The 55,297-nt window shown below is 65.4% G+C and carries 54 protein-coding genes and 1 pseudogene (2 of these 55 cut by a window edge); 18 read left to right on the plus strand and 37 right to left on the minus strand.

Features of this window, described 5'->3' with window-relative positions:
- Nucleotides 1-973: the 5' portion of an MBL fold metallo-hydrolase RNA specificity domain-containing protein gene (locus ELS24_RS14940; RefSeq protein WP_127184587.1), read on the minus strand. It extends 401 nt beyond the left edge of the window; only the first 973 of its 1,374 coding nucleotides appear in the window; its start codon is at nt 971-973; the stop codon falls past the left edge of the window.
- Between the two features lie 170 nt (nt 974-1,143).
- On the opposite strand from ELS24_RS14940, the gene ELS24_RS14945 reads away from it, so the two are divergent.
- The 5 genes from ELS24_RS14945 to ELS24_RS14965 all read left to right on the plus strand — a co-directional run bounded on the left by ELS24_RS14945 (nt 1,144) and on the right by ELS24_RS14965 (nt 4,871).
- Nucleotides 1,144-1,599 carry a CBS domain-containing protein gene (locus ELS24_RS14945; RefSeq protein WP_050444798.1) on the plus strand — a complete coding sequence of 152 codons (456 nt, stop codon included), beginning with the start codon at nt 1,144-1,146 and terminating at the stop codon, nt 1,597-1,599.
- Between the two features lie 26 nt (nt 1,600-1,625).
- Complete coding sequence (locus tag ELS24_RS14950; protein WP_127184588.1) at nt 1,626-2,105, plus strand: hypothetical protein; 480 nt, start codon at nt 1,626-1,628, stop codon at nt 2,103-2,105.
- A 73-nt stretch (nt 2,106-2,178) separates the two neighbouring features.
- Complete coding sequence (locus ELS24_RS14955) at nt 2,179-3,267, plus strand: PAS domain-containing sensor histidine kinase (protein ID WP_050444796.1); 1,089 nt, start codon at nt 2,179-2,181, stop codon at nt 3,265-3,267.
- Nucleotides 3,264-3,920, plus strand: a complete 657-nt coding sequence (locus ELS24_RS14960; protein ID WP_050444795.1) for a response regulator — start codon at nt 3,264-3,266, stop codon at nt 3,918-3,920. Before ELS24_RS14955 ends, ELS24_RS14960 begins: the two co-directional genes overlap by 4 nt.
- Before the next feature lie 162 nt (nt 3,921-4,082).
- Nucleotides 4,083-4,871 carry a helix-turn-helix domain-containing protein gene (locus ELS24_RS14965; protein ID WP_240669525.1) on the plus strand — a complete coding sequence of 263 codons (789 nt, stop codon included), beginning with the start codon at nt 4,083-4,085 and terminating at the stop codon, nt 4,869-4,871.
- Between the two features lie 19 nt (nt 4,872-4,890).
- Here the strand turns inward: ELS24_RS14965 and ELS24_RS14970 are convergent, their stop codons facing one another.
- Together ELS24_RS14970 and ELS24_RS14975 are read right to left on the minus strand one after the other, a co-directional pair.
- Nucleotides 4,891-6,171, minus strand: coding sequence for an arsenic transporter (locus tag ELS24_RS14970; RefSeq protein ID WP_127184589.1), 1,281 nt, complete (start codon nt 6,169-6,171; stop codon nt 4,891-4,893).
- A gap of 12 nt (nt 6,172-6,183) precedes the next feature.
- Entirely contained in the window at nt 6,184-6,690 is a 507-nt protein-coding gene (locus tag ELS24_RS14975; protein WP_050444793.1) for an arsenate reductase ArsC, read from the minus strand.
- A gap of 162 nt (nt 6,691-6,852) precedes the next feature.
- Between ELS24_RS14975 and ELS24_RS14980 the strand changes: the two genes are divergently transcribed.
- The 5 genes from ELS24_RS14980 to arsH all read left to right on the plus strand — a co-directional run bounded on the left by ELS24_RS14980 (nt 6,853) and on the right by arsH (nt 10,788).
- On the plus strand, nt 6,853-7,179 hold the full coding sequence (locus ELS24_RS14980; RefSeq protein ID WP_050444792.1) for an ArsR/SmtB family transcription factor: 327 nt from the start codon (nt 6,853-6,855) through the stop codon (nt 7,177-7,179).
- Nucleotides 7,176-8,306: an ArsO family NAD(P)H-dependent flavin-containing monooxygenase gene (locus ELS24_RS14985; protein ID WP_127184590.1), complete on the plus strand. Its 1,131-nt coding sequence runs from the start codon at nt 7,176-7,178 to the stop codon at nt 8,304-8,306. Before ELS24_RS14980 ends, ELS24_RS14985 begins: the two co-directional genes overlap by 4 nt.
- 9 nt (nt 8,307-8,315) lie before the next feature.
- A complete protein-coding gene (gene arsC / locus ELS24_RS14990) occupies nt 8,316-8,741 on the plus strand; it encodes an arsenate reductase (glutaredoxin) (RefSeq protein WP_127184591.1) in 426 nt (141 codons plus the stop codon).
- A gap of 8 nt (nt 8,742-8,749) precedes the next feature.
- Nucleotides 8,750-9,997: an MFS transporter gene (locus ELS24_RS14995; RefSeq protein WP_127184592.1), complete on the plus strand. Its 1,248-nt coding sequence runs from the start codon at nt 8,750-8,752 to the stop codon at nt 9,995-9,997.
- Nucleotides 9,998-10,077: 80 nt separating this feature from the next.
- Nucleotides 10,078-10,788, plus strand: coding sequence for an arsenical resistance protein ArsH (gene arsH / locus ELS24_RS15000; protein WP_127186350.1), 711 nt, complete (start codon nt 10,078-10,080; stop codon nt 10,786-10,788).
- A 75-nt stretch (nt 10,789-10,863) separates the two neighbouring features.
- Here arsH and ELS24_RS15005 read toward each other — a convergent pair whose 3' ends face one another.
- From ELS24_RS15005 to ELS24_RS15030, 6 genes are read right to left on the minus strand one after another with little or no spacing between them, the layout of a single operon-like run.
- On the minus strand, nt 10,864-11,679 hold the full coding sequence (locus ELS24_RS15005) for an ABC transporter ATP-binding protein (protein ID WP_127184593.1): 816 nt from the start codon (nt 11,677-11,679) through the stop codon (nt 10,864-10,866).
- The gene (locus ELS24_RS15010; protein WP_127184594.1) at nt 11,676-12,542 is read right to left on the minus strand and encodes an ABC transporter ATP-binding protein; all 867 of its coding nucleotides are present in this window, start codon (nt 12,540-12,542) and stop codon (nt 11,676-11,678) included. Before ELS24_RS15010 ends, ELS24_RS15005 begins: the two co-directional genes overlap by 4 nt.
- Nucleotides 12,539-13,369: an ABC transporter permease gene (locus tag ELS24_RS15015; RefSeq protein ID WP_050444786.1), complete on the minus strand. Its 831-nt coding sequence runs from the start codon at nt 13,367-13,369 to the stop codon at nt 12,539-12,541. Before ELS24_RS15015 ends, ELS24_RS15010 begins: the two co-directional genes overlap by 4 nt.
- Nucleotides 13,366-14,322, minus strand: coding sequence for an ABC transporter permease (locus ELS24_RS15020; RefSeq protein ID WP_127184595.1), 957 nt, complete (start codon nt 14,320-14,322; stop codon nt 13,366-13,368). Before ELS24_RS15020 ends, ELS24_RS15015 begins: the two co-directional genes overlap by 4 nt.
- 10 nt (nt 14,323-14,332) lie before the next feature.
- Nucleotides 14,333-15,886, minus strand: coding sequence for an ABC transporter substrate-binding protein (locus ELS24_RS15025; protein ID WP_127184596.1), 1,554 nt, complete (start codon nt 15,884-15,886; stop codon nt 14,333-14,335).
- A 49-nt stretch (nt 15,887-15,935) separates the two neighbouring features.
- The gene (locus ELS24_RS15030; protein ID WP_127184597.1) at nt 15,936-17,138 is read right to left on the minus strand and encodes an aminotransferase class V-fold PLP-dependent enzyme; all 1,203 of its coding nucleotides are present in this window, start codon (nt 17,136-17,138) and stop codon (nt 15,936-15,938) included.
- Between the two features lie 191 nt (nt 17,139-17,329).
- Here ELS24_RS15030 and ELS24_RS15035 point away from each other — a divergent pair, with 191 nt between their 5' ends.
- Nucleotides 17,330-18,271, plus strand: coding sequence for a LysR family transcriptional regulator (locus ELS24_RS15035; protein WP_050444782.1), 942 nt, complete (start codon nt 17,330-17,332; stop codon nt 18,269-18,271).
- Between the two features lie 47 nt (nt 18,272-18,318).
- Here ELS24_RS15035 and ELS24_RS15040 read toward each other — a convergent pair whose 3' ends face one another.
- From ELS24_RS15040 to ELS24_RS15085, 10 genes are all read right to left on the minus strand, one after another.
- A complete protein-coding gene (locus ELS24_RS15040; RefSeq protein WP_127184598.1) occupies nt 18,319-19,302 on the minus strand; it encodes a Bug family tripartite tricarboxylate transporter substrate binding protein in 984 nt (327 codons plus the stop codon).
- A 135-nt stretch (nt 19,303-19,437) separates the two neighbouring features.
- Nucleotides 19,438-20,238, minus strand: coding sequence for a 2-oxo-hept-4-ene-1,7-dioate hydratase (gene hpaH / locus ELS24_RS15045; RefSeq protein WP_050444780.1), 801 nt, complete (start codon nt 20,236-20,238; stop codon nt 19,438-19,440).
- 50 nt (nt 20,239-20,288) lie between these two features.
- The gene (locus ELS24_RS15050) at nt 20,289-20,765 is read right to left on the minus strand and encodes a nuclear transport factor 2 family protein (RefSeq protein ID WP_127184599.1); all 477 of its coding nucleotides are present in this window, start codon (nt 20,763-20,765) and stop codon (nt 20,289-20,291) included.
- Between the two features lie 17 nt (nt 20,766-20,782).
- Nucleotides 20,783-22,012: an NAD(P)/FAD-dependent oxidoreductase gene (locus ELS24_RS15055; RefSeq protein ID WP_127184600.1), complete on the minus strand. Its 1,230-nt coding sequence runs from the start codon at nt 22,010-22,012 to the stop codon at nt 20,783-20,785.
- Nucleotides 22,009-22,329 (minus strand): non-heme iron oxygenase ferredoxin subunit, encoded by a 321-nt coding sequence (locus tag ELS24_RS15060; RefSeq protein ID WP_127184601.1) that lies wholly within the window; start codon nt 22,327-22,329, stop codon nt 22,009-22,011. The genes ELS24_RS15055 and ELS24_RS15060 overlap by 4 nt, the downstream gene beginning before the upstream one ends.
- Nucleotides 22,330-22,331: 2 nt before the next feature.
- Complete coding sequence (locus ELS24_RS15065; RefSeq protein ID WP_050444776.1) at nt 22,332-23,600, minus strand: aromatic ring-hydroxylating dioxygenase subunit alpha; 1,269 nt, start codon at nt 23,598-23,600, stop codon at nt 22,332-22,334.
- 20 nt (nt 23,601-23,620) lie between these two features.
- The gene (locus ELS24_RS15070; RefSeq protein WP_050444775.1) at nt 23,621-24,112 is read right to left on the minus strand and encodes an aromatic-ring-hydroxylating dioxygenase subunit beta; all 492 of its coding nucleotides are present in this window, start codon (nt 24,110-24,112) and stop codon (nt 23,621-23,623) included.
- A 41-nt stretch (nt 24,113-24,153) separates the two neighbouring features.
- Complete coding sequence (locus ELS24_RS15075; RefSeq protein WP_127184602.1) at nt 24,154-25,254, minus strand: cupin domain-containing protein; 1,101 nt, start codon at nt 25,252-25,254, stop codon at nt 24,154-24,156.
- A gap of 78 nt (nt 25,255-25,332) precedes the next feature.
- Complete coding sequence (locus tag ELS24_RS15080) at nt 25,333-26,331, minus strand: ornithine cyclodeaminase family protein (RefSeq protein WP_127184603.1); 999 nt, start codon at nt 26,329-26,331, stop codon at nt 25,333-25,335.
- Entirely contained in the window at nt 26,324-27,190 is an 867-nt protein-coding gene (locus ELS24_RS15085) for a fumarylacetoacetate hydrolase family protein (protein ID WP_127184604.1), read from the minus strand. Before ELS24_RS15085 ends, ELS24_RS15080 begins: the two co-directional genes overlap by 8 nt.
- Before the next feature lie 215 nt (nt 27,191-27,405).
- Between ELS24_RS15085 and ELS24_RS15090 the strand changes: the two genes are divergently transcribed.
- The gene (locus tag ELS24_RS15090; protein WP_050444771.1) at nt 27,406-28,137 is read left to right on the plus strand and encodes a GntR family transcriptional regulator; all 732 of its coding nucleotides are present in this window, start codon (nt 27,406-27,408) and stop codon (nt 28,135-28,137) included.
- Nucleotides 28,138-28,235: 98 nt separating this feature from the next.
- A complete protein-coding gene (locus ELS24_RS31290) occupies nt 28,236-29,501 on the plus strand; it encodes a DUF4142 domain-containing protein (protein WP_240669526.1) in 1,266 nt (421 codons plus the stop codon).
- A gap of 34 nt (nt 29,502-29,535) precedes the next feature.
- Here ELS24_RS31290 and ELS24_RS15105 read toward each other — a convergent pair whose 3' ends face one another.
- From ELS24_RS15105 to ELS24_RS31300, 4 genes are read right to left on the minus strand one after another with little or no spacing between them, the layout of a single operon-like run.
- The gene (locus ELS24_RS15105; RefSeq protein WP_127184605.1) at nt 29,536-29,946 is read right to left on the minus strand and encodes a hypothetical protein; all 411 of its coding nucleotides are present in this window, start codon (nt 29,944-29,946) and stop codon (nt 29,536-29,538) included.
- Between the two features lie 4 nt (nt 29,947-29,950).
- Nucleotides 29,951-32,500 carry a cbb3-type cytochrome c oxidase subunit I gene (locus ELS24_RS15110; RefSeq protein WP_127186352.1) on the minus strand — a complete coding sequence of 850 codons (2,550 nt, stop codon included), beginning with the start codon at nt 32,498-32,500 and terminating at the stop codon, nt 29,951-29,953.
- 29 nt (nt 32,501-32,529) lie between these two features.
- Nucleotides 32,530-32,904 carry a c-type cytochrome gene (locus tag ELS24_RS31295; RefSeq protein ID WP_240669527.1) on the minus strand — a complete coding sequence of 125 codons (375 nt, stop codon included), beginning with the start codon at nt 32,902-32,904 and terminating at the stop codon, nt 32,530-32,532.
- Nucleotides 32,901-33,539, minus strand: a complete 639-nt coding sequence (locus ELS24_RS31300) for a hypothetical protein (RefSeq protein ID WP_240669528.1) — start codon at nt 33,537-33,539, stop codon at nt 32,901-32,903. The genes ELS24_RS31295 and ELS24_RS31300 overlap by 4 nt, the downstream gene beginning before the upstream one ends.
- Before the next feature lie 157 nt (nt 33,540-33,696).
- On the opposite strand from ELS24_RS31300, the gene ELS24_RS15120 reads away from it, so the two are divergent.
- Complete coding sequence (locus tag ELS24_RS15120) at nt 33,697-34,119, plus strand: c-type cytochrome (protein ID WP_240669529.1); 423 nt, start codon at nt 33,697-33,699, stop codon at nt 34,117-34,119.
- Nucleotides 34,116-34,988 (plus strand): c-type cytochrome, encoded by an 873-nt coding sequence (locus tag ELS24_RS15125; RefSeq protein ID WP_127184606.1) that lies wholly within the window; start codon nt 34,116-34,118, stop codon nt 34,986-34,988. The genes ELS24_RS15120 and ELS24_RS15125 overlap by 4 nt, the downstream gene beginning before the upstream one ends.
- 74 nt (nt 34,989-35,062) lie before the next feature.
- Here ELS24_RS15125 and ELS24_RS15130 read toward each other — a convergent pair whose 3' ends face one another.
- The 12 genes and pseudogenes from ELS24_RS15130 to ELS24_RS15185 form a co-directional block, all read right to left on the minus strand.
- The gene (locus tag ELS24_RS15130) at nt 35,063-35,932 is read right to left on the minus strand and encodes a symmetrical bis(5'-nucleosyl)-tetraphosphatase (protein ID WP_127184607.1); all 870 of its coding nucleotides are present in this window, start codon (nt 35,930-35,932) and stop codon (nt 35,063-35,065) included.
- A gap of 97 nt (nt 35,933-36,029) precedes the next feature.
- Nucleotides 36,030-36,875, minus strand: a complete 846-nt coding sequence (locus ELS24_RS15135) for a BON domain-containing protein (protein WP_127184608.1) — start codon at nt 36,873-36,875, stop codon at nt 36,030-36,032.
- Between the two features lie 280 nt (nt 36,876-37,155).
- A complete protein-coding gene (locus ELS24_RS15140; RefSeq protein ID WP_127184609.1) occupies nt 37,156-38,289 on the minus strand; it encodes an IS481 family transposase in 1,134 nt (377 codons plus the stop codon).
- 233 nt (nt 38,290-38,522) lie between these two features.
- Nucleotides 38,523-39,206 (minus strand): ligase-associated DNA damage response endonuclease PdeM, encoded by a 684-nt coding sequence (pdeM, locus tag ELS24_RS15145; protein ID WP_127184610.1) that lies wholly within the window; start codon nt 39,204-39,206, stop codon nt 38,523-38,525.
- Nucleotides 39,190-41,663: pseudogene (locus ELS24_RS31715) on the minus strand (ligase-associated DNA damage response DEXH box helicase). Before ELS24_RS31715 ends, pdeM begins: the two are co-directional and overlap by 17 nt.
- A gap of 56 nt (nt 41,664-41,719) precedes the next feature.
- Entirely contained in the window at nt 41,720-43,336 is a 1,617-nt protein-coding gene (locus ELS24_RS15155; RefSeq protein WP_127184611.1) for an ATP-dependent DNA ligase, read from the minus strand.
- Nucleotides 43,337-43,355: 19 nt separating this feature from the next.
- The gene (locus ELS24_RS15160; RefSeq protein WP_127184612.1) at nt 43,356-44,360 is read right to left on the minus strand and encodes a ligase-associated DNA damage response exonuclease; all 1,005 of its coding nucleotides are present in this window, start codon (nt 44,358-44,360) and stop codon (nt 43,356-43,358) included.
- Between the two features lie 234 nt (nt 44,361-44,594).
- A complete protein-coding gene (locus ELS24_RS15165; RefSeq protein ID WP_050444760.1) occupies nt 44,595-45,266 on the minus strand; it encodes a glycosyltransferase in 672 nt (223 codons plus the stop codon).
- Between the two features lie 3 nt (nt 45,267-45,269).
- Nucleotides 45,270-45,863, minus strand: a complete 594-nt coding sequence (locus ELS24_RS15170; protein ID WP_127184613.1) for a class I SAM-dependent DNA methyltransferase — start codon at nt 45,861-45,863, stop codon at nt 45,270-45,272.
- Nucleotides 45,851-46,906, minus strand: a complete 1,056-nt coding sequence (locus ELS24_RS15175) for an acyl-CoA dehydrogenase (protein ID WP_127184614.1) — start codon at nt 46,904-46,906, stop codon at nt 45,851-45,853. Before ELS24_RS15175 ends, ELS24_RS15170 begins: the two co-directional genes overlap by 13 nt.
- Nucleotides 46,903-49,455: a DNA ligase D gene (gene ligD / locus ELS24_RS15180; RefSeq protein WP_127184615.1), complete on the minus strand. Its 2,553-nt coding sequence runs from the start codon at nt 49,453-49,455 to the stop codon at nt 46,903-46,905. Before ligD ends, ELS24_RS15175 begins: the two co-directional genes overlap by 4 nt.
- 1 nt (nt 49,456) lies before the next feature.
- On the minus strand, nt 49,457-50,437 hold the full coding sequence (locus ELS24_RS15185) for a Ku protein (protein ID WP_127184616.1): 981 nt from the start codon (nt 50,435-50,437) through the stop codon (nt 49,457-49,459).
- A gap of 470 nt (nt 50,438-50,907) precedes the next feature.
- Here ELS24_RS15185 and ELS24_RS15190 point away from each other — a divergent pair, with 470 nt between their 5' ends.
- From ELS24_RS15190 to ELS24_RS15200, 3 genes are all read left to right on the plus strand, one after another.
- Entirely contained in the window at nt 50,908-52,203 is a 1,296-nt protein-coding gene (locus ELS24_RS15190) for an APC family permease (RefSeq protein ID WP_127186354.1), read from the plus strand.
- Between the two features lie 58 nt (nt 52,204-52,261).
- Nucleotides 52,262-53,122, plus strand: a complete 861-nt coding sequence (locus ELS24_RS15195) for an SAM-dependent methyltransferase (RefSeq protein ID WP_127184617.1) — start codon at nt 52,262-52,264, stop codon at nt 53,120-53,122.
- An 85-nt stretch (nt 53,123-53,207) separates the two neighbouring features.
- The gene (locus ELS24_RS15200; protein ID WP_050444986.1) at nt 53,208-53,672 is read left to right on the plus strand and encodes an Rrf2 family transcriptional regulator; all 465 of its coding nucleotides are present in this window, start codon (nt 53,208-53,210) and stop codon (nt 53,670-53,672) included.
- Nucleotides 53,673-53,742: 70 nt separating this feature from the next.
- Here ELS24_RS15200 and ELS24_RS15205 read toward each other — a convergent pair whose 3' ends face one another.
- Both ELS24_RS15205 and ELS24_RS15210 read right to left on the minus strand, forming a co-directional pair.
- The gene (locus ELS24_RS15205) at nt 53,743-55,050 is read right to left on the minus strand and encodes a type II toxin-antitoxin system HipA family toxin (protein ID WP_127184618.1); all 1,308 of its coding nucleotides are present in this window, start codon (nt 55,048-55,050) and stop codon (nt 53,743-53,745) included.
- 11 nt (nt 55,051-55,061) lie between these two features.
- On the minus strand, nt 55,062-55,297 hold the 3' portion of the coding sequence (locus ELS24_RS15210) for a helix-turn-helix transcriptional regulator (protein WP_050444754.1). The gene runs 109 nt beyond the window's last position; only the last 236 of its 345 coding nucleotides appear in the window; the start codon falls outside the window, past its right edge; it ends in the stop codon at nt 55,062-55,064.

Here is a 55,297-nt window from a genome sequence, read left to right on the forward strand (position 1 = left end):
TGGGGGAACGGTCCAGCGCCTTGGACGCTTCCACATCGCTGACGCAGGTGGCCACGCGATACGCAGCCTGGGCGTCGGCGGGCGGCAGGCGTTGGTCGGCGCTGTGCTGCAGATAGGTTTCCACGGCTGCGCTGGCCATCGGGCTGTCAAGATAGACGGGCAGGTTTGCCGGGATGCGGCCGCTGGTTTTCAGGCGGTGCAGGTGCAGCAGCAATAGCTGCGCACGGCCCACGGCGAACGAGGGAATGATGATCGTGCCCCCACGCGCGATGGTGCGGCCGATGATGTCCGCCAACGCATCCAGCACGTCTTGCGTGCCATGCAGCCGGTTGCCGTAGGTGGATTCCAGCACCAGGTAATCCGCCTCTTGCACTGGGTGGGGCGGCGGCATCAGCGGGTCGTCGTAGCGGCCCAGGTCGCCGGAATACACCAGCCTGCCACCGTCGTAGTCCACCTGCACTACCGCCGCGCCCAGGATGTGGCCCGCGCGCGTCAAGGTAAAGCGCAGCCCCGCCGGCAAGGCCTGGGGCGTATCAAAGTCCACCGGGCGCAAGGCGGCAATGGCGCGGTGCGCGTCGGCAATCGTGTACAGAGGCAGCGCGGGCTGGTGCCGGGACAGGCCGTGCCGGTTGAGGTAGTCGGCATCCGCCTCCTGCAGATGCGCGCTGTCCAGAAGCAGGATGCGGCATAGGGCAAGCGTGGCCTCCGAGCAATAGACGGGCCCACGAAACCCTTCGCGCATCAGCCGGGGCAAGTAGCCGGAATGGTCCAGGTGCGCATGCGACAGCACAAGCGCTTCAATGTTGCCCGGCGGTACGGGAAACGGCGCCCAGTTGCGCAGGCGCAAGGGTTTGACGCCCTGGAACAGGCCGCAATCCAGCAGCACCTGCCGCCCCTGCACCTCAAGCAGGTGCCGCGAACCGGTGACGGTGCCGGCAGCGCCCAGAAAACGCAATCTTGGCTTGGGTGGCATGGTTTTTCCTGATGAGGATGGCCCATGCAGCGTCGCACGCGGCGGGCGGGTCCGGGTGCAAACATGCGCCATTGCTTGACCAAAATCAAGATGGGCCGCGCCCGCCGGATCAAGATGGAACCATAGAGCCGGACGCCGGAACGCGGATTCCGGCACCCAGGAGAAACATCATGCTGGCTAGCGATCTGATGACCCGAGACCCCTTCTGCGTCAGCGCAAAAACCCCGGTATCCACCATTATTCGGGCCATGCTGGACAAGAACATCAGCGCCGTCATGATCACCGGCGACAACGGCCAGTTGATCGGCCTGGTCAGCGAAGGCGATCTGGTGCGCCGCCAAGACAGCGAGCATCAAAAGAAATGGGACCACTGGCTGTCGCTGCTGGCCGAAGGCGAGGCGCTGAACCTGGAATTCCTGCACAGCTTGCAACTGGGCGAGCGCACCGCCGCAACCGTCATGAGCAGCCCGGTCATCACCCTGGACCATACGGCGCACCTGTCCGAGATTGCCGACGTCATGCTCAAAGCCGGCATCAAGCGGGTGCCCATTACCCGCGACGGCAAGCTGGTCGGGGTGGTCAGCCGGCGCGACATCCTCCGCGCCCTGCTGGCGCAGGAAGCCTGAGCATGCTCCATGAACAAGGAACCGCCATGTCGTCGCGCACAGGCATCGTTTTCTATTCGCGTTCGGGAACCGGGCGGTCGGTAGCGCAACGCCTTGCCAGTTTGTCCGGGTGGCCCGCTTGGGAAATCCGCGACGCCCAGCCCCGGCTTGGCTTGCGCGGCGACCTGCGCTGCGTGGTCGACAGCGTGTTCAAGCGTAGCCCGGCGTTCCGCTATGACGGCCCGCCGCTGGACGCGCTTGACCATGTCATTCTGATCGCGCCGGTATGGATGCGGTCGCTGGCGGCGCCCATGCGCGCTTTTCTGCAAGACCAGGCTGCGTTGCTGCCGGCGTATTCCGTGATTTGTGTCATGTCGGGCTTTGGGGGCTTTCGGGCGGTGGACGACATCGCCACCCTGACCGCCAAGCAACCACAGTCCGTCCTGCTGCTGAAGCAATACGATGTGCTGGCCGAGGAATGCGATGCGTCCCTTTGCCGCTTCAGGGAACAGATCATCGCCCTGTAGATTCCCTGGCAAATGTGTGCTGCAATAATCGGCAGTTGTTCCACGCAGCCACGGCACAGGGCAACCCAATGCGATGAGAAATTCGTCCAGCGCTCCCCCGCTAGTCGACATTATTCAGTCCGCCACCGAGCCGATCATCACGGTCGATGAACAGCAGCGCATCGTGGTGTTCAACGCAGCCGCTGAGCGCGTGTTCCTACGCGACGCCGCCTGCCTCATCGGCGCCAGCCTGGACATCCTGATTCCCGTGCGGTTCCGCGCGCTGCACGCCAAGCACGTCAGCCGCTTTCAGGACACCGGCATCTCTGACCGCCAGATGGGCCTGGGCGCGCCGCTCTGGGGCTTGCGGGCAAACGGCGAAGAGTTTCCCATGGAAGCGTCGATTTCTCAGGCCCGCACGGAATCCGGCGTATTTCTTTCCATTTTCCTGCGAGACATCACCGAACGGCAACGCATCGATCAGGCGTTGCGCGCGTCGCGCGATGAACTTACCCGCCTGTCCAACGCCTTGCTGCATGTGCGTGAGCAGGAAAAGAAGCACATCGCCCGTGAACTGCACGACGACCTTGGCCAGAGCCTGACGGCGCTGACCATGGAACTGTCGCAGTTGGAATCCAGCTTCGGCACGAACGACTCGCCCGCCCGCGAGCGCGTGCGCGTCATGCGCGGCCTGGTCAAGAGCACGTTCACATCGCTGCGGCGCATTGCATCCGATCTGCGGCCCGTCATGCTGGACGACCTGGGCCTGGCCGCCGCCGTCGAATGGCTGGTGGCGAATTTTGTCTCGCGCTATGGGATTGACACCGAAGCGCATATCGACGTCGACCCCAACGAGCCTTCAAAGCGGGTGGCCACCACCCTCTTTCGGGTCGTGCAAGAAGCCCTGACCAACATCGCCAAACATGCGCAAGCCACAAAAGTACTGGTGCGCCTGTCCTGTACCCAGAACCATTGCACGCTGACCGTGCAGGACAACGGCGTCGGCACCACCCCCGACAGCATTTCCAAGAAGCTGCCCATGTCGCTGGGCTTGCAAGGCATACGCGAGCGCGTGCGCTTGCTGAATGGCGAAGTCACCATCACCACGCGTAAACAGGGCGGGTTCCGTCTGGAGGCCAGGATGCCCATCCATCATCCGGATCTGCCAGGGGAAATGAATTGATCACCTTGATGCTTGCCGATGATCACACCTTGCTGCGGGAAGGCCTGCGGCGTCTGCTTGAACAGGCGGGCGACATCCAGGTGGCGGGCGAAGCGCGTGATGGCTCGGAAGCGCTGCGGCAACTTGCAGTGCGGTCCTGGGATCTGCTGGTGCTGGACATGTCGATGCCGGGCCGCGACGGGGTGGGCCTGATCCGCCAGATAAAAACCGAGTTCCCGGCCGTGCCGATCCTGGTGCTGACGATGCACGGTGAACAGCAGTACGCGGTGCAGGCGATCAAGGCCGGCGCGGCGGGCTACCTGACCAAGGACAGCGCCGCCGACGAACTGGTGCAGGCGGTGCGCCAGGTGGCTGCTGGCGGGCGCTACCTGAGCCGCTCGCTTGCCGAGAGCATTGTCTTCGAACGGCATGGCGACATCAGCGGCCAGCCCCATCTTTCCTTGTCGGACCGTGAGTTGTCCGTGTTCCGATACCTGGCCTCGGGGCTGAATAATTCGGACATCGCGCGCTTACTGTTTCTGAGCATCAAGACAGTCAGCACGTACAAAGGCAGGATCCTGGTCAAGATGCAATTACGCAACCAGGCCGACCTGGTGCGCTACGCCATCAAGCACCGCCTGTTCGACGAGCAGGACGGTCCGGGCCCCCTGTAGGAATGCGCCTACAGCCGTAGGCGATTTCGCGCCGAATCTGGCGGGCTGCGCTGATAGTGCCGGCCTGGCTGATCGGGCACACTCGGCGTTGAAGCGTGCGCGATGGCCCGCAACGCCTTCTTTCTGACCCGCAGCCATCTTCATCGGAAGTGAGGTGCAGGCATGGAACATTCCCCTATTCCCCGCAGCGGCGCCGACACGTCGCGCAACGCCAACCATGACGGCCCCGTGCGCGCACCGGGCGATTGCGACGCATGTGGCATGGCCCGGATCTGCCGCGCCGGTCCGGCTAACGGCGCCTGGTCGCTGCATCACTCGCCGACTTACGCGTCGCCGCTGCATCAAGCCACGCGCAACTGGCGGCTGGTGCACCGGGGCGAACCCGTCTACCGCGCGGGCGATCCCTTGAGGAATCTGTACTACTTGCGTGCCGGGTCCGCGAAGATCCGTGTGACCAACCCATCAGGCTCCGAGCAGATTGCCGCGTTTCCAATCTCGGGCACCTTGCTTGGGCTGGACGCCATCGCCACCGGCACCCACGAATGCGACGCCATCGCCTTGGAAGATTCGCTGGTGTGCGTGCTGCCGTTCAACGAATTGATGTCGCAGTGCAGCTACGACCTGGCGGCCACCAAGGAACTCAACCGGCTCATTGCCCAAGAGGTCAATCAGTTTCGGCGCCTGCTGACGGCCTTGGGCTGCATGACGACCGAGGGCCGGGTGGCGCGCTTTCTTGTGAACCTGTCCGAACAGATGGCCGCCAACGGTTATTCGGCGCGCGAGTACACGCTGAAAATGAGCCGCGAAGACATCGCCAACCATCTTGGCATGACGATCGAAACCGTATGCAGAACGTTCGGACGGATGCGCACGGCCTCGCTGCTCACCGTGAAAGGACGCAACCTGCAGATACGCAATCTGGAAGCCTTGAAGAAAGTCGGCAGCGTTTAGCGTCATCCGCGCCGACGGTTCAGCTCAGCCGGATCGCCAGCGCGGCCAGCGTCACGGCAAGCACTGGCAACGTCAGCACAATGCCCACCTTGAAGTAGTAGCCCCAGGAAATCGTCATGCCCTTGCGTTCCAGCACATGCAGCCAAAGCAAGGTGGCCAGGCTGCCGATTGGCGTGATCTTCGGACCCAGGTCGCTGCCGATCACATTGGCGTAGATCATCGCTTCCTTCACCACGCCGCTTGCCTGGCTGGCGTCGATGGACAACGCACCCACCAGCACCGTGGGCATATTGTTCATGATGGACGACAGCAGCGCCGCCATGAACCCCGCGCCAAACGTGGCCGTCCAGATGCCCTGCTCCGCCAAGCGCGTCAGCAGGTCTGCCAGGTACTGGGTCAGACCGGCGTTGCGCAAGCCATACACCACCAGATACATCCCCAGGGAAAAAATCACGATCTGCCATGGCGCCTCGCGGATGACCTTGCGCGTGCTGATCCGATGGCCGCGTCCGGCCACCAGCAGCAGAATCGCCGCGCCCAGGGCCGCCACCGCGCTGACCGGCACGCCCAGCGGCTCCAGGCCAAAGAAGCCGACCAGCAGCAATGCCAGCACCGCCCAGCCCGACCGGAACGTATTCAGGTCATGAATGGCCGCGGCGGGCGGCTTGAGCTGGCTTTCGTCATACCGTCGCGGAATGCGCGTGCGAAAGTACAGAAACAAGACGGCCAGCGATGCCAGCACGGCCACCAGGTTCACCGGCACCATCACTGCCGCGTACCGGTTGAAACCGATATCGAAGAAATCGGCCGACACGATGTTCACCAGGTTCGACACAATCAGCGGCAGGCTGGCGGCGTCGGCAATGAAACCCGCCGCCATCACAAAGGCCAGGGTGGCGCCGGGGCTGAAGCCCAGGGCTAGCAGCATGGCCATCACGATCGGGGTCAGGATGAGCGCGGCGCCGTCGTTGGCGAACAGCGCCGCCACCGCCGCCCCAAGCAGCACGATCAACGCGAACAAGGCGCGGCCGTTGCCCCTGCCCCACCGCGCCACGTGCAGCGCCGCCCATTCAAAGAAACCGGCCTCGTCCAGCAGCAGGCTGATGATGATGACGGCGATGAACGTGGCCGTGGCGTTCCAGACAATATTCCACACCACGGGAATGTCAGACACCTGCACCACGCCCGCGACCAGGGCAAGCACCGCGCCCAGGCTGGCGCTCCAGCCGATGCCCAGGCCGCGAGGCTGCCAGATGACCAGGATCAGGGTCAGGATGAAGATCGATAGCGCTGCGAACATGGGGGCGTCTCGTCAGGCCGCGGGCGTATCGGCGCCGATCTGCTTCAGCTCCCGGTGTATGGCGGCCTTGTCCAGCGTGGCCAGGGGCAAGTTGGCAAAGATGCTGATACGCGCCGAGATCTGGCGGAAGACCTTTTCAAAGACGCGGCGGCGTTCGTCTTCCGTTCCCACGGCCGCTGCCGGGTCCTCGAAACCCCAATGCGCCGAAATGGGTTGGCCGGGCCACACGGGGCAAACCTCGCCAGCGGCGTTGTCGCATACCGTGATGATGAAATCCATTTGCGGCGCATCAGGCAGGGCGAACTCATCCCAGCCTTTGCTGCGCAGGGTGTCCGTCGGATAGTCCAGCACACTGACTTTTTCGATCGCCAGCGGATTGACGGTCCCACCGGGATGGCTGCCCGCGCTGTAAGCGCGAAAGCGGCCCTTGCCCACCGTGTTGAGAAGCGCCTCGGCCATGATGCTGCGTGCGGAATTGCCGGTGCAGAGAAACAGTACGTTGTAGACCTTGTCAGTCATGATTCGGGCTCATTGGTTGAAGTGGCGTTACTGGCGGTGGGCAGGTCGAAGGCAACACGCCTTGTCCGGGATGGACAGGGGTTGCCGCCGCCGTCTTCGGCCAGGCACGCCAGCATAAAGCGAAAATTTCAATAGTTCAACAATTGTTGTAGTATTCGCCACATGGATAAAAACACTGCGGTCATCGTCTTCGAATCGCTCGCTTCGGGCGTGCGGCTGGACATCTTCCGGCTGCTCGTGCGGGCGGCGCCCGGCGGCTGCGTGGCCGGCCAGATCGCCACCGAACTCAGCTTGCCGCCCACCAACCTGTCGTTCCACCTGAAGGCGCTGACGCAGTCCGGCCTGCTGACGGTTGAGCAGGAAGGCCGTTACCTGCGCTACCGCGCAAACACCACGCTGATGTACGGACTGGTCGATTACCTGACCGCCGAGTGCTGCGCCGGAGTCGCTTGCGCGGAACCGCCCATGGATGAGGGGCGCGCGTCATGACATTGGCCTCGTCTGCTAGCCGGGCCGATGTGCTGATCGTGGGCGCTGGGCAAAGCGCGTTGGCGCTGGCCTATTTCCTGAAGCGAAGCAAGCTGGATGTGGTCTTGCTGGACGCCAACCCGCAACCCGGTGGCGCCTGGACCCATGGCTGGAATTCGTTGCGGCTGTTTTCCCCCGCGCAATGGAGTTCCTTGCCGGGCTGGCCTATGCCGGCCATGCCCGGATATCCCGGCCGAGACGAGGTGGTCGATTACCTGTCGCGATATGAAAGCCGTTATGGCTTCAATGTGCACCGCCCTGTGCGGGTGAACCGGGTACGCAAGGAGGCATCCGAATTTGTCGTTGAAACCGACCAGGGCGTTTGGCGCAGCCGTGCCGTCGTCAGCGCGACGGGCACCTGGAGCAAGCCCTACGTGCCCTCGTTCGAGGGGGCTTCCGATTTCCAAGGCACGCAGGTGCATTCCGCGCAATATCGGTCACCGGCGCCCTTCGCCGGCCAGCGGGTGTTGATCGTGGGCGGTGGCAATTCCGGCGCGCAAATTCTGGCCGAGGTGTCCAGCGTGGCGGAAACCACCTGGGTAACGCAGAGCAAGCCTTTATTCTTGCCCGATGACGTGGACGGCCGCGTCCTTTTCGAACGGGCCACTGCGCGCTGGCAGGCGCTGCAGCAGGGCAAGCAAGCCGACGACCTGCCCGGTGGTTTTGGCGACGTCGTCATGGTTGCGTCCGTGCGCGAGGCCCGAGAACGCGGCGTGCTGCACTCGGTTCGGCCGTTCTTGCGATTTACGCCCCAAGGCGTCGTCTGGCCGGACGGGACCGAGTCCGAGGTTGACGCCGTCATCTGGTGTACGGGCTTCCGGCCGGCCCTGGATCATCTGGCGCCGTTGCACGTCATCAACGCCGAAGGCAAGGTTGCGCTGGCCGGAACCCAGGCGTCGGCAATGCCGGGCTTGTGGCTGCTTGGGTATGGCGAGTGGACGGGGTTTGCGTCCGCCACGCTTGTCGGCATCATGCGCACGGCCAAATCCACGGCGCTTGAAGTGGCCGCGTATGTTGAGGCCAACCCGCGCACGCCATCCCCCTTGGTTCCCTCCTCTACTGAATCCTCTTCTTCACTTCCGACTTAACAGGACACCATGAGCTCCGTCACCATCTATCACAACCCCAAGTGCGGCACCTCGCGCAACACCTTGGCGCTGATCCGCAATGCCGGCGTGGAACCGCAAGTGATCGAATACCTGCAAACCCCGCCCGACCGCGCAACCCTGGTTGACCTGATCTCGCGCGCTGGGCTGTCGGTACGCGACGCCATTCGCCAAAAGGGCACGCCCTATCTGGAACTGGGCCTGGACGACGCCTCGCTCACCGACGACGCCCTGATCGACGCCATGCTTGAACACCCCATTCTGATCAACCGCCCTTTTGTGGTGACGGCCAAGGGAGTGCGGCTGTGCCGGCCGTCTGAATTGGTGCTGGACATTCTGGAACAAGCGCAGCGCGGCGCCTTCGTCAAGGAAGACGGCGAAGCGGTGATCGACGAGAACGGACAGCGCCTGCGCTAGAAAATTCGATGGCCCACCGCCCGATGTCCCAGCAAGCCGCCTCCCCCGACAAAGCGCATAGTTTGGTGACGGCGCTGGGCATCGGGCAAATCTGTTCTTGGGGCTCGCTGTATTACAGCTTTCCCCTGATCGCCGAAGCGATGGGCGCCGAACTTGGTTGGAGCAAACCCGATCTCTACGGCGCGGCAACGCTGGGGCTGATGCTGGCGGCGCTGGCGGCGTACCCGGTGGGCGTGGCGGTGGACCGGGGTTACGGCCGCTGGGTGATGGGCTTGTCTTCCCTGGCGGCGGGCGGTTTGCTGCTGCTTTGGTCACAGGTGACCTCGCTGCTGGCCTTTTACGTGCTGGTGGGCGGCATCGGTGCACTGCAGGCCGCCACGCTGTACGAACCCGCGTTTGCCGTCGTCGCCCGCCGCGTTGGCCCCGGCCATTCACGCGCCGGCATCACCGCGTTGACGCTGTGGGGCGGCTTTGCCAGCACGGTGTTCATTCCGCTGGTGCAATGGCTGCTGAACCATTGGGGCTGGCGCGATGCGTTGATGGTCTTGGCGGCGGTCAACGTCTTCATCTGCGGCAGCGCCTATCTGCTGTGCATTTCACCCACGCGTGACGCCAAGCCCGCTGGCGACGCCACGGCGGACGAACAACGCGCGCGTAACCGACTGGCGGTGCGAGACGCGCTGCGCCGTCCCGTCTTCTGGGCCTTGCTGGTGTCGTTGACGGCGTATGCGGCGGTTTTTTCCGCCTTTACCTTTCATATGTATCCGCTGCTGCGCGAACGCGGCATCGATACGGCTTCGGTGGTGCAAGCCATTGCGTTGATCGGGCCGGCCCAGGTGGCGGGCCGGATCGTGATCAGCCTGTTCGCGGCACGGGCCTCGATGCGCGCGGTCGGCACGGCGGTGGTCACGATTTTTCCGCTGGCTTTCGGCGCACTGGCTTTCCTGCGGGCCGACTTCCTGACCGTGGCGGCGGTGTGCGTGGTGTACGGCGGGGCCAACGGCATTTTCACGATCGTGCGCGGCATGGTGGTGCCTGAAATGCTGAGCCGCCACGCCTATGGCGCAATCAACGGCTTGCTGACCGTGCCCATGACTTTCGCGCGGGCCGCCGCGCCGGTGGGCGCCGCCGCCTTGTGGGCGCTTGGGTCTTCTTACGACACGGTGCTTGGCGCCATCGTGGCGGTGGCGTTTGTGCTGGCCGCGAGCTTCTGGCTGGCCGCCTGGATCAGCCGCCCCAGGCTTCAATTGATTTAAGTTATTTGAGTAGAGAACATTGCCATGACGACGTATTCCCCCCTTCACCCTCCTTCCCTGCTGAACGGGATCTGCCCAGCCTGGACGATGCCTTGCTGGATGTGCCCAGCCATGAAAAGCTGGCGCTGGAAAACGGCGCCACGCATCCGCCGCGCATTCTGCTGTTGTATGGCTCGCTGCGCGAGCGCTCGTATAGCCGCCTGCTGACGGAAGAAGCCGCCCGCATCCTGACCCGGCTGGGCGCTGAAACCCGCATCTTCGACCCCCGCGGCCTGCCGCTGCCCGACGGCGCGCCCGCCGATCATCCCAAGGTGGCCGAACTGCGTGCGCTGTCGCTGTGGTCCGAAGGCCAAGTCTGGTGCAGCCCGGAACGGCACGGCACGCTGACCGGCGTATTCAAGAGCCAGATCGATTGGCTGCCGCTGGAAACCGGCAGCGTGCGCCCCACACAGGGCCGCACGCTGGCCGTCATGCAGGTGTCGGGCGGATCGCAATCCTTCAACGCGGTCAACGCGCTGCGCGTGCTGGGCCGCTGGATGCGCATGGTGACCATACCCAACCAGTCGTCGGTAGCCAAGGCGTTTCAGGAGTTCGACGAGGCCGGGCGCATGAAGCCGTCTTCCTACTACGACCGGGTGGTGGACGTGATGGAAGAGCTGATCAAGTTCACCCTGCTGGTGCGCGACCGCAGCGACTACCTGACCAATCGGTACAGCGAACGCAAGGGCATGGCGGAAGAGGCCGCGCGCCTGGCGCGCGCGGCGATGGACCACGAGGCGGTGGCGCCGTAGCCGCTGCCCGGGGCTATCCGGCGCGTGGCGTGCCTGCTTCTGGCAGGATGTGTTGCGGCTTGGCGCCTTCCCGATTCAAGTGCGAAACCGCCGCCGACCGGGGTCTGGCCGAGGCACGGCGGCGATCAGGTCGCGGGTATAGCCGTGCGCGGGCGCCTCGAATATCTGATCGCACTCACCTTCTTCAACCAGCTCTCCCGCGGCCATGATCGCAACCCGGTCGGCAATGTGCCGGACCACGCCCAGGTCGTGCGAAATGAACAGATACGTCAGGCCGGTTTCGGCTTGCAGGTCGGCCAGCAGGTCCAGAACCTGCGCCTTCACGGACACGTCCAGCGCCGACACGGCTTCGTCCGCGACGATGAAGCGCGGCTCCAGCGCCAACGCGCGGGCGATGGCAATGCGCTGGCGCTGCCCGCCCGAAAACTGATGCGGAAAGCGCTTGGCGTGGTCAGGCTGCAGGCCCACGCGCGCAAGCAGGGCAAGCATCCGCGCATGCCGTTCTTCGGGCGTGTAGAGCTTGTGGATGACCAAGCCGTCCATGATCGCGTCGCCCACGGTGCGGCGCGGATTCAGGCTGGAGTACGGATCCTGGAAGATCGTTTGCACCTGGCGCCGAAACGACAGCAGCGACGCCCCTGACAGTTGCTGCACGTCGTGCCCGGCCACCCGGATCTTGCCGGACGATGGCCGGACCAGGCCTGCAATGCAACGCCCCAGCGTGCTCTTTCCCGAACCCGATTCTCCCACCAGCGCCAGCGTGGTGCCGGGCGCGATCGACAGGCTTACGCCACGCACCGCCTGCACGACGCGTGGCGGTTTACCCAGGAGCGAGCGACCCACGACGTAGTCTTTCGTGACGCCTTCGGCGTGCAGGATGGGGTTGTTCATCGTGGCGCTCCTTCAATGACGGGGCGAGGCGGCCCCAGGCGCCGCGTCGGGTCGCGCGGGGCGTCCACATTGGGTACCGCCGCCAGCAAGGCCTGTGTGTAAGGATGGCTGGGATGACGAAAAATCTGCAAGACAGCGCCCTCTTCCACCACCCTGCCGGCCTGCATGACGACCACCCGATCGGCAATCTCGGCCACCACGCCCAGATCGTGCGTAATGAACAGCACCGCCGCGCCCGTTTCTGCCTGCATGGAGAACAGCAGTTGCAGCACCTGCGCCTGCACCGTCACGTCCAGGGCGGTGGTGGGTTCGTCGGCGATGATCAGCTTGGGCGTTAGCGCGCAAGCGATGGCAATCATGATGCGCTGGCGCATGCCGCCCGACAGTTCGTGCGGATACGCCTTTGCCCGCTGCGCCGGGTCGCGAATGCCCACACGGTCCATCAAGGCCACCGCCCGGTTCCAGGCGTGCTTACGGCCCATTCCCGCTTCATGGATGCGAAGCACTTCGGCAATCTGGTCGGCCACGCAGCGTCCGGGGTTCAGCGCGGTCATCGGTTCCTGGAACACCATGGCCATGTCCTTGCCGCGCAACGCGTCCATGTCCGACTCCGATGCGCGCAACAAGTCGTGGCCGTCAAACCGCAGCTCGTCCGCGGCCACCCGGCCGGGCGGGTCCACCAGCCCCATCAACGAAAAGCCCGTGACCGACTTGCCGGAGCCGGACTCACCAACCAGGCAGACGACTTCACCGCGCCGCACGGTCAGGTCCACGCCCCGGACCGCGGCGACCACGCCTTGGGCAGTATCGAAGTTGACGCTCAGGTTGCGAACCGTCAGCAGGGCTTCGGCATCACGGTTCATCGTTGCAGCTCCGGGTTCAGCACGTCTTGCAGCCAGTCGCCCAGCACATTGACGGCCAGCACGGTAAAGAACAGGGCCAGAGCCGGTACCAGCACGGGCCACGGGTTGGTGTAGAGATAGTCCTTCAGCGACCCGACCATCTGCCCCCACGACGGCACGGGCGGCCTGACGCCCAGGCCCAGGAAGCTCAAGCCCGCTTCCAGCAGCATGGCAAACGAAAACGTGAAGGACGCCTGCACCGCGATGATCGAACGCATGTTGGGCAGCACTTCGTGCCAGATGATCCAGCGGCTGCCCGCGCCCAACGAACTCGCGGCCAGCACGTGTTCGCGCGCTCGGATGCCGCGCGCCACGCCCCAGGTGACCCGGGCGAATTGCGGAGCGTAGAGCACGCCGATGGTGGCGACCAGTGTCGGCAAGTTGCCGCCAATGAACGCCAGCACCACCAGCGCCACGAAAATCTCGGGGAGTGACACGAAGACGTCCACCACGCGGATGGCCGCGGCTTCCATGCGCCGGCCCAGGAACGCCACGCCCACGCCGATCGTCACGCCCAGGACGCCCGCCAGCAGCACGGCGGCGCCCGCCACCGTCAATGAAACCCGAGCGCCGTACACGGCCCGCGACAGCAGGTCGCGCCCCAGTTCATCGGTGCCCAACCAGTGTTTCCACGATGGCGAGGCCAGCAGGTTGGCAGCATCGATCTGATACGGGTCCGCCAGGCCCAACATGGGGCCGAAAGCGGCGCCCATCACCAGCACGATCAAAAACCCAAGCGCCAGGCGGACGGACCCGCCACCGGAATACGTTCTTAGCAATGCAATCATGTGGATGGCCTGCGGATGCGGGGGTCAACCAAACCCTGCGCCAGGTCGATGACCAGGTTGATCAGGATGAAGATGGCAAAAATGGCCAGCAAACACCCCTGGATCACGGGGTAGTCGCGCGAAAATGCGGCGCTGACCAGCAAGGAACTGAGTCCGGGCCAATCAAACAGCGCTTCGATAATGACCGTGCCGCCCAGCAAGTTGCCCGCCCGGATGCCCACAATGGCAATCACGGGCACCAGCGCGTTGGGCAGTGCGTGCCGGAAAATGGCCTTGCCGCGCGGCAACCCTTTGGCGCGAGCCAGCTTGACGTAGTCGCGGCCCATCACGTCCGACAGGCTGGCGCGGGTCATGCGGGCAACGACGCCCATGAAGTTCAAGCCGATGGTCAAGGCTGGCAGGATCAGCGCCAGGCAATGCTGCAGCGGATCGTCGGCGAACGACACGAAGCCCGACGAGGGCAACCAGCCCAGCCCCAGACTGAACACCAGCACCAGCAGAATGCCCAGCACGAATACCGGCGCCGAGAATCCAGCCACGGCCAGCACTGATGCCATCACCCCCGCCAGCCGGCCCCGGGCGCGCGCCGCGATGACCCCCAGGGGCACGCCCAGCAGCACGGCCACCAGCAGGCCGACGCCGATCAATTCCAGGCTGCGTGGAATGCGCCGCGCCAGCTCGTTGGCCACGGGTTCACCAGTGCGTAGCGACACACCCAGGTCGCCGTGCGCCAAGGCCCCCGCCCAGTGCGTGAACTGCGTGGCCAGAGGCAGGTCCAGGCCTAGCTGAGCCCGCACGCGGGCCACGGCTTCCGGGTCGCTGCCGGCCTGGTCGCCCAGCATGATGGCGACCGGGTCGCCGGGCAGCAGATGGATGGCGATGAACACCACGCCTGTCGCCAGCGCCAGTGTGATCAGCGCTGAAGACAGCCGTCTTAGCAGGAAAGGCAGCATGCCGATGCGCTCAGTTCAGCCACATGGTGGGCAGCGAGATGCCCGGGCTGCTTTCGCTCAGCGCTCCGCCCAATTGCGTATACCCGCGCACCTTGCGCAGATAGCCTTGCGCCTGTTCACGCCAGTTCACGAAGGCCCAGGGGCTGGTGTCGAGAATGCGCTTTTCCACTTGCGCATAGACCGGCTGGCGCGCCTTCGGGTCCGTCAGCGCGCGGCCTTCCGCCAGCAGCTTTTCCAGTTCGGGGTCACGGTAGCCGATGGGCTTGGCCCAGTAGCTGGAATCGCCGCCCAGGTAATAGGCATAGGCGTCGGGGTCAGGCAGTTTGACCGACACGCCGTAGATCATGGATTCATAGTCGCCGCGATTCTTGCGTTCTACCAGCGTGGCCCATTCCACCGGTTCCAGCTTGAGATTGATGCCGGCTTCTTTCAAATTGGCCTGCACCACCTGGGCCATCGTCGTATAGATGCCCAAGCCTTGAAAGACCACCATCGAGGCGTCCAGTCCGTTGCCGTAGCCGGCCTCGGCCAGCAGCGCCCTGGCCTGCTTGACATCGCGCTTGTAGGTGCCGTCCAGCGCCTTGTTGTAGTAAGGCGAGTCGGTGGGCGTGGGCGCGCCATGGATGGGTTGGCCGTGACCGAAGAAAGCGGCCTTGGACACGGCCTCGCGGTCGATGGCGTAGGACACCGCGCGCCGCACGCGGGCGTCGTCGAACGGTTTTTTGCTGGTGTTGAACCAGACGCTCATGAAGGCGCCTCCCGCCATGTCGATCTTCATGCCAGCGTTGCGCCGCAACGCGTCGATGTCCTTCCAGGGCACGAAATCAATCATGTCCAGCGATCCGCTGCGCAGCGCGTTGACGCGGGCATCGTCGCTTTTGATCATGCGGAAATCGACGGCGTCCAGGTACGGCTGCCCCGCCACAAAGTAAGCGGGGTTGCGAGCCAGGCTGGCTCGCACGGCGGGCTCGTAGGCCTTGAGCTGGAAGGGGCCGGTGCCGTTGGCGGCAAGCTTCAGATTGGCGCCGCCTTCCACCCATTTGCGCGAGACGATGGCCGCTTCGGGCAACGCCAGTACGCCCAGCAGCGTGGCGTCGGGCGACGGCTTTTCAACCTTGACGGTGGCCGGGTCTACGACGGTAACTTTCATGCCCAGCAGGTTGGCGCGCAGCGTTGCGCCCGTGGCCGGGTCCAGGATGCGGTCCAGCGAGAACTTCACGTCGTCCGCCGTGAGCGGCGTGCCGTCCTGGAATTTCACGTTCGGACGCAGGTGGAAGATGATGCTGCGCGCATCGGGCTGTTCCCAGCGTTCGGCCAGACGCGGCACGACGGCGCCCGTTTTGTCGTAGCCGGCCAAGGGGCTGTAGAGCGATTCGATCAACACCTTCCAGGCGCTGCCGCCGTAGACATGTGGGTCCAGCGACACCACTTCGGACACCGTGCCGTAGCGCAGCGTACCGCCCTGCTTTGGCGTGTCGGCGGCCTGTGCCCCGGCCATGTATGCCAGCAGCGCGCAAGCGCCCACGCGCAGCGCCATCCGGCGCCAGGTTTGTTGCATCGTCATTGTTTTCCCCTTGCTCATGATGGTTCGGTTTGCCGGATGCGTGCCCCGATCAGGGCAAGGCCTCGACCAGCCGATCGATTTCACTGGAATCGTTGTAATACGAAGGCGAGATGCGCAGGTTGCCGCCGCGCACCGCCAGGTCCACGCCCGCGTCGCGCAGCCGCATTGATAGTTCTTGCGCATCATGGCCCGCATGCTTGAAAGACAAATTGCCCGACGCTTCGCCCGGGGCGCGCGAACTGACAATTTGATAGCCCTTTTTCTGCAAGGCCTCGCTGGCGTAGTCGGTCAGCCCCAGAATGTGCGCTTCGATGCGGGCCGGCGTCAGCGCCAGTTGGATGCGCACCGCGGCGTCCAGGCCCCAGATACCGGTGAAATTCGCCAGCGCTTCTTCGAAACGGCCGGCATTGGGCCGATATTCCAGCAGGTAATGCATGTGGTCTTCGGTGCTGTCCACGCTGTGATAGCCCACGCTGGGCGGGTCCAGCAGTCCCAGCACGCTCTTGCGGCAGTAGAAGTAACCGGTGCCTATCGGCGCCAACATCCATTTGTGGCCGCCTACCGCCAGGAAGTGGATGCCCAGCTTTTCCACATCCAGCTCCAAGGAACCGGCCCACTGGATGGCGTCCAGGTTCAGGTACACGCCGCGTTCATGGCACAGGTTGGACGTGGCCTCAAGGTCTTGCCGAAAGCCGTTGGAAAATTGCACCGCGCTGATCGAAACCAGCCGTGTACGGTCATCCATGAGCTTGCGGATGTCGTCCACCAGGATGCGGCCGTTGCGGTTCTTTACCCAGCGTATCGTCACGCCGCGCGCTGCCAGTTTCATCCAGCAGTACACATTGGAGGGGTACTCGATATCGGCCAGGATCAGGTTGTCGCCGTCGCGCCAGGGAAAGCCATTGGCCACGTTGACCAGGCCTTCGGTGGTGTTTTTGACATAGGCGATTTCGTCGCGGTGGGCCCCGATCAGGCGGCCGATGCGCGTTTTGATGGTCTCTTCGGCAAAGCGGCACCAGTCGGGATAGGCGTTGCGTCCGTTGTCGCGCACGTCTTCCATGAAGCGGTTCACGGCGGCGACCACCGGCAGGCTCAGCGCGCCAATCGAGGCATTGTTCAGATACGCCCGCCGCTGCTTGATGGGAAACGCGTGCCCCACGTTGCTCCAGTCCAGCTGTTCGATGCCATTGCGGTCGCCGGGAAACAGGGCGGCGGGTTCGCCCAGGGAAACCGCCTTATCTAGGATGTTCACGCCGTGCCTCTTTCATTGAAGGTGGGATGATCCTAAGATTGCCGGAATCCATGCGTCAATTTCGTTTGCGGTATCGATGCATGCGCTTTTGTAATGGGTTATACCCTTGTCGCCAGCCTGCCCTATGGAAGACGCGGGCGGGCCGGGTTGGCGTCCCTGCGTGTGTTCTCCTCTCTTTCGGGTTTCTCCCTATGCGATTGAACCGTTTGCAAGCCCTGCGCGCCGTCCTGGAAACCGGAAGCGTGACCGAGGCCTCGCGCCGCGTCCACCGAACCCAGCCGCAGATCAGCCGGCTGATATCGGCGCTGGAAGAGGAAGTGGGTTTTTCGCTGTTCCTACGCCAGGGACGCGGCCTGATTCCCACGCAGGAGTGCCTGCGCTTCTACGAAGGCAGCCGGCATATCCTGGCGGGTTTTGATGAGGTGTCGCGCATTGCCGATTCCATCCGCAATCAGCAAGACGCCTGGTTGCGCATCCTGACGCAGCCCTACTTCGCCTATAGCGTGACGCCCCGCGCCATTGCGGAGTTCTCGCGCAGCCACCCGCGCGTTCGGATATCGCTGGAAGTGCGCTCGCGCGTGGATGTGGGCTTGTGGATGTCGGGACAGCAATTCGACCTGGGGCTGGCGGCGCTGCCCATCGACTTTCCGGGTATCCGCTCGCGCCCCTTCGCCGACGTGCGGCTGGTGATCGCCATGCCGCAAGGCCATCGCCTGGCCGCCAACGCCGTGCTGACGCCGGAAGACATCAAGGACGAACCCTTTATTGCGCTGCGCCCGTTTACCCTGCTGCGGCAGCGTACCGACGATTTGATGGAGAAATACCGCTTGCCTTTGCGCTTGGTGATGGAGACGTCATCGGGGCAGTCCGCGTGCCAGTTGGCGGCGTTGGGCGTGGGGATTGCGTTGGCGGATCCGATTCTGGCGGCCAATGTGCCGGGTATTGTGCTGCGAGACTTTGAACCCCGGCTAAGCATTCCTTATGGGTTTTTACTGCCCAGCAGCTATGCGCCGTCGGAACAGGCGCGCGAATTCGCGCGCCTGTTCGTCCGCATTGTTAAAGAGACCGCGCCGGACAGGGTGCAATTGCTTGCGTCGTCACTCGCGGATGACGACGATGGGCTGTTGGACTGAAGCCGTCGGAGGCCGGTCCCACACGTCTGTCCGCCGCCAGGCGCTTCTTAATCAATCGCCGCGCCCGCGGTTTTCACGACCTTGCCCAGGCGGGTGTATTCCTCGGCGCCAAAGTCCTTCAAGGTCTGGCGCGTGGTGGGCGACGGGATGGCGCCGCGCGATTCCAGCGTCTTCTTTACATCGGGCCGTTGCAGAGCCTTGTTGACGGCGGCGTTCAGCTTGTCCAGCACGGCGGGCGGGGTGCCCTTCGGCGCGTACAGGCCGTCCCAGGCGAAGAACTCGTAACCCTTCACGCCGGCTTCGTTCATCGTGGGTATGTCGGGGTTGGACGCCACGCGCTCGGGCGTGGTGACGGCCAGCGCGCGCAGTTTGCCGGCGGCGATCTGGCCCGACACATTGGGCATGACATCGATCAGGAACGAGATGCGTCCGCCCAACAGGTCGGTCATGGCCGCGCCGCCGCCCTTGTACGGAATGTGCATGACCTGGATGCCCGCCATCTGCTTCAGCAATTCACAGGCCAGATGCGACGACGTGCCATTGCCGGCAGAGCCGCAGGTCAGTTCGCCGGGGTGGGATTTGGCGTAGGTCAGCAGTTGGTCCAGTGACTTGAAGCGGTCGTCGGTGCCGTTCACGACCAGGGCCGCGGCAATGACGGTAAACCGCGAAATCGGCTCGAAGTCGCTGGGTTTGTAGCCGGGCGATTTATACAGCCAGTGGTTGGTGGCCTGCGTGCCGTTGGTGCCGTATGACAGCGTGTAGCCGTCCGGGTTGGCGCGCGCCGCGATGGACGTGCCGATGTTGCCGCCCGCGCCGGGGCGGTTTTCCACGATGATGGATTGGCCCAGTTCGCGCGACAGGGGCTCGGCCATCAGCCGCGCCAGCGTATCGCCGCCACCGCCCGCCGCAAACGGCACCACCAGCGTGATGGCGTGGGTGGGCCAGTCGGCTTGTTGCGCCAGCACGGCAGCGGATGGCAGCGCGGCGCTGGCGGCAGTGGCCAGGCAAATCAAGGTCTTGGATAGTTTCATGCTTGTCTCCTGTGGGGATAGTGTGCGCGCGCCCGCTTGGGTTGTAGGTGTATCGGGCGCGTGTTTTTTATGCGAGCGTTGGGGGTCGTGGATGTGCGAGGTCAGGGTTCGGGATTCGGGTCGCGGTTGGGAGAATCAGACGAAGCGGCAGCTCACCGACCCCAGTGGGCCGTAGTCCACGTGGAAGGTGTCGCCGGCCTGGGCAAAGACGGGCCGGGTGAACGAGCCGCCAAGAATGATCTGGCCGGCTTCCAGGGTCACGTCATGTTCCGCCAGCTTGTTGGCCAGCCACACGACACCGTTCGCCGGGTGGTTCAGCACGCCCGCCGCCAGGCCGGTTTCTTCGATGACGGCGTTGCGCGACATCATCGCGCCCACCCAGCGCAGATCCATATCGCCCACCCGCACGGGGCGGCCACCCATCACCACACCGGCATTGGCGGCGTTGTCGGCAATGGTGTCGAACACCTTGCGTGGGCGTTTGGACTCGGGGTCGATCTGGTGCGAGCGGGCATCGATGATTTCAAGCGCGGGAATCACGTAGCGCACGGCGTCCAGCACGTCAAAGAGCGTCACGCCGGGGCCGCGCAGCGGGCGGTCCAGGATGAAGGCCAGCTCGACTTCCACGCGCGGCACGATGAAGCGATCACGCGGGATCTCGGCGCCGTCGGCAAACAGCATGTCGTCCAGCAGCGCGCCGTAATCGGGTTCATCGATCTGTGACGACAACTGCATGGCGCGCGAGGTCAGCCCGATCTTATGGCCCACCAGGCGGCGGCCCGACGCAATCTTGTGCGCGACCCAGGCGCGCTGGATGGCGTAGGCGTCGGCGATGGTGATGTCGGGATGGTCCAGCGACAGTTGCCGCACCTGCGTGCGGCGCTGCTCGGCCTCGTCCAGCCGTAGCGCCAGTGTTTTTATGGTGGTGGCGTCCATTGATGTCTCCTTGGGGGTGAGTTTTTTGTGTTTCCGGTGGGCGTTGCCGGTCACTCGGGCGGCAGATGGCGGCGGCTGCTTTTGTCGGCCAGGCGCCAACCGTCTTGCGTGGCGACCAACACGTCGCGGCATTCGCGGATGGAAACCAGGCGGGGCGCCCCACCCTGCTCGTGCGGCACGCTGTCGTAGGCGGTCAGGAAATAGCCGACCGTGGCGCGAGATGGGTTGCCGTTTGGCCTGCGCTCCGTGTCGCCCGCAGGGTCGCTCGCTTGCTCGACCGCCTCCAGGCGCAGGTTGGTGATGACATGGCAGGTGCTGCGTTCAGGCGCGCGTGCGTTCAGCGCGGCCAGCACTTCTTGCGGGCCGCATAGCCGCTTGCCCTGGCGCATCCAGACGCCCTCCGGCGCCATCAGGGCGGCGGCGGCGTCGTGGCGACGGGTGTCCAGCGCATGAAAAAACGTCAGCACCACCGCTTCGCAAGCGGCCTTGGTCTGGTCGGCGTACAGGGCTTCTGAAGCATGTTCCATGGTTGTGTCGTGCCTCCTTAATTGATTTGGGCCTTGGCCAGCGGCACGTCGGGCCGCTCTAGCAATGCCGGGTCCACCACCGCGCGTTGCGCGATCCATTTGCGCAGTTGACGCAAGTCTCGCGCGGCGTTGACGGCCACACCGGCCACGACGCGGCCGCTGGCGTCCAGCGCCACCGACAGCAAGGCACGGGCATCCGCCTGCGGACGCAGCACTTCGCTGACCGCCAGCGCGGGAAAGCCCACGATCTGCACCATGGCGTCGTACTGCTCGGACCAGACCGCGCCCGTGGGCAGATACGGGGCCGTCTCGCCCAGCGCGCACAGCGCCGCCGCCGTGCCCTGGTCTTGCGCGTTCTGCCACGATTCCAGGCGCACCGGGCCACCCGCGTCGGCATGCACCGACACGGCGACGTCGCCCGCGGCATACACATCCGGCGCCGAAGTGCGGCAGTGCGCATCGACCAGCACGCCCCGCTGGCAGGCAATGCCCGCCTCGCGCGCCAGCGTGTCGTTGGCTTGCAGGCCCACGCCCAGCACCACGGCGTGGGCCGCGATGCGTGTGCCGTCGGTCAGCTCGGCCACGGGCCGCCCGTCTTCTTGCGCATGGACCGCAAGCAGGCTGGCGCCCAGTCTTAGCTCCACCCCCGCCGCCGCATGCAGGGCAGCCAGGTGCGCGGATACGCCGGGTAGCACGCTACGGGCGCACAGCCGGTCGGCCTGTTCCAGCACGGTGACCCGGGTGCCGGCCTGGCGCGCGGTGGCGGCCACTTCCAACCCGATCCAGCCGCCGCCCACAATCAGCACATGCTTGTCCGGACCCAACTGGGCGCGCAGGCGCAATGCGTCGTCGCGGGTACGCAGCACATGCACGCCGGCATGGTCAACGCCAGGCAGCGGCGGCACGACCGGCCGGCCGCCCATGCACAAAATCAGCTTGTCGTAGGCGATTGCAGCACCATCGGACGTGTCCACCTGCTTGTCGGCCAATCGCAAGCGCGTGGCCGCCACGCCCGGATGAAACGTCACGTTCAACGACGCCAGCCGCTCGGCCGAAAACAGTTCGGTGCTGTCGGCGGGCGCGTGGCCGCCCAGCACGGCCTTGCTCAAGGGCGGGCGTTCATAGGGCGCGTGCGGCTCGTCGCCCAGCAGCACCACGCGGCCGGCGTAGCCGCGTTCGCGCAGGGTGGCGGCGGCCCAGCCGCCCGCCTGCCCCGCGCCCACGATGACGATCGCGTCCGAGTTCACGCGGCTTCCGCCTTCAGGTAGATGGTGTCGGCCTCGACCCGCACCTCGTAGCGGCGCAGGTCGGTCGTGACCGGCGGGCATTGCGGCTTGCCGGTGCGGATGTCGAAAACGCCCTGGTGCAAGGGGCATTCGATGGTGCCGTCTTCCAGGTAGCCATCGGCCAGGCTGGCGTTGCCGTGCGGGCAGCGGTCCTGGGTGGCGCAGATGTCGTCGGGCAGCTTGTACAGGCAGACGGCCTCGCCTTCATGCACGACGCGCAGCGTGCCGGTGTCGGGTGAAATGTCCGCCACCAGCGCAACGGGTTTCCAGGTGTCCATGATTACAACCCCATCGCCTTGCGGTAATAGTCATAGAACGACCGGATCAGCACTTCGGTCACCATGTAGTCGGCCGGTTCGGTGTCGCGGCCGCCCATTTCCACGATGCCGCGCGCCTCGGGGTAGCCGGTCACGCCGATCTGCACCTGGTTCAGCATTTCGCTGTCATCCATCGACACGAAGCCGGCCGGGCCCAGCAGGTTGGCGTGCTTCAAGCGCAGCCGGGTCATTTCCTCGTCGTCGTCCTCGTAGCCGTAATAGGTAAAGACCAGTTCGTGCTCGGTGGGGCTGCGCGGAATGACGTGGCGGGTTTTCAGGGAATTGGCCTGGATGCCGAACTGCGCGGCCGGGAAGACCCAGGCGCCACCCACGCGGCCCCGGTTGAACTCGGCGCGCGGGGTCACGGTTTCCAGATCCAGCAATTCCAGGTCGTCACGGAAGCGGCTCATTTCCGTGGTGGCCTCGGTCTTCTTCTTGCCTTCGTTGTGCGAGACCATCACGCTGTGCGCGCCGCCGCCCGTGGGAATGCATTCCGACTTCGAATCCGCGCGCCACAGGCCGAAGGTGATGTAGAAGGTGTGCAGCAAGGTGGCGTGGTACGGGTCCTTCAGGTTTTCCAGGTACATCTTCCAGTTGCTGGGGATCAACTGGCGGCTGTAGCCCAGCAGCTTGAGCGGCTTGCCCGGCAGCATGTGATCAATTTCGGCCAGCACTTCCGGGCCGCAATAGTCTTCAAAGCTGGGCGCTTCTTCGGAAAACGTGGCCCAGATGGAGCCGCCCCGGTTCACGCTGCGCAGCTTGCGGATGCCGTTCTGCTTGGGATCGAAATCGCGCGGCATGCCGCCCTTGCCCATGGCGCCGCGCCGAAACGGCACGCCTTGCAGGTTGCCGTGCAGGTCGTAATTCCATTGGTGATACGGGCAGGTGAAGTCGGTGACGCGGCCGGTGTTCTGCCAGCAGATCTGCGCGCCGCGATGCGCGCAGCGGTTTTCCAGCACGTTCACGTCGCCGGTTTCGGTGCGCACCATGATGACCGGGCGGTTGCCGATCCAGTTGCGCTTGTAGCTGCCGGTTTCGGGCACTTCGCATTCCAGGCCCACGTAGTTCCAGGTCTGGCCGGCGAAGAACACGTCCATTTCCTTTTGGAAGATGGCGGGGTCGGTGTAGACCCAGTTGGGGATGCGCGTATAGCCCTCTTTGGGCCAGCGGCGTTCAAGATGGATGGGGGCCGTGGCGGGCGTGTCCAGCACGGCGGAATCGGAACAGGTCATGGCTTTTCCTTCAAGCAGATTCAGATGGGCACGATCAGCGACGTGCGCACGCGGTAGTTGTCGTACACGCAGTCGCGGCGGCTGATGGCCAGGCCGTCGGGGGTGACACGCAGCACGTCCAGATAGCGGCCCACCATGTTCAGGCTGGGCTCGCGGTCGGACAGCGACTCCATGATGGCGAAGTTGGCTTGCGACACGATGTGGTCGCCCTGCACTTCCATCACGCGCACGCCGCTGATGAAGTGGCGCAGCGAACGCGGTTCGAACATGGTGGTTTCGCGCAGCGCGGTCACGCGGTCGCGCACCATGTTCTTGTTCATGCAATAGATCAGGCCCAGCGGCAGGCCGGCGTCGTGGTTCTCGCGGGACAGCACGCGGTAGTGGCAGTCTTCGGTGAAGAAGTCGGGCCACTCTTCCAGCCGCCCCTCGTCCAGGCAAAAGGCGTAGTCGTCGTAGAAGTCGCGCAGTTGCGCGCGCAGGGCCGGGGCGTCGGTCAGGTCGGTCAAGGTCATGGTGGGTCCGGAGTTCGTTTCGGGTATCGGCGCGGCTTGCTTCAGGACGCGGCCGCCAACTGCGCGCGGTTGCTTTCAAAACCGCTCTGGCTGCCCAGCGCCAGAATGGGTTCCTGCATGCGCTCCTGCCAGATCAGCGATTCCATGGCGATTTGCAGCGGGTGGTCTTGCACCGTCAGCGCGGACGTGGTTTCAGTGCCGGAATGGTGCGAATGCATGGCCCAGCCGGGCGCGGACAGGATCAGGTCGCCTGCCTTCCAGTCCAGCCGCACGCCGTTGACCTTGCTGTAGCCGTTGCCGCGCAGGTAATAGTTGATGGCCGACGAGCTGTGCCGGTGCGGCACGTGGTGGTTGTCCGGCGGCGACGACGAAATCGTGGCGAAGAAGCTGTGGGTGGTGCCGATGCGGCGTTCGGTGGCCGGGTTGTACAGCACGAACAGGCGGCGGCCGTTGTAGCCGCGCGCCATGTCTTCCACGGTGGGCAGGTAGCGCGACACCGCCTGCCAGGGCCAATGCAGCGCCTTGGATTCCAGCACGTCAATGTCGATCAGCCATTCATAGCCCATCAGCCACGCGCCCTCGGGCGTGATCTGTTCGCGCAGCGCAAGGTCGCGCGAACGCGCGGCGTCGGGCGCGCGCGGCGGCACGGGCTTGGTGTTGGCGTCGGCGGGCGGCACGTCGCCGTCGAACTCTTCCACGTAATGGATTTCCAGCTTTTCCAGCAAGGGCGCGTTCGAATACGACAAGCGCACCCAGGGCGTCTTGCCTTCGTTGCGGTACGAATGCACCTGCATGGCGGGGGTGTTCCAGACGTCCCAATGGCCCACGCGGATGTCGCGGCCGGCTACGGTTGCCACGCCCTCGCCGCTGATACAGATCTCCAGCATGTTGGAGTTCTTGCGCAGGTTGTAGGTGCGTTCGCCGGGGTTGACCACGTTGATGGTCACGTCGGTGCCCGGCGCCAGGCCCAACCCGGGCGCGGTGGCCTCGGGGTGGGTGATGAGCGAGGCGCGGCGGCCGTTGTCGGGCCGGGGCGCGTCAATCAGCCGCGCGATTTCCAGATCGATGTCCTCTTTCGGGATCACGATGGACGGCCATTTGTTTTGTTCGCGGGGGCTGGCCCCGCTGACGTCGACGAACATGCTTGTCTCCTCTTGCTTCCGGCGCTTGCCGAATGTCTTGTTGAACGTTGTTTGGGCTCAGTGATCTGGCTTCAGACTTCAGGGCTGCGACAGCAGCAGGTTTTCGCGGGTCTGCGGCGGCAGCGCCACGCCCAGCCCGTGGTCGCGGGCGTGCTCGTACACCACGCGCGCCATCGCCAGGTCAGACAGACCCATGCCCATGCCCTTGAAGATCGTCAGCCGGGCGTCGTCCGGGCGCGATTCGCCGGCCGCCAGCAGTTGACCCAGCACCGACACGCCCTGCCACGGCGCGCCATCGGCGCCATAGCGTTCACGCAATTCGCGCGAGCCCTTGCGGGCGTTTTCCAGGTCGTCCACCACCACGCGGCTGGCCAGGCTGAACACGTCTTGCGCAAATTCCGCCTTGGCGGGCAGGATGGCGCCCACGGCGTTCAGGTGCCGACAGTTGGCCAGCATGGCCGCGTCCACGAAGGGTTCGACGGCGCGCGTGATCAGCGTGACGATCTCGGCGTCGGCCAACGCGTGTTCCAGGCTGGGAGACGCCTGGATATCAAAGGCGTACTTGCCCGCCACGCTGGCCACGAAGGCATGGCGCTTTTCCGGCGTGGGGCTGTAGACCCGCACCTGGCGCAAGGGGCGCACCGCCGCCAGCGCCGCCAGTTGCGTGACGGCTTGCGGGCCCGTGCCGATCAATGCCGCGCGGGTGGCGTCGGCCGGCGCCAGGGTGCGCGTGGCCACGCCGCTGATCGCCGCCGTGCGCAACATGCCCAGCGCGCGCGCTTCGATAATGGCGCGCAGCGTGCCCGTTGCCCCATCAAACAGGCTGAACAGCGACCCGCCGCCCGCCTTGGTGTGCACCCAGGTCTTGAAACCCGCGTAGCCGCCCGGCCCCGTCTGCACGGAACCCAATGCATGCATTGAGCTGCCGTCGCCCCAGGTGGCCAGCGTCTTGGGCAGGTTGCGCGCTTCTTCGCGCGCCTGCGCCACCAGCATGTCTTGCAGCGCGTCGATGGCGCGCTGGATGTTCAGTGCCGAGACCACGTCCCGTTCCGTCAGATACCGCAGCGCCTCAGCCATGCGCGTCTCCTTGTTGGCGGGCGGGTTCGTCCGCCACCGTATTGACCAGCGTGCCGATGCCGGGGATGTCGACTTCCAGCGTGTCGCCCGCCACCATGAAGCGCGGCGGCTTGCGGCTGGACCCCACGCCTTCGGGGGTGCCGGTGGCGATGATGTCGCCCGGCGACAGCGGCGTGAACGCGCTGATGTAGGCGATGAGTTCGGGAATGGGAAAGATCAGGTCGGACACGTCGCCCTGCTGCATCAGCTCGCCATTCAGGCGCGAGATGACCTGCAGGCGCGCGGGGGCGCCCACTTCGTCAGCGGTGACCAGCCAGGGGCCAATGGCGCCGCTGCGCTCGAAGTTCTTGCCGGGCGTGACTTGCGCGTTGTGCTTTTGGAAGTCGCGCACCGAGTTTTCGGCCATACAGGTGTAGCCCGCCACGTGCGCCAGTGCGTCTTGCGCGGCAATGTGGCGCCCGCCCCGGCCGATCACCACCGCCAGTTCGCCTTCGTAGTCGAAACGGTCTGACGCGCGCGGCTTCCAGACGGCTTCGCGATGGCCCACCACGCTGTCGGCAAAGCGCGCAAACAGCGATGGGTGCGCCGGCAGGTCGCGGCCGGCCTCGGCCACGTGCCGACCGTAGTTCAGGCCCACGCAAAGGATCTTGCGCGGCGCTGGCACGGGCGGCAGCCATTGCAGGCCGGCCAAGGGCCTACAGGGCATGCCGTCGGCGCGGGCCGCGCCGGCGATCTCGTCCACGCCCGCTTCCAGGCCGGCGATGACGTCGGGCCATACGTGGGTCAACACCACGACGTCGCTGTCTCGCACGACGCCCCAGGCGTTACGCCCGGCTTCCACGAAGCTGATCAGCTTCATTCCTGTCTCCTGTGCTTGCGGCCATAAAGCATGCATCTGGTGATTCCGTTGCATGCATTCGGGCGCTTATTTGCCTTCCGACCGCTGTTTTTCCGAATTATTGCATGCAATTTTGATCAATCGCAAGGCCCGTTCGTGTTTTTATTGACCGATTGCATGCAATTTTCTAGGTACACTGGAGCCCCTTTCAGACACGTTTCAGCCGACGCCCTGCTATGGCCGCACAGATCGATAAAGTGATTTCCGAACTTCGGGACATGGTGCTTTCGGGCGCTTTGCAACCGGGGGAACGGGTCGTGGAACTGCAGTTTTCGGCCCGCCTGGGCGTGTCGCGCACGCCGCTGCGCATTGCGCTGACCGAACTGGAAAAGGAAGGCCTGCTGGAACGCCTGCCGTCGCGCGGGTTCCGGGTGCGGGCGTTCACGGTGGATGAAATTGGCGATGCGGTGGATGTGCGCGGCGTGCTGGAAGGCATGGCGGCGCGGCTGCTGGCCGAGCGCGGCGCCACACCCGAGGTGTTGGAACAACTGTCGCAAGCCGTGGAAGAAGGACGCACGTTGTTGGCGCCCGCGCGGCGCGACCCGAACACCACGGTGGATGCGCGTGCCTGGGGCCAGATCAACCGCCGGTTTCATGAAATTCTGTGCGAAGCGGCGGGCAACCGCGCGCTGCTGTCCGCGCTGGAACACAACAACAAGACCCCGCTGGCGGGGCCCGCCGCGCTGACGCTGCCGTCTACCCCTTCTCTCCTGGAAACACCCTTTGTGCTGCGCGCGCAGGCCGATCACGAAGACCTGCTGCGCGCCATCACCCGGCGTGAAGCGGTGCGCGCGGAAAACCTGATGCGCGAACACGCTTACCGCAGCCGCGAAAACAAGCGGGTGTTGCTGGAATCGCTGCGCGGAAAGCTGTCGGCGCAACCGCTGTTGGCTGACCACAGCGCTTAGCAATAAGACGGCCGAACGGGTCCAAAACCGCCCGGGCACGGCGGTTGCTGCGTGCTGGCTGACGCCGCACGTTGGCGGCACCTTCCAAGGTTGCCAAGATGCCCGACATTGCCGAAATTTTTGCGTTGCAGGCCGGATTTGCCGAGATGTTCATCCGCGGCACCACCATGTACTGGGTGCTGTACGCGCTGCTGCGCCTGGCGGGCAGGCGCGATCTGGGTTCGTTGGGAGTCGCCGACCTGTTGGTGCTGGTCTTGGTGGCCGACGCGGGCGGCAATGCCATGTCGGGTGACTCGTATTCGATGGGCGACGGCATCATCGTGGTCACCACCATCGTGGGATGGAGCTTCCTCCTGGACCGGGTGGTGTATTACGTGCCCGCATTGCAGCGGTTTCTGGAGCCGCAACGCATCTGCCTGGTACGTAATGGCCGCATCATCGTGTCAGGCTTGAGAAGCGAACACATCAGCCGTGGCGAATTGATGGAACAGCTGCGGCTCAAGGGCGTGGGAAACCTGGCTAAGGTGAAACGCGCGTACCTGGAATCCACGGGCGAATTCAGCATCATCAGCGCCGACGAAGATATCCCCCTGCCCATTCCACGTTGGAAGAAGACAAGGACCCCGACCCCTGCTGAGCTCGGCGGCATCTTCCTAGGAACGCGGATTGCTGGGGTATGCGTGGATCAAAGCTATCCATGTGTAATCAACGGCGCACCGCGCCACTCTTGGGAGACGTACATGAAAACTCGCACCCTGACTGCCGCCCTGCTTTCGGTGTCCGTGCTTGGCGCCGGCAATTTCGCCGTGGCGCAACAAACCGCTCCGACCACAACTCCTTCCACGGGCGCACCCGCTTCGCCCACTACGCCCGCCCCCGGCGCGCCCGCCGGCCAGATGGCGGCCGAGTCCAAGCTGGACAGCAACGACCGCGACTTTATTGAAGATGCCGCGCAGTCCGGACATATGGAAATCGAAGGCAGCAAGATGGCCTTGGAAAAGTCGCAGAACGCCGAGGTGAAGAAGTTCGCGCAGCAGATGATCGACGACCACACCAAGGCCGGCCAACGATTGGCGAGCCTGGCCAAGAGCAAGGGCGTTGAAGCCCCCACCGAACCGTCGTTGATGCAGAAAGCCAAGCTGAAGACGCTGGGCCTGCGCGATGAGGGGTTTGACGAGGCCTATGCCGAAGGCGTGGGCGTGTCGGCCCACGAAGATGCCGTGAAGCTGTTTGAGCAAGCGTCAAACGAGGTCAAGGACCCCGAGTTGAAGCAGTTCGCCACGGAAACGCTGCCCAAGCTGCGGCAGCACTTGGAGATGGCCAAGACGCTGGAGCAAAGCGTAAAGAACGCCAAGCCGAAGTAAGCATTGGCGGCAAGCAAAGGCTGGCCGGCCTGCACTAGCCGCAGGCCGCCACCAGAAAGACCGGCACGGTCTGCCAGATGACCGCCAGGGCCGACAGCAAGCACAGCGCAGCGGTCAGCCAGACGTGGAAGCCGTCCAGGCCCCACTCCCTGACCCGCCTGGCTTGCCGCGCGGAGATAAGGGCCATGGCGGCCAAGGCCAGCGCCGTGCCGGCAAGTATCAACCACGATGACAGCGGCAGGCCCAATGCGGCCATGGCCAACGTAGAGCGTGGCCGCGCGCAGCCCAAGGCATTGACGATGTAGATGGCCAGGAAGTGCACCATCCAGATGGCCGGGCCGGCGATCAGGAACAAGAGATCGGTTCCGAATGGCGTCTTCTTCGTCTTCGTGGTGTTTCCGGTGTCCCCGGTGTTTGTGGCGTCGACCGCTTTGATGTTTTTCATGGCGCTACCCCGTCATCCGGGGAAAGGCGTGTACCAACCCCAGCCCCAACAAACCCTGCGCAACGGTGTAATGCCACATCATCATGGTGGTGTCGTAGCAGGCGCGCCGGGTATAAGACAGCCTGCCCGCCACCGAGCGCGACACGGTGAATACGCCCATGGTGCCGGCGATCAGCGCAAAGAAACCCTGCAAGCCGGCGATGGCGTAGACGGCAGCCGTATAAGCCGACGCCTGAGGCCGCAAGCCCTGGGTCCAGTGCCCGTGCAATTGCACCGCGGACGCCGCCATCAACAGCGCCACGCCAAGCAAGATGCCCACCCGAACACGGCCCTGCTGCCCGTGGCGCAACCAGTTGCCGCAGCAGGCAATCAGCACACTGGCTCCCAGCAATAGACCGGCCGACAGCACGGCGCCACCGGGCGCGGCAAGGTCGGCCACCCGGGGCCAGACCTCGGGCGACGTCGTCCACAAAAACAGATACGCGAAACACAGCGAACCAAAGATGCTGGTGCAGACGATCACCAACAGCACCATGGCCCAGCCGTAATGGGACGCCATGCCCGAACACGCCATGGGCAGGCGCAGCCCCGCCCCGATGTCAACGGGCGAATGGTCGGGGCCGGTGTCGGCGTCCCACAGCCATCGCCATATCGACACTACCGCCAGCACCCCGCAGGCGCCCGCCAGCGCATGCATCTTGAAGGTCAGCAACAGGAAAAAGCCCGCCGTGCCCAAGGCCGCCAACAGCGGCGCCCAGCCCGGACCGGGCAGCGGCAACACATAGTCAGGCTGCGCTTGCGTGGCGCTGGTCACCAGCGTAGAACGCTGGCCCGCCGGGGCGTTGGGCAGGAAGTAGCGGCCCGCGGCTACGTCGCGCGCCAGCCCGGGTTGGTCCCACAAGGGTTCCCGTGAACTTACCCAGGGAATGCTGCGCAGGCCGTAGCGGCCATTGGGCAGCCATTCCAGCGTGCCCGCGTTCCACACGTTGCCAACGCCCTGGCCGCTGCCGGGCCGGAAGTTGCGCGCCAGGTCCCACAAAAACACCAGCACGCCGGCCGCGATCAGGTAGGAACCCACGGTGGACACCATGTTCAACAGTCCCCAGCCCTGGCTTTCGGCATAGGTGTAGACGCGCCGGGGCATGCCGGCCAGGCCGGTGAAATGCATGGGAAAGAACGCCACGTTGAAGCCCACGAACATCAGCCAGAACGCCCAGCGCCCCAGCCGTTCGGACAAGGCGCGCCTGCTGATCAGCGGCGCCCAGTAATAGAACGCCGCGAACAGCGGGAACACCATGCCGCCGAACAGCACGTAATGCAGGTGCGCCACCACGAAATAGGTGTCGTGCGCCTGTAAGTCGAACGGAATGACGGCCACCATCACGCCGGTCAGCCCGCCCAGCACAAAGATGAAGAAGAAGCCAAGAATGAACAGCATGGGCGATTTCAGCGGACGCAGGCGCACTGCCGCCGCAATGGTGGCGATCCACGCGAACACCTGGATGGCGGTGGGCACCGACACCGCCATGCTGGCCGCCGACGCAAAGCTCAAGGACAAGGACGGAATGCCGGTGGCGAACATGTGATGCACCCACAGGCCAAAGCTCAGGAACGCGGTGCCCACCACGGCCATCACCACCAGGCGGTAACCCACCAGCGGCACGCCCGTCATGGCGGGAATCATCATGGACACCATGCCGGCGGCCGGCAGGAAGATGATGTAGACCTCGGGGTGGCCAAAGAACCAGAACAGGTGCTGCCATAGCAAGGGGTCGCCACCGCGTTGGGTGATGAAGAACGGCATGTTGAAGGCGCGTTCCAGCTCCAGCAAGGCGGTGGCGACGATGACGGCGGGAAAGGCAATGATGACCATGCCGCAGAACACCAGCATGACCCAGGCGAATATCGGCATCTTGTCCAACGTCATGCCGGGCGCGCGGGTGCGCAGGATGCCCACGGCAAGCTCGATGGCGCCCGCGATGGCGGAAATTTCGATGAAACCGATGCCCAGCAGCCACAGGTCGGCATTCATGGCGGGCGAAAACTGCGTACTGGTCAGCGGCGGATACATGAACCAGCCGCCGTCGGGCGCGAGCCCCACGAAGATGCTGCAGAAGAACACCAGCCCGCCCACCGCGTACGCCCAATAGGCATAGGCCGACAGCCGGGGAAACGGCAGGTCGCGCGCGCCAAGCATGTTGGGCAGCAGCAGCACAGCCACGGCTTCCACTGCCGGCACGGCAAACAGAAACATCATCACCGTGCCGTGCATGGTGAACAACTGGTTGTAAAGCGCGTGGCCGATCAAGTAGCTGTCGGGCGCGGCCAACTGCGTGCGCATCAGCAGCGCCAGGACGCCCGCCAGAAGAAAAAGCAGAAAGGCCGTGCCGATGTACAGCAGTCCGATGGAGGTGTTGTTGACCACCGTCAGCGCGCGCCAGCCGGTCGGCGCCTTCCACACGCGTTGTAGTTCGTCGAATTCGCTGTCGGGACGCGGCGCCGGGTTGGGCAGCTTGGGCGACAGCAGCACGCCCTGCTCGGGCGCGGGTGGCATGGCGGTGCCGGGGGACGTGACGTCGTCGCTCACTTCAGGCTTTCCAGGTAGTGGGCCACGGCGCGCAGATCCTCGCCCGGCAGTTGATCAAAGGACGGCATGGGGTTGCCGGGCTTGATGTGCTGGCTGCCGGCGATCCAGCCCGCCAGCGCGCCGACATTGTTGGGCAGCACGCCCGCCGCCAGGGACAAGCGGCTGCCTACGTGCGTCAGGTCCGGCCCCTGCGTGCCGGCCGCCGACGTGCCGCGCACCGTGTGGCACTGGGCGCAAGCCTGCTGGAACAGACGCGCCCCCTGGCGCAGCGTGGGTTCGGCGACGGACAACGCGGGCGCGGCCGGCTGCGCTTGCGCGCTCAGCCAGGCCTGGAATGCGTCAGGCGCCATGGCCTGCACATCGAACTTCATATTGGCGTGTTGTGCGCCGCAGTATTCCGCGCATTGACCGGTGTACCTGCCCGCCCCAGCGCGCGCACGCGCAGGCGGTTGACGTGGCCGGGAATCATGTCCAGCTTGCCGCCCAGTTCGGGTATCCAGAAACTGTGGATGACGTTGTCAGACTTCAGCACGAATTCCACCCATTCCCCGGCCGGTATGCGGATGTCGTTGGCGGTTTCGAACACGGGCTTGCCCGCTGCATCCAGATAGCGCACCCGCCACCACCAGAGCTCGCCGGTGACCTCGATGCGGGTAGCCGCCGTCGCCCCCGCGCGCGCCATGGACGACGCCGTGCTCAACACGTACACCAGCAACGCGGTCAGGGCCGCCACGGGAAAGGCGATGCCCGCGCCCACGATCAGCGACGGACGCGACAAGCGCCGTCGCAACGACACGGGGCCGAACAGGGCCACGGCGATCAACGCGGCCACGGCCAGGAATATCACCGTAGCGCCAATGAACAGCACGCTGCTGATGTCGGCCACACCGCTCGCGCCCTCGCCTGCTGGCGGGGCGGGCAGGATGGCAGGCGCACGTTCGGCCGAAGCCGGCAGCACGGCGGCAAGCGCGTAGGAAGGAGTGGCGGCCATGTCGGCCGTCAGCATGTGGCGTGCCTGAGAGACGGTGCCCGGAGCGCTGGGCGGCCAGGCATGACAGGAACATAGAACAAAGAGCAAAAAGCAGATCGCTGGGAACCTGGAACAGGAATTAAAGACCAGGGAACAAGACTTGCTGAGCCGCCCGGTCTGGAGGTGAAACCCCGTGCGTACCGCTGCCCGACCCGTTTTCATGCTGTTTGGCGCCGCCACGCTGTCATTGCTGGCCGCGTGTGGCGACGAGCGGCCGGCGCTTGCGCCGAACCTGACGGCCGCCGCCCTGCCCGAGCGGGCCGACGCTGTCCGAGGCAGGCAGTGGATTTCGGAATATGGCTGCCTGGCCTGCCACGCCGTGCCCTCGGTACGGGGGCCGGCTTCGTCGGTTGGGCCGCCCCTGGGCAATGTGGGGCGGCAAGCCTATCTGACTGGCCTGCTGCCCAACACCCCCCAAAACCTGGTCCGCTGGCTGATGGACCCGCCCGCCATCAATCCGCGCACCGCCATGCCCAACGTGGGCTTGAGCCAAGCCGAGGCCGAGGACATCGCCGCTTTTCTGTTGTCCCTGCCCGAGTCGCCGGAGCCATCATGAGACGTTGGAATCGTATCGCCGCGTGGTTGCTTGCCGCCCTGGCCGCATCCGGCGCGGCGCTGGGCACGGCGGTCATTTATTTCGGGTGGTACGACGTCAGCGCTACCGGCCCGCATACCGTGCCGGTTCATGTGTTGCTGGACGTGGCGCTGACACGGTCGGTCAAGGTGCGCTCGGCCGACATCGACGTGCCAGATCTGGACGACGCTGCGCGCATTCAGCGCGGCAACGCCTTGTACCGCGCCCATTGCGTGCAATGCCATGGCGCGCCTGGCCTGGCGCCGGAACCCTACGCGCTGGGCTTGAACCCCGCGCCCGCAGCGCTGGTGGGCACGGCCCGAGAGCGCCCCGCGGCCGAGATATTCTGGATTACCCGGCACGGCATCAAAATGACAGGCATGCCCGCCTGGCAGTACCGGCTGACGGACGCGCAGATCTGGGACGTGGTGGCTTTCATGCGGGTGCTACCCACGCTGTCCCCCGAGCAATATCGCGAGGGGGCAACCGACGCGCCGCGCGCGGCTCCATCCGAGGCTCAGTCAGAAGGGCCTTCCGAGGCTCCCTCCGAAGCCATGCGCTTGGGCGACGCCATGGCCGGGCGGGACGCGCTGCAGCAGTACCTGTGCGTGACCTGTCACGCCATTCCCGGCGTGCCCGGCGCGCGCCACCACGTCGGCCCGTCGCTGGCCGGCATGGCGGATCGTTCCCGCATCGCGGGCGTAGTGCCCAACACGCCCGACAACATGCAGAAATGGCTGCTGGACCCGAGGCAGATCAAGCCGGGCTCGGCCATGCCCAACTTGGGGCTGCGCGAACAAGACGCGCGCGACATCGCCGCCTTCTTGCAGACGCTTTCGAACCTTGACTAGGCCACATCCGTCGCCAGTGAGCTAGCCCAGGCCAGCACCGCCGGGCCTGGGCATGCATGGGCCAGTGCCACGGATCAGGCATGCGCCAACGCGTTGGCAGCGCTGGCAGGCAGCGCGTCCAGCCCCACTTGCAGCAGCTTGCGGTCGCGCAACCGCAAGGCCGTCAGCACGCCGCCCGTGACGCAGCCGGTGTCCAGACAGGCCACATCCCGGCGCACCAACAATCCCAGGGTGGCCCAATGCCCGAACAGGATGGGCGTGTCCGTGCAGCGCCGTTCGGGCACGTCGAACCAGGGCAAGGTGCCTTGCGGCCAGTGGCCGGGCGTGGCGCGGGCGCCCAGCGCCATGGCGCCATCGCGTGTGCACAGCCGCATGCGGGTAAAGGCGCCCACGATGAAACGCAGCCGCTGCGCGTCATGCAGCTTGGCGCTCCAGGCGCGCGGCGAACCGCCGTGCAAGGCGTGCATCGTGTCGCGCCAATGTTCGCCGCGCAATGCGTGCTCGGCCTCTTGCGCCAGGGACTTGGCGGTGGCGGTATCCCATTGGGGGTGGATGCCGGCATGCGTCAGCACATGGCCAGCCTCGATGTGCATCAACGGCTGCCTGCGCAGCCAGTCCAGAAGATCGTCCACATCGGGCGAATTGAACAGATCGCCAAGCGTGTCCCGCCTGCCGGGGCGCATGCTGCCCGCCGCGATTGCCAGCGCCCGCAGATCGTGATTGCCCAGCACCACGGTGGCGCGAGTTCCCAACGCCCTAACGCGGCGCAGCGTCGCGGCGGACGCCGGGCCACGGTTGATCAGGTCCCCGACGAACCACAAACGGCATTCAGGTTCGTCCGCGATCTCGGGACGCGCCAGCAGCGCGTCCAGGAAATCCGCGCAACCATGCACGTCGCCAATCGCCCAGATTGACGGGGCGCGCGGTGATGGTGGCTGATCCATGTGTGGCCCCTGCTTCGTGTCATATCAGGCGAAATCGCCCTCGCCCGGCATGATGGGGCCGTCCGCGGGCTTGGAGGCGGCCCCCATGGCGTACCGGCTATTCCCGACCGCCGCCAATGGCGGTGTTGCCGGCCTGTGGCGTGCTGGATCCCTTGCCCGCAACCCGGATGCGATTGTCCACGTCCTGTACGCCCGCGCAGGCATCGGTGCAGTCTTCGATGCGATGCTTGGTGCGGCGGTCGGGCGCGGTGCCTTCCAGCGTTACCCGGCCGTCGGCCACGCTGACCGATACGTCGCTGACGTCCAGGCCGCTGTGCGCCAGGTATTCGCAGACGTTTTCACGCACGCGTTCGTCGGACCGCGTATAGCCCTTGGGGTCCGTCCGCACCGAGCCCCGGTCGCGCCAGGCGGTGGGCCCGCGGTTGTAGCCGCCGCGTTCCGCGGTTTCAAACGACATGCCAAGTTCGTCGCCCCCTCGTGGGCGGTCGCCGTAATAGCCGCCTTCTTCGTCGCCGTAGGACGTGGGGCCGGAATAGGACGGGTTGCGCGAACCATAAACTTGTTCGCGCTGATAGGACGGGTCTTCGTTGCGAAAACCGCCATAGCTGCTTTGGCCGGGGTCGGCGCTGCGGCTGCGCAAGCCGCCCCGGGTTTCGCGCGTGCCGGGGCCGGGGCGATTGCCTTGCCCTTGGTAGCCGAAGGACGGCGCGGGATCGTGCCACGGCTCCTGGTCGCCCATGTTGCGGGCTTGGCGCCGTTCGGAATCGGCATCGCGATGGGAGGCATCCCGATACGGGTCGCGGGAGGGATCGCGATAGAAATTGCCGCCGGCGCGACCGCGTTGATGGGCCTGCCGATGCGGGTCGCCCCGCCCGGCGTCGCCGCCGGGGTCACGTTCAAAGTCGTCGTCGTAGCGGGGCGAGTACCTGGGGTCACGGTTCATTGCGTGTCTCCTGTGTAGAGTGGACCTGCCTTGTACGCAGCAAGTCGTGTGCCACCGATGCGGGCCGGGCCATGAACGGGATGCATGGGCGCGCGGCGGGCAACGTCCGGCACTTCTTACAACGGCGGTAATAAGTAGCAGGTCGCCCCGCCAGCCGTGCATCGTAGGATGGGTGAAGCGCGAGATACCCAGAAAAAGAACCCATGCATAGTTCGCGTGTATGGACCGGGGACATGGGTGACACATGTTCGGGGACATGGGTAACACATAGGTTTTTATCCTATTGGCGTGCTCTGAGGTCGATCTGTTGGACAATTTTGTACAGGAAGACGACATCGAGCACGCCGTCTTGCGAGGAGGGTCTGACCGCGACCGGCAGACCCGCCATTCCCTCTCCGACGAAGACGACGCGTCCGTTCACAATGATCTGCCCCTTGGTCCTGACCTTGAGCACTCGATCGCCCGGCTCGTATTCGATCGGGGGCAACGAGGCAGGATAGCGACGAGGGCTAGGTCTATATCTCGACAGGGGCGGCATCTGCCCCAATGCCTCATGGGGCCGGACGTGGTTGTACTGTTCACGCCACTGATCCATGGCTTGCTGGCAGTCCAGCAGACTGCTAAACCCCCGGGCCTGGATCAACTCGCGCTTGAGCGTTCGATGCAGGCGTTCTAACTTGCCTTGGGTTTGCGGGTGGCGAGGACGACTGTGGCTGATACGCACACCCAGCCGCATGAGCCAAACCTCCAGGCCGGTCAGCCCCAGGCCGCGCACCGATGCCCAGGATGGGCCGTTGTCCGCGGTGATCCGTTCGGGCAATCCGTAACGGCGAAATACGGCCTTCAGGTGCTGCTGCACGGTTTTGCTGCGCTCATCGCCACAAGCCTGGATGCACAGGGCGTAGCGTGAGTGATCGTCCAATAGCGTCAGCGGATGGCACCGTCCCTGACGCGCGTCGGTCAGGGCAAAGTGCCCCTTGAAGTCCATCTGCCACAACAGGTTTGGCGCCTCATGCTCAAAGCGCTGGTTCGCCAGCCCGACGTTCGAGTCCTCGCCTTGGACCCGATAGCCATGTCGTCGCAAAATTGCCGAGATGGTGCTGGGCGCGGGCGCCGTAGTCGGCCCAAGCAGCGCCCGCAACTTGCGAGGCCCCCAGTACGGGTAACGCTTGTGCAGGTCGATCACCTGCGCTTCGATTTGCTCACACGTGCGCCCAGGACTATTGCCAGGCCTGCGAGACAGATCTTGCAACCCAGCCTGGCCGTTCCGCTCGTAGCGGCCCAACCACTTGTAGGCGGTCTTGGCGCTGATATCAAAACGCCGGCAAAGCTCCCGCACATTGCTGCCCGGTTGCAGGGCAAGCTGAACGAACTCCATTCGGCAGGACATAAGGCTTGACTCCTTCCACGGCATCGCTCGCTCCTAAAAACGACCATACCGTGATGCTAGAAGTGTTACCTATGTCCCCGAACACCCGTTACCCATGTCCCCGGGCCATACATCGCGCGCAACCCATCAAGCAGCCGCGAATGCCACGCAAACTCAGTCACTACGCCAAGGGACCACGTCCTTTTCCATGGGGGCTGATGGGTTACGCGCGATACCCACCTTTTCCTGGCCACGGCCATCCTCGCGCTGCGCCCATCCTACGGAGTGTTGGCAATTGCGCCCAATAGCACCACGCTGCCTTCCACACATGCGGCCAGGGCTTGGCCGTCTTCACGTCCTGCCTCGACGCTGACCGCGTAGCCGCCCGTGAATGCCGAAAACGCGGGCAGGACGGTCATGCCGGGTCGCAACCAGAATGCGGGCCAATGGCGCGGCACGCCGGGCAGCCGGGTTGTGGGGTGCACGTGTCCGGCAATGACGTGGCGGCCCTGCGGATCGGGCTGCGGCAGATGGCGGAAAACAAAGGGGCCATCGACATGCGCTTCGCCCAGTTGTTGCATACCCAGCGCCGCCCCCTCCAGCGCGCGGTCGTGGTTGCCCGCCAGCACCGCCACATGCAGCGCGCCATGGGCATGCCGCCATGCCGCCCAAACTTCACGCCAGCCCGCTTGCGACATGGGGCCATGCAGCACGTCGCCCACCACCCATAGCTCGCGCGCGCCCGTGTCATCCACCAGGCGCGTCAGACGGTCCAGGTCGGCCTGGGTGGCGCCGCGCGGCACGGCGATGCCCGCCTGGCGGAATACATGGCTCTTGCCCAAGTGCAGGTCGGCAATGACCAAGCGCGCGCGCGCCGGCCAATACAAGGCGCGCTGGCCCAGCAGCAGCACGGTTTCACCCGCCAGGCGGACGGCCAGGGTGTCGTCACCCAATCCGGGCATAGCGCTTTTCCAGTTGCGCGGCCGCGCGCTTGACCCGCGCCTGCCAGCTTTCCGTGCTGAGTTGCCCGCGCAGGCTTTCGGTCCATAACGGAAACGACAAGGGCGTCAGTGCGCGGGGCTGGCACAGGTCCAGCGCGCGCGATTCGCAATCCTGCAAGGCCGCCAGCAGGCGCGGCGCTTCCAATTGCTGGTCGAACACTTCGCGTTCGGCTTGCGCCAGCAGCAGGTGGCCGGGGTCGTAGCGGCGCAGCACGTCGTAGAGCAGGCCGCTGGACGCCTGCACCTGGCGCAGCGAACGCGCCGCCCTGCCCGGCAGCGACGGCGTGAGCAAGCCCGCGACGCGCGCAATTTCGCGAAACTGCCTGCGCGCGAGCTCGCCCAGGTTGACGCCATCGCGCAAGTCGGCGGCCATGTTCTTGGGGCTGAGCAGTTGACGCAGCAGTGCGTCGTGCAGATCAGCCGGTTCGGCCAGGGTCAGCATCAAGCCGTAATCATTGACCGTATAGGAAAAGGTATTGGCCTGAAGCCGGCCCCAGCGCAGCGCGACCATGGCGGCCATGCCTTCATGGACGGCGCGGCCCGCGAACGGGAACAGGAATACGTGCATGCCCCGGCGGGTGGCGATGCGTTCGGCCAGCAGCCGGCCGGGCGCCGGCAGCGCGCTGGCTTCGCGTTGAATGCGCAGCAAGGGTTCGACCGCGCGCATTTCAGGGTGGCTGCCTGGTTCCGCATACAGGCTTTGCACTTCGCGCGCCAATTGCGTGGACAGCGGCATGCGCCCGCCTTGCCACGTTGCCACGGGCCCATCGCCCCCTTGGCCCGCCGCACATAGGCCGTCATGCCTTCCAGGCGCACCAGTTCCAACGTGCGTCCGGCAAACTGGAAGCGGTCGCCCGGCCGCAGCCGCGCCAAGAACCCTTCTTCGACCGAGCCCAGCCCGCCGCCCCGCAGATATTTGACCGACACCGCACCGTCAGCCGTGATGGTGCCGATGGACAAGCGATGGCGCAGCGCGATGCGGCGGTCGTGCACGCGGTAGCAGCCGTCATCGTCTTTTTCAACACGGCGGAATTCCGGATAGTTGGACAGGGCGCGGCCGCCCTGCACGATGAAGTCCAGCACCGCCTGCCAGGTGGCCGCGTCCAGCTCGGCATAGGCATGGGTGCCGCGCACCTCGTCAAACAGCGCGTCGGCCTTGAAGCCGCCACCCAGCGCCAGCGTCACGGCGTGCTGCGCCAGCACGTCCAGACTGCCACGCGGCGGCGGCCGCGATTCGATTTCGCCGCGCGCGATGGCCTGGCGCGCGGCGGCGTATTCGATCAGTTCCAGCGCCTGCGCGGGCACGCACAGCGCATGGCCGGATTCGCCCGGACGGTGTTTGGCCCGCCCTGCCCGCTGCAACAGCCGCGCCACGCCTTTGGGACTGCCCACCTGCAGCACCTGGTCCACCGCCGGAAAGTCCACACCCAGGTCCAGGCTGGACGTGGCCACCACGCAGCGGATGCTGCCATCGCGCAGGCCTTGTTCGGCGCGGGTGCGCAGCGCCGGATCCAGAGAACCGTGGTGCAGCGCCAGCGTGGCCAGGTCTTCGGGCCAGATCGATTCCAGCGCGCGGAGCCAAAGTTCGGCCTGCGCGCGGGTGTTGGTGAACAGCAGGCTGGCGCGCACGTCGAACAGCCGCTTGTACACGCGCGGTAACTGAGACAGGCCCAGGTGCCCGGCCCAGGGCAGCCCGCGGCTGCGCTCGGGCAGCAAGGTCGACAGGGTCACCTTACGCGGCCGCGCACCCGCCACCAGTGCGCTTTGCGGCCGATGCGGCAGCAACACATCTCGGGCTTCGTCCAGATTGCCCAGGGTGGCCGACAGGCCCCAGGTGCGCAAGGCGGGCGACAAATGGCGCAGCCGGGCCAGGCACAGTTGCAGCAGCACGCCGCGCTTGTTACCCAGCAGCTCATGCCATTCATCCACCACCACCGCGCGCAGCGCCCGAAAGCGCGACGAGGCATCCGCGTACGACAACAGCAGCGCCAGCGATTCCGGCGTGATGACCAGCACGTCTGCCTTGCCCTGGCGCGCCAGCCGCTTGTCGCGCGCGCTGGCGTCACCCGTGCGCAGGGCCACCGTCCAGCCCAGGCCCAAATCACTTGCCGTCTGGGCCAAGGCACGGCCGGTGTCGGTGGCCAGGGCGCGCAACGGTGTCACCCAGAGCACCCGGGGGCCTGCACCGTTTGTGGGCCGCGCCATGTCCGGGTTGGACAAGGCTTCCAACACCGGCCCCCCGAAGGCCGCCAAGGTCTTGCCGCTGCCGGTGGGCGTGTGCAGCAAGCCGGATTCGCCCGACAGATAGCGTTGCCAGGTCTCGCGCTGAAACGCCGCCGCCCGCCAGCCGCGCGCCTTGAACCAGGCGGCCAGCGGCCCGTCCCAGCCGCGCGCGGGCCGGCTTGTCGTGGGGGCCATCGCCGACTTGCTGTCGGGTTTGCTTGCAGGTTTGTTTGCAGGTTTGATCGCGGTGCTCATCGCGCCAGCGCCTTCAGCGTGTTCAACTGGTCGGCTTCGGCGGCGGGCTTGTCGCGCCGCCATCTGAGGATGCGCGGAAAACGCACGGCCACGCCGGACTTGTGGCGCTTGGACAGATTGACGCCTTCGAAGCCCAGCTCGAACACCTGCACCGGCTCCACCGAGCGCACGGGGCCGAAGCGCTCGCGCGTGTGGGCGCGCAACCAGCGGTCGAGTTCCAGGATTTCCTTGTCGTCCAGCCCGGAATACGCCTTGGCGATGGGCACCAGCGCATCGCCTTGCCACAGGCCGAAGGTGTAGTCGGTGTACAGCGTGCTGCGGCGGCCATGGCCGGACTGCGCATACAGCAGCACGGCGTCGATCGTCAGGGGGTCGATCTTCCATTTCCACCAATCACCACGCCTCCGCCCACTTTGGTAGCTGGCGACGGCGCGCTTGAGCATGAAGCCTTCCACGTCGCGCTCGCGCGATTCCATGCGCAATTCAGCGGCGGCTTCCCAACTGCCTGGCGCCAGCGCGGGCGACAGCGACAGGCGCGGGTCGGGATGGCGGCGCAGCAGTGCTTCCAGCATGGCGCGGCGTTCGGCCTGGGGCCGGTCGCGCAGGTCGGCGCCGTTCAGTTCCAGCAGGTCATAGGCCAGCATGCGCACGGGCGCATCGGCCAGCCATTTGGGGCCGGGCTTGAGCCGCTGGATACGGGTTTGCAAGGCGGAAAACGGCATGGGTCCCAAGGCGTCTTCCTGCCAGGCCAGCAGCTCGCCGTCGAGCACAGCGTCCACATCCAGCGCCTGGGCGGCGGCCTCGACTTCCGGGAACCGGCCGTCCAGCCGTTCTTCGCCGCGCGACCACAGCGCCACTTCGCCATGGCGGCGGATCAACTGGGCACGGATCCCGTCCCATTTCCATTCAATCAACCAATCGTCAATCGGCCCCAGCTTGGCCGGCTCCCCTTCCAGCGGCGAGGCCAGGAAGAACGGGTAAGGCTGCTGGCGGTCGCCGGGCAGCGCTTCGGTGCTGAGCAGATCGCGCAAAAAGGCGGGGCTGGGCGTCCACGCGCCCAGCATGCGCTGCGCGATGCGGGCAATGGGCACGCCCGACATCTCGGCCAGCGCCTGCTGCACCATGCGCTGAGACACACCCACCCGCAGCGCTCCCGTCAGCATCTTGTTGAACACCAGGCGCTGGTCGAACGGCAGGCTGCGCCAGGCCGTCACGATGATGTCGCGGCGCTCGGCTTCATCGCGGTTAGCGGTGGGCAGCAACACTTCTTCGATCCAGTCCGCCAGGCCGCGCTCGGGGGGTGTTTCATCGACGCGAGGATTCAGGTCCGGCATCAGCAAGGCCAAGGTTTCGGCCAAGTCGCCCACCTGGTCATAGCTGGCGTCCACCAGCCATGGCGGCGTGCCGGACGCGGCGGCGGCCCAGGCGCGCAGCTCGGCCACGCCCGCGATCTTGCGGCGCGCGCCGCTGATTTTTCCGCCCGCCAACAGATACAGCGCCCAGACCGCGTCGCGCGGCGGCGCATCGCGAAAGTACGCCACCAGCGCCGCGCGCTTGTCCAAGGTGGCGGTGCTACGGTCCAGGTCCTGGTACAGCGCCGCGAATCGCTTCATGCTGGGCTTGGCCTCCGTGTCAATCGTCTTCGCCGTATTGGGTGGCCAGCGTTTCGGCCGCGGTCCCCGCCTCGTTCAGCGTGCGGACCAGGGCGTCGGTATCGCCATGCGTGGCGATGACGCGGCGCGCGCCCGTGTCGCGAATGGTGCGCAGCAGGGCCGGCCAATCGGCATGGTCCGACACGACAAAGCCCCGGTCCATGTTGCGACGCCGACGATTGCCCCGCAAACGCATCCAGCCCGACGCAAAGCCATGCTGCGCCTGGCGGAATCGCCTGAGCCATGCGCTGCCCGCGGCCGAGGGCGGCGCCAGGATCAGTTCGCCGGCAAAGGCCGATCCGGACGCGGTCGGCGCGCCGTCGGCGTCGATGACCAACTGCGTGTCGGCCATGTGGATGCCCGCCTGCCGGTAGACGTCGACACCGGCTGCGATGGCGCCGTGCAAATAAACGGGCCGGTCTATCCAGGGCGCCAGTTCCGCCAACACCCGTTGCGCCTTGCCCAGCGCGTAGCTGTACAGAATGGCGGCCTCGCCCCGGGCGGCGCACCGGTCGCGCCATTGCACGATGTCGCGCGCCACCTCGGCGGTGTCGGGCCAGCGGTAAATGGGCAAGCCAAAGGTGGCTTCGGTGATGAAGGTGTCGCATGGCACCACTTCAAAGGGGCTGCAAGTGGGGTCCGGCTGGCGCTTGTAGTCGCCCGACACCACCCAGACCTGCCCCTCGGCTTCAATGCGCACCTGCGCCGAGCCCAGCACATGGCCGGCCGGATGCAAGGAAACCCGGGCGTGGCCCAGCGTGAAGGCCTCGCCGTAGCCGTGCACGCGGTAATCCTGCTGGCCCAGGCGCCACTGCAAGATGGGCAGCCCTTCGGCGCTGGTGTGATAGCAGCCCATGCCGACGCGGGCGTGATCGCCATGGCCATGGGTGAGCACGGCGGTGGCCACCGGGCGCCAGGGGTCGATGTAGAACTGGCCGGCCGGGCAGTACAGGCCTTCAGGCCGCCATTGCACGACGTCGCGCATCGAAAGCTCCTTGGGCACGAGTTGTGCTGATCTGTCTGTTTTCGGGCATTTTCACGATACTTCAAGAGGTCTTATGCGAACCAAGCACATTCTGACGATCCTGGTATTGGTAGTGGCGGTTGCGGTGATCATGTCGATGGCGCCGTGGTGATGGTTCCAGCGCGAAGCGCGGTCAGATAATGGCTGGCAGATGATGGCTGGCAGATAATGGCTGGGAGATTCGGGCTGGCCGCGTCATGAATTGGCCACCTTCCAGGCGCCGCGCAGGGCGCTGGCAAAGCCGCCCTCCACGCGGGAATGCGGACGGGCGCTGGTGGTCACGCGTGGCAGGCAAGACCACGCAATTCGCGCCCCACTCTGCTCAAGCTTGTCCACCAGCGCCTGGTCTTCGCTGCACGGCAGCGCTTCAAAACCGCCTATGCGGCAATACGCACCCGCTTCGATACCCAGATTGGCGCCATGCACATGCCGGTGTCCGTCGCAATCCTGGTATTGGCGGGTGAATGTCTGACGCGCCTTGGCCGCACGGGCGCCATGCTCGCGCCAGCCCGCCACACCGACCGTGCCGCAAACGACCTCGGCATTCAAGGACAACTGATCCACCAGCCAGCGCGGCGATACGCGGGTGTCGGCGTCGGTGAACGCCAGCCAGCGGGCGCCAGCTTGCAGCAGGTCGTGGGCGCCCTGCGCGCGGGCCACCCCGACATTACGCGCGCCAATCGCCAGGCTATGCACGGGCCACGCCCCGATCAACTGCGCCGTGCGGTCCACGCAATGGTCCAGCACCACCACCACGCGCACCGGCTCGGCGCGCAACTTGGGGTGACGCGCCGCCCGCAGCACGGAACGCAGGCAGGCGGTGATGTGGCGTTCTTCGTTGTGGGCCGGAATACAGATGCCGATCATGGCTCACCCTTGATGTTGTCTACGCCACCCATCCAGCGCAAAGGCGCTTTCCTGGTGCTTGAAAATCGATACGAGTCCATGCAGGGACCCTAGCGCGTCATGCAAGGCATCGGTGGCTTGCAGGCGGTCGTCGAAGTCCGGCCGGAAGTGGCAGGCCACCAGTTCGCCATCGTTGGCCAGGCAGCGGTCCACGCCTTGCAGGAACTGGGCCAATGCGGCGTCGTCCAGGTAATACGCCAGTTCCGACACGATGATCAGGTCAAACCCGCCATGGGGCACGGGCGGCCAGTCGTACGGCAGCGCGAGCGTCAGTGTGTCGACGTGGCCGATGCCGTGGTTTGCCAGCCGCGCGCGACAGCGGCTGAGCGCGGTGCCAGCGACATCCACCGCGCAGACACGCCGGCAGCGGGCGGCCAAGGGCAGGCTCAGATCACCGTTGCCGCAGCCCGGTTCGAAGGCGTGGCGGTAATGTTCCCTACCCAGCGCCGCCAACAGCAGCGCGCGCTTGCGTCTTTCGTACCAGGCGCTGCCCACGCGCCAGGGGTCGGCGTGCTGGCGGTACAGCGTTTCGAAGTGGTCCACGCCTACAACTGCCACGGTGGTTCCTCCTGACTGCGGACCAACTGTCCCAACGCAGCCTGATCACGTTCCGCGTGGCTTTGCCGGATGAAGACAGGCAGATCGGCCATGACCTGCGCGAAGCCGGCATCGCGGCACAGCGGCCCCGCGCCCAGCGCCCGCCCTGCCCGCGCGACCACCTCGCCAGCGGCGGCCTCGACAGCCAGCCTGGCCCGGGCGCAAGCCAGTGCGCTGGCATCCGCCGGATTCGCGTCGATGATGGCGGCGGTGTCGCGCAACACGGCGCGCGCCTGCGCCATGGCCACGTCGACGGCGCCCAGGTGGGCCAAGCGATGCGGGTTTGCGCGCTCTGGGTTTGCTGTCTCTGCTGGCGTCGCCGCCCGCAGCGTCGCCGCAATGCGCGTCAAGCCGCCGTACCAGCACGCCGCCACGCCCGCACCGCCATGCTGAAAGCCTGGCCGGTTCACGTAGGCGCCGGGTGCACCGACTGGCTGGCACACCGCGTCATCGAACACCACGTTGACGCTGGCCGACGCGCGCATGCCGACCGCGTGCCAACCTTCGTTGGTGATCGCAACGCCAGGCTGATCCAAGGCCACCGCCGCCAGACAGGGTTCGCCCGCGGAGTTCCAGGCGCTGACCAGTGCATGGCTGACCGTGGCAGCGCCGGAACACCAAGCCTTCACACCGCGCAAACGGGCGCTGCCGTCCGCCTGCGGGACCAGCGCCACGCGGTATGCCGGTGGTTCGGCGCACCAGACGCCCCAGCGGCTGCCCGCGGGCGCGTCAGGGCTCAGGCCAAGTTCGGCGAATATCGCCAAGGCATCCGTGTGCCCTTCATACAGTTTGACCAGGCTCAGGTCCACGGCGGCCACGCACGCCAGCGCCCGCCAGCGGGCCAAGGTGGCGCCGGAACCTGGTAGCGGCAAGCGGTCACACGCGGCATCCACCAGTTGGCGCAACGCCATCCCGGGATCGGGCGGCTCGGCCCCCTTCCCCAACACGCGCCGGATGGCCGCCAGCGGCGCGCTCGGCAACAGAATCGCGGGGCGGCTGGTCATGACTTCCCGGGCTTGAAATCCAGCGCGTCCATGGCCGGCCCCAGCGCTTGCGGCGCATAGCCGTCCCAGGGGGCGTTGCCCGCGTCCAGGCGCTCGTGGATATTGCTGATGGTCCAGTGCGCGCCGCTGGTCAGCTTGTCGAGTTCGTCCCACGCCACTGGCACCGACACGCCCATGCCGGGCCGCGCCCGCGCCGACCACGCAGACACCGTCGTGGCGCCAAAGCCATTGCGCAGATAGTCGGCAAAGATCTTGCCCACGCGATTCTTGGGGCCGCTTTTGGCGACGAAAATCTGCGGCAAGGTCTGGGCCAGATGCGCCACAACGGTATGCGCAAAAGACTTGATGGTGTCCCAATCGTACTGACGGCGCAGCGGCACGACCACATGCAAGCCCTTGCCGCCGCTGGTTTTCAGCCACGAATCCAGGCCCAGTTCGTCCAGCATGGTGTGGACCAGGCGCGCGGCCTGCTGCATCGTCGCCCATTTGACGCCTTCGCCGGGGTCCAGGTCGAACAGCATGCGGTCGGGTTTGGAGATGGCCGTTTTCACGGCGTTCCAGGTGTGGAATTCCACCACGTTCATCTGCACCGCCGACATGATGGCCTGGGCCGTGGGCACCTCCAGCAGCGGCGGGTGATCGGGGTCCAACCGTGTGGGCAAGGGCTTGACGCCCGGCATGGCGGCTTCCAGGTGCTTCTGAAAAAAAAGCTGGCCGTCGATGCCCGAGGGGGCGCGCAGGAAGGACACGGGACGGCCTTTCAGGTGTTCCAGCATCAAGGGCGCAACCAGGCCGTAGTAGCGGGCCAGGTCCAGCTTGGTCAGTTTGGTGGAGGGGTCGATGACGCGCTCGGGGTGTGTCAGCCGCGCGGGCTTGGCGCGGGTCGGCGCGGCGGCCCGGGGCTTGGGGCTGGCCGCGGCTTGAGACCGGGGCGCGGTCGCCGGCGTGTTTTTCGGTTTTTCGCGCGTAATCTGGCTGGGCGGCTTGTCTTGCCGCAAGCCGCGAAACACCGAATGGCGAATGTGCCCGCCGCTGGTCCATTGCCCAAAGGACACCTCGGCCACCCGTTCCGGCTTGACCCACTGCACGCCCTTCGCCTGCCCGCCGCTGACAGGCTTTTTGTCGGTGTGGATGGCCGATAAAGTCTTATGCAGCGCAATCAGCCCCTGGCGGTCGAAGCCGGTGCCGACCTTGCCCGCATAGCGCAAGGCGCCGTCGTCTTCATGCACGGCCAGCAGCAAGGCACCCAGGCCTTCGCGCGCGCCTTGCGGGGCGGTATAGCCCACGATGACGAATTCCTGCCGCTTGGCGCACTTGATCTTCAACCAGCTATCGCTGCGCCGCGACACATACGGCGCCGACTGGCGCTTGGCCATGAGGCCTTCCAGGCCCATCTTGCAGGCCGACGCGACCAGGTTCGCGGGCGCTTCCTTGAACGCTTCGCTAAAGCGCAGGCAGTGGTCTTGAGAGGCATCCATCAATTGCGCCAGCAGTTCACGGCGCACGGTCAACGGCTCTTCGCGCAGGTCGCGGCAGCCGATGAACGGCAGGTCGAAGGCGTAGAACACGATGTCGCCGGTGCGGTCATTGTCAAAAGCGTTTTGCAGCGCCTGGAAGTTGGGCACGCCCTGATCGTTCAGCACCACTACCTCGCCATCCACCCATGCCCATTTGGCGGGCAGTTTTGCAAAGGCCTGGACAATGTGCGGCAGCTTGGCGCTCCAGTCGTGGCCGTTGCGGGTGTACAGCTTGACCGAGTCGCTTTCGATGCGCACCAGCAGCCGGTAGCCATCGAACTTCAATTCGTACAGCCAGTCTTGCGCGTGGGGCGGCAGGCCATCGACCAGGGTGGCAAGTTGGGGCTTGAAAGAAGCAGGCAGATCGGCAGGCCGGCCGGGCAGTTTGGCGGGCGGCGGTTGCTTGGGGTGGGCAGTTTCGCGGGCACTTTGGGGGGCGGTTTGGGGGGCAGTTTCGCGGCTGTTTCGGGCCGGCGTTGCCTCGCGCAGCGGCACCACACTGTCCGGCATCTCGTCCACCACGCTGAATTCCCGTTCCGGCCGCGCATAGGCGTCGCGGTCCTTGATCAGCAACCAAGGCGGCTGCTTGTCGCCTTCCTTGCCCTTCATGCGCACCAGCGCCCAGCGGCCCTGCATCTTTCTGCCTTGCAGGTCGAACTTCAGGTGCCCATCGCGATATCCCTTGCGCGGATCGCTCACCGGCGTCCAGACGCCTTCGTCCCAGATGATGACTTTGCCGGCGCCGTATTGGCCTGCCGGAATCTGCCCTTCAAACTGGTTGTAGGCGATGGGATGGTCTTCCACCTGCACCGCCATGCGTTTGACCGATGGGTCGAAACTGGGCCCTTTGGGCACCGCCCAGCTTTTCATTGCGCCATCCAGCTCCAGCCGAAAGTCGTAATGCAGCCGGCTGGCCCAGTGTTTCTGGATGACGAAGGCGCGCGCGGACTCGTTTGGCTGGCCGCCCGCTTCCGGTTCCGCGGTCACCTTGAAATTGCGCTTTTGCCGATAGGTTTTAAGACTGTCGGCCATGTCACGCCGCCTTGCGCGAAGACGAAGGTGTCCTGGTCTGCTTTGCCGCCTTGCGCGGGGCCTTTGTCGAGGTCTTCGCCGTGGCCTGTTTGGCCATCGTTTTGGCCGTCGATTTAGCCGCCGTTTTGGCCGTCTTTTTTGCGGTCTTGGCCGACTTCCTGGCAGGCGTCTTGTCCTTGGCGGTCTTGCCGCCCTTCAGGCTGCGTTGCAGCAATTCGGTCAGGTCGATCACGTTGTCGGCATAGGCGGGAGCCTCTTCCTGCGGCTCGATCACCGTCTCCGTCTTGCCGGCTTTCACCTTGCGGGCCACCAGATCCATCACGGCCGCTTTGAATTCATCCTTGAATTCCTCAGGGTCCCACTTGCCCGACATGTCTTCGACCAGCATCTTGGCCATCTTCAATTCGCTGGCGCTGGGCGCCATGCCCTTGGCGCCAACCTTGGGCAGGTCCAGCCCTTCCAGCGGCTTGACCTCATCGCCCCAGCGCATCAGGTTAAGCACCAGCGCATCGCCCGACGGAATCAGCGCGGCCAGATGCTGCTTGGTCTGGATCACCACCTTGGCGATGCCGATCTTGCCGGTCTTGGCCAGCGTGTCGCGCAACAAGGCGTAAACCTTTTGGCCTTTGTTGATGGGCGCCACGTAGTACGGGCGTTCAAGGTAGACAAAAGAGACGTCGTCGGCATCCACAAACTGCTGTATCTCTATGGTTTGCGTGGTGCGGGGGTAGGCGTCGGCAATCTCTTCCGGGGAAATGATCACGTACTGGCCGTCTTCGTATTCCACGCCTTTGACGATGTTGTCCTTGTCGATTTCCTTGCCGGTGCGCTTGTTGATGCGCTTGTACCCCACCGGGTCCATCGAGCGTTTGTCCAGCCAGTCGAAGTCCACGCCCGATTCCTTGGTGGCCGTATGCAGGCCAACCGGAATGTGAACGAGGCCAAAGGAAATAGCCCCTTTCCAGATGGTTCTTGTTGCCATGATCCGCTCCTTTCAGTCGGCCGGACATTCAGCAAATTATGTTCCCGAACACCGGCATCCCGCGGTTTACGCAGCGTTGCATAGTTAAGAAATCACTTTAACTATTTCACTTTAGATTCATAGCTAAATCCTGGTTTATCAATTGATTACGGTGTTATTTAAATGTGATTTCTACCCCTGGATTTTGCCTTAGCCAGCCCTCGCCTTCTGTTCAAAAGGGAAAACCCGAAGAAACTTTTCCAGTGGGCCGGCAGTCGCACATCGTTCAGTTGCGTGTCAGACAATCAGCAGACCGAAGCAAGCACGAAGCAAGCACGAAGCCAGGCCCAAGCACGACCCAGGCAGGCCCATTCGCGGCCTATCTCCCCTTTTCGAGAGATCCGATGATGCCTTCACGCACGCGAGCCGCTGCGGCACCGCCCAGTTTTAGCCAAACTTCGGCGCAGACCCCGCACGCCGGCCTGTCGGTCATGGACGCCACCGTGGTGCTGGTGGGCGTGGTGATCGGTATCGGCATCTTCGGTTTTCCGCCGCTGGTGGCCCAGCATGCCACGTCTGAAGTCATGTACATCGCACTGTGGTGCGCGGGCGGCCTGGTCATGCTGGTGGGCGCGCTTTGTTATGCGGAACTGGGCTCGGCCTACCCCGGCGCGGGCGGTGAATACCTGTACCTGACGCGCGCCTGGGGTGCGCGCGTGGGCTTGCTGTTTGCGTGGGCGCGCTGCACGGTGATTCAGACAGGCGCCATCGCGGTGGTGGCCTACATCTACGGCGACTACGCGCAGCGTCTGATGCCACTGGGCATCTATGGGCCGGCCTTGCACGCGGCGATATCGGTGGTGGCGCTGACGGCGCTGAACGTGGTGGGCACCCGCCATTCCAAGCGGCTGCAATGGGTATTCACGCTGTTGACGCTGACGGCCCTGGGGGCAGTCCTGGTGGCCAGCCTGTCTACGTCGGCGGGCAATGGCCAGCCCCCCATGGCGCCCGCGGCGCTTGCCGGCAACCCGGCCGGCTTGATGGGCATGGGCATGGTGTTCGTGCTGCTGACCTACGGCGGGTGGAACGAAGCCGCCTACCTCAGCGGTGAACTGCGCGAACCCGGGCGCAACATGAGCCGGGTGCTGCTCATTGGTACGGCGGTGGTAACCGGCGCCTATCTGCTGACGAATCTGGCCTTGCTGGAGATATTTGGCTTGCAGGGCTTGCGTGACACCCCGGCGCTGGGCGCCGAAGTCATGCAATTGGCGGCCGGCCCTTACGCGGCCGCGCTGCTCAGCCTGATGATCTGCGCCACGGCGCTCAGCACGATCAATGGCACCATCATCACCGGCGCTCGCGTGTACTACGCGCTGGGGCGCGACGTGCCCAAGCTGCGCGCCCTGTCTGGCTGGAGCGCCCGCAATGAAACGCCGGTGGCTGCCCTGCTGGTGCAGGGCGCCATCACGCTTGGGCTGGTGGGGCTGGGCGCCTTCAGCCAGAACAGCGTGCAGACGCTGGTGGCCTACACCGCGCCGGTGTTCTGGATCTTCATGTTGCTGGTGGCGGCGTCCGTCTGGCGCCTGCGGCAGTTGGACCCCGACCGCCCCCGGCCCTTTCGGGCGCCGTTCTACCCGCTGCCGCCCTTGCTGCTGGGCCTGACTTGCGCGGGCCTGGTCTATTCCAGCGCCGTGTACGCGGGCGCCGGGGCCTTGATCGGGCTGGCGGTGCTGGCGGCTGGCATACCGATGCTGCGTTTGCTGAAACCGGCCCGATTGCCGGACTGACTTTTCGCGCGCCGCCATTCCCGCTTTGTTCCTGTTGTTCGACCTACAAGGAGCCATCATGCAAGCCTCGACTCAGCCTCTCGTTTCCGATTACCGCCAGGCAGGCGCCGGCCTGCGGCGCGCCCGCTTCATTGCTGTCGCCGCGGCGATGGCGCTGTCCCTGGCAATGGGTGCCGCCGCCACCGCGCAGCCCGCGGCCAACGACGATTACAAGCCGGATGTCGGCCAGGCCGGCAAGGACGTCATCTGGGTGCCCACGCCGCAAACGCTGGTGGACAAGATGCTGGACATGGCCAAGGTCAGCCCGCAGGACCGGTTGATGGATCTGGGGTCGGGCGACGGCCGCACGGTGATCACCGCCGCGCAGCGCGGCTTGACGGCTCAGGGCATTGAGTACAACCCGGACCTGGTGGAGCTGTCGCGCCGCAACGCGCAGCGCGCGGGCGTGGCCGACCGCGCCACCTTCGTGGCGGCGGATCTGTTCCAGACGGACCTGTCCAAGGCGGACGTCATCACCATGTTCCTGCTGTCCACCATCAACGAAAAGCTGCGTCCCACCCTGCTGCAATTGGCACCCGGCACGCGAGTGGTGTCGAACACGTTCCGCATGGGCGACTGGGAGCCGGATGCGTCCGAAACCGTCACCAAGGACTGCTCTACCTACTGCACCGCGTTGCTGTGGATCGTGCCCGCGAAAGTGGAAGGCAAATGGGAAGTGGACGGCCAGACCCTGCAATTGACCCAGCGCTACCAGATGCTGTCCGGCAAGTTCGGGTCGGCCGACATTTCAGATGCGCGCATGCGCGGCACGACTATCGAGTTCACGGCCAACGGCGTGCGCTACACGGGCGAAGTCAACGGCAAGACCATGAGCGGCACGGCGGATGGCCGGGGCAAGTGGACGGCAAAACGGGCGTAGAAACACGGGCATAGGAACGCGGGCGATGGCGGGTAAAAGACGGCAGGTTTGACCGGCCCGCGTCTCATGCAATAGCATGCGTTGCATGAGAAGAGACAGCAAACTTTCCGGCGTGCTTCACGTTCTGCTTCATATGGCGGAAGCGCCCGGCCCCATGACTTCCGAAGACCTGGGCCGGGTCATGCAGACCAACCCCGTGGTCATTCGCCGCATCATGGCGGGCTTGCGCGACCAGCAGCTGGTCAGCTCTGAAAAAGGCCATGGCGGCGGCTGGACAATTTCCTGCGACTTCAACGCGGTGACGCTGCGCGACATCTATCAAGCGCTGGGTGCGCCGGAAATCTTCGCCATGGGAAACCGCAGCGAAACGCCGGGCTGCCTGGTGGAAGCCGCCGTGAACCGGGCGCTGGACGGCGCCTTCGAAGACGCCGAAGCCTTGCTGATGGAGCGCTTCGGCGGCGTCACCCTTGCAGCGTTGAGCAAGGACTTTCACGACGCCATGGTCAAACAAGGCCGCCGTATTGATCTGGGCGCTGTGCACGAGCGCTGACGGGGCGATCCCGGTCCCAGCGCAACGCCGCGCCATCCAGCCCAGCACAGCCCAGCCCCGCAGAAGATCATCAGGCTGGGGCCCGCCACGCCGCCAGCGTCGATTCCACCAGGGCAATCTCGTCCTGCCCCATGCCCGCGGCCTCGTAATACCGGCGGCGTCGTGCCACCACGCTGCGCACCGCGTCCACGATCGAGCGCGCGGCCGCCTCTGACCGCAGGCCGAAGCGGCGGTATTCCGTCAGGCAATTCTCAAACGTGCTGTCGCGCCCCGCCGTGCCGATATGCAGGTAGTGGCGGGCCGACCCTTCCTGCGTCACCACGTCGAACAGCGGCGCCAGCCGGTAGGTATGGGCGCCCGGGTCCTTCAGAAACCCCACGTTCTTGAGATGGTCGTCGGTGTTGTGCACGGCCACGTTCAGCACCATGCGCGCATACAGCTCTTTCAGGTCTTGCACCGGATTCGACGAAATGCGGCGCGTTACGTCGGCCAGTCGCGCATAGGAATACGTGGCCTTGCCCTGGGGGCCGTCCAGGTCGCGCTTGCCGATGCGCAGCGACGGGCTGATCAGCGATGCGCCGCTTAGAAAATGGCGCCGCGCCACCACCGGAGCCGCGCCTTCGGGCGCCGGCAGCAGTTCGCGGTCAAAGCGGTGGGTCAGCAGCACCGCGCCCAGATGCGTTTCGGTCAGCCGGATGTCGGGTACGGTCAGGCCGATGGCGCGCGCCATCCGCAAGTTGGCGAACTCAATGCGCTGGCGGTCATAGGAATCGCCCTTTCGGGGAAACTTGGCAATCCACATTTCGCCCTGTTCGTCGCGCACGATGGTCTTGGGGCGCGCGCCGCCGATGTCCCACGAACTACCCAGGATGTCGCGGTACAGCCCCTTGGGCTTTATGCCCTGGTCAATGTCGCCAAGCAGGTCGGCCAAGGACTCCAGTTGGCTGACTTCGGGCAAGCGGTAGGTTTTGCGCATGTTTGGCGTCAACAGGCGCGCGCTGAAAAACAGAGCGCCCACGCCCATGCCCCGACCGCGCAGCAGCACTTCGTCTTCCGTGACGCGGGCCCCCTCCTTGTCCACCCGCATGACGTTGCGGCCCCAGGCGTCCGGCGCGGCGTCAAAGATGGCGCCCAGCGTTTCGTAGCGGCTTTCGGTGCGAAACGTGGTTTTGGCGTCGATCAGCGGCAGGTTCAGCGGGTCCAGCGCAAAGGCGCGCGGGTCGCGCACATAGGACTGCACGTAGGTGAATTCGGCGAAGAATCGGCTTTCGTCGGTATCGTCCAGCGTCAGCACGCCGGCCAGGACCGCTTCGCCACGAATATCCACGTAGACGAACAGTTCGCTTTCAACGGATTTAAGCTTGCGGGTGCGCGCCATGGCGATCCGGCCTACAGCTTGGAAGGGTCGACGCGGTGCGCGTGTGACGCGGCGCCACTGCCCCGGCGAGGCCGGCGCATGGCGTCAAGCCGCTTGCCCACGCCGTCTTGTTCGGGGTCGCCCAGTGCAAACACCTGCTCGCCATAGCCATATTGCAGCAAGGCCTCGATGGCCAGGGCCAGCGACACGCCGCCATCGCCCCGTTCCAGCCGGGCTATGGTGGCGCGCGAAACACCCATGCGGCTGG

This window comes from Achromobacter spanius, from assembly GCF_003994415.1.
In the GTDB taxonomy this organism is placed as follows: domain Bacteria; phylum Pseudomonadota; class Gammaproteobacteria; order Burkholderiales; family Burkholderiaceae_B; genus Achromobacter; species Achromobacter spanius_C.

What these genes read in the sequence shown, in the direction of transcription:
- ELS24_RS14945 (WP_050444798.1), top strand. Translation starts at nt 1,144, where the DNA reads ATGCTGGCTAGCGATCTGATGACCCGAGACCCCTTCTGCGTCAGCGCA.
- ELS24_RS14950 (WP_127184588.1), top strand. Translation starts at nt 1,626, where the DNA reads ATGTCGTCGCGCACAGGCATCGTTTTCTATTCGCGTTCGGGAACCGGG.
- ELS24_RS14955 (WP_050444796.1), top strand. Translation starts at nt 2,179, where the DNA reads ATGAGAAATTCGTCCAGCGCTCCCCCGCTAGTCGACATTATTCAGTCC.
- ELS24_RS14965 (WP_240669525.1), top strand. Translation starts at nt 4,083, where the DNA reads ATGGAACATTCCCCTATTCCCCGCAGCGGCGCCGACACGTCGCGCAAC.
- ELS24_RS14970 (WP_127184589.1), bottom strand. Translation starts at nt 6,171, where the DNA reads ATGTTCGCAGCGCTATCGATCTTCATCCTGACCCTGATCCTGGTCATC.
- ELS24_RS14975 (WP_050444793.1), bottom strand. Translation starts at nt 6,690, where the DNA reads ATGACTGACAAGGTCTACAACGTACTGTTTCTCTGCACCGGCAATTCC.
- ELS24_RS14980 (WP_050444792.1), top strand. Translation starts at nt 6,853, where the DNA reads ATGGATAAAAACACTGCGGTCATCGTCTTCGAATCGCTCGCTTCGGGC.
- ELS24_RS14985 (WP_127184590.1), top strand. Translation starts at nt 7,176, where the DNA reads ATGACATTGGCCTCGTCTGCTAGCCGGGCCGATGTGCTGATCGTGGGC.
- arsC (WP_127184591.1), top strand. Translation starts at nt 8,316, where the DNA reads ATGAGCTCCGTCACCATCTATCACAACCCCAAGTGCGGCACCTCGCGC.
- ELS24_RS14995 (WP_127184592.1), top strand. Translation starts at nt 8,750, where the DNA reads ATGGCCCACCGCCCGATGTCCCAGCAAGCCGCCTCCCCCGACAAAGCG.
- ELS24_RS15005 (WP_127184593.1), bottom strand. Translation starts at nt 11,679, where the DNA reads ATGAACAACCCCATCCTGCACGCCGAAGGCGTCACGAAAGACTACGTC.
- ELS24_RS15010 (WP_127184594.1), bottom strand. Translation starts at nt 12,542, where the DNA reads ATGAACCGTGATGCCGAAGCCCTGCTGACGGTTCGCAACCTGAGCGTC.
- ELS24_RS15015 (WP_050444786.1), bottom strand. Translation starts at nt 13,369, where the DNA reads ATGATTGCATTGCTAAGAACGTATTCCGGTGGCGGGTCCGTCCGCCTG.
- ELS24_RS15020 (WP_127184595.1), bottom strand. Translation starts at nt 14,322, where the DNA reads ATGCTGCCTTTCCTGCTAAGACGGCTGTCTTCAGCGCTGATCACACTG.
- ELS24_RS15025 (WP_127184596.1), bottom strand. Translation starts at nt 15,886, where the DNA reads ATGACGATGCAACAAACCTGGCGCCGGATGGCGCTGCGCGTGGGCGCT.
- ELS24_RS15035 (WP_050444782.1), top strand. Translation starts at nt 17,330, where the DNA reads ATGCGATTGAACCGTTTGCAAGCCCTGCGCGCCGTCCTGGAAACCGGA.
- ELS24_RS15040 (WP_127184598.1), bottom strand. Translation starts at nt 19,302, where the DNA reads ATGAAACTATCCAAGACCTTGATTTGCCTGGCCACTGCCGCCAGCGCC.
- hpaH (WP_050444780.1), bottom strand. Translation starts at nt 20,238, where the DNA reads ATGGACGCCACCACCATAAAAACACTGGCGCTACGGCTGGACGAGGCC.
- ELS24_RS15050 (WP_127184599.1), bottom strand. Translation starts at nt 20,765, where the DNA reads ATGGAACATGCTTCAGAAGCCCTGTACGCCGACCAGACCAAGGCCGCT.
- ELS24_RS15060 (WP_127184601.1), bottom strand. Translation starts at nt 22,329, where the DNA reads ATGGACACCTGGAAACCCGTTGCGCTGGTGGCGGACATTTCACCCGAC.
- ELS24_RS15065 (WP_050444776.1), bottom strand. Translation starts at nt 23,600, where the DNA reads ATGACCTGTTCCGATTCCGCCGTGCTGGACACGCCCGCCACGGCCCCC.
- ELS24_RS15070 (WP_050444775.1), bottom strand. Translation starts at nt 24,112, where the DNA reads ATGACCTTGACCGACCTGACCGACGCCCCGGCCCTGCGCGCGCAACTG.
- ELS24_RS15075 (WP_127184602.1), bottom strand. Translation starts at nt 25,254, where the DNA reads ATGTTCGTCGACGTCAGCGGGGCCAGCCCCCGCGAACAAAACAAATGG.
- ELS24_RS15080 (WP_127184603.1), bottom strand. Translation starts at nt 26,331, where the DNA reads ATGGCTGAGGCGCTGCGGTATCTGACGGAACGGGACGTGGTCTCGGCA.
- ELS24_RS15085 (WP_127184604.1), bottom strand. Translation starts at nt 27,190, where the DNA reads ATGAAGCTGATCAGCTTCGTGGAAGCCGGGCGTAACGCCTGGGGCGTC.
- ELS24_RS15090 (WP_050444771.1), top strand. Translation starts at nt 27,406, where the DNA reads ATGGCCGCACAGATCGATAAAGTGATTTCCGAACTTCGGGACATGGTG.
- ELS24_RS31290 (WP_240669526.1), top strand. Translation starts at nt 28,236, where the DNA reads ATGCCCGACATTGCCGAAATTTTTGCGTTGCAGGCCGGATTTGCCGAG.
- ELS24_RS15105 (WP_127184605.1), bottom strand. Translation starts at nt 29,946, where the DNA reads ATGAAAAACATCAAAGCGGTCGACGCCACAAACACCGGGGACACCGGA.
- ELS24_RS15110 (WP_127186352.1), bottom strand. Translation starts at nt 32,500, where the DNA reads ATGCCACCCGCGCCCGAGCAGGGCGTGCTGCTGTCGCCCAAGCTGCCC.
- ELS24_RS31295 (WP_240669527.1), bottom strand. Translation starts at nt 32,904, where the DNA reads ATGAAGTTCGATGTGCAGGCCATGGCGCCTGACGCATTCCAGGCCTGG.
- ELS24_RS31300 (WP_240669528.1), bottom strand. Translation starts at nt 33,539, where the DNA reads ATGCTGACGGCCGACATGGCCGCCACTCCTTCCTACGCGCTTGCCGCC.
- ELS24_RS15125 (WP_127184606.1), top strand. Translation starts at nt 34,116, where the DNA reads ATGAGACGTTGGAATCGTATCGCCGCGTGGTTGCTTGCCGCCCTGGCC.
- ELS24_RS15130 (WP_127184607.1), bottom strand. Translation starts at nt 35,932, where the DNA reads ATGGATCAGCCACCATCACCGCGCGCCCCGTCAATCTGGGCGATTGGC.
- ELS24_RS15135 (WP_127184608.1), bottom strand. Translation starts at nt 36,875, where the DNA reads ATGAACCGTGACCCCAGGTACTCGCCCCGCTACGACGACGACTTTGAA.
- ELS24_RS15140 (WP_127184609.1), bottom strand. Translation starts at nt 38,289, where the DNA reads ATGCCGTGGAAGGAGTCAAGCCTTATGTCCTGCCGAATGGAGTTCGTT.
- pdeM (WP_127184610.1), bottom strand. Translation starts at nt 39,206, where the DNA reads ATGCCCGGATTGGGTGACGACACCCTGGCCGTCCGCCTGGCGGGTGAA.
- ELS24_RS15155 (WP_127184611.1), bottom strand. Translation starts at nt 43,336, where the DNA reads ATGAAGCGATTCGCGGCGCTGTACCAGGACCTGGACCGTAGCACCGCC.
- ELS24_RS15160 (WP_127184612.1), bottom strand. Translation starts at nt 44,360, where the DNA reads ATGCGCGACGTCGTGCAATGGCGGCCTGAAGGCCTGTACTGCCCGGCC.
- ELS24_RS15165 (WP_050444760.1), bottom strand. Translation starts at nt 45,266, where the DNA reads ATGATCGGCATCTGTATTCCGGCCCACAACGAAGAACGCCACATCACC.
- ELS24_RS15175 (WP_127184614.1), bottom strand. Translation starts at nt 46,906, where the DNA reads ATGACCAGCCGCCCCGCGATTCTGTTGCCGAGCGCGCCGCTGGCGGCC.
- ligD (WP_127184615.1), bottom strand. Translation starts at nt 49,455, where the DNA reads ATGGCCGACAGTCTTAAAACCTATCGGCAAAAGCGCAATTTCAAGGTG.
- ELS24_RS15185 (WP_127184616.1), bottom strand. Translation starts at nt 50,437, where the DNA reads ATGGCAACAAGAACCATCTGGAAAGGGGCTATTTCCTTTGGCCTCGTT.
- ELS24_RS15190 (WP_127186354.1), top strand. Translation starts at nt 50,908, where the DNA reads ATGGACGCCACCGTGGTGCTGGTGGGCGTGGTGATCGGTATCGGCATC.
- ELS24_RS15195 (WP_127184617.1), top strand. Translation starts at nt 52,262, where the DNA reads ATGCAAGCCTCGACTCAGCCTCTCGTTTCCGATTACCGCCAGGCAGGC.
- ELS24_RS15200 (WP_050444986.1), top strand. Translation starts at nt 53,208, where the DNA reads ATGAGAAGAGACAGCAAACTTTCCGGCGTGCTTCACGTTCTGCTTCAT.
- ELS24_RS15205 (WP_127184618.1), bottom strand. Translation starts at nt 55,050, where the DNA reads ATGGCGCGCACCCGCAAGCTTAAATCCGTTGAAAGCGAACTGTTCGTC.